The organism is Pseudomonas sp. UYIF39, from assembly GCF_029963765.1.
In the GTDB taxonomy this organism is placed as follows: Bacteria; Pseudomonadota; Gammaproteobacteria; order Pseudomonadales; family Pseudomonadaceae; genus Aquipseudomonas.
Map to the genome: position 1 here is coordinate 517,346 of NZ_JALBYU010000001.1, position 57,671 is coordinate 575,016.

48 protein-coding genes (2 of these 48 running past the window's edge) are annotated in these 57,671 nt (G+C 59.4%); 26 read left to right on the top strand and 22 right to left on the bottom strand.

Annotated features, from left to right (window positions below; translation table 11 throughout):
* Positions 1 to 716, bottom strand: the start of a protein-coding gene (locus MO767_RS02445; protein ID WP_282479253.1) for a DUF3141 domain-containing protein. 1,822 nt of this gene lie to the left of the window's left edge; 716 of the gene's 2,538 nt are visible here — the first part of the coding sequence; its start codon is at positions 714 to 716; its stop codon lies beyond the left edge, outside the window.
* 255 nt (positions 717 to 971) lie between these two features.
* Here MO767_RS02445 and phaP point away from each other — a divergent pair, with 255 nt between their 5' ends.
* The gene (phaP, locus tag MO767_RS02450) at positions 972 to 1,541 is read left to right on the top strand and encodes a TIGR01841 family phasin (RefSeq protein ID WP_282479254.1); all 570 of its coding nucleotides are present in this window, start codon (positions 972 to 974) and stop codon (positions 1,539 to 1,541) included.
* 92 nt (positions 1,542 to 1,633) lie between these two features.
* Here the strand turns inward: phaP and MO767_RS02455 are convergent, their stop codons facing one another.
* The 10 genes from MO767_RS02455 to MO767_RS02500 form a co-directional block, all read right to left on the bottom strand.
* A complete protein-coding gene (locus MO767_RS02455) occupies positions 1,634 to 3,655 on the bottom strand; it encodes a VWA domain-containing protein (protein WP_282479255.1) in 2,022 nt (673 codons plus the stop codon).
* Entirely contained in the window at positions 3,656 to 4,471 is an 816-nt protein-coding gene (locus MO767_RS02460; protein WP_282479256.1) for a CbbQ/NirQ/NorQ/GpvN family protein, read from the bottom strand.
* Positions 4,471 to 5,841, bottom strand: a complete 1,371-nt coding sequence (locus MO767_RS02465) for a cbb3-type cytochrome c oxidase subunit I (RefSeq protein WP_282479257.1) — start codon at positions 5,839 to 5,841, stop codon at positions 4,471 to 4,473. The genes MO767_RS02460 and MO767_RS02465 overlap by 1 nt, the downstream gene beginning before the upstream one ends.
* A gap of 15 nt (positions 5,842 to 5,856) precedes the next feature.
* Positions 5,857 to 6,717 (bottom strand): cytochrome c, encoded by an 861-nt coding sequence (locus MO767_RS02470; protein WP_282479258.1) that lies wholly within the window; start codon positions 6,715 to 6,717, stop codon positions 5,857 to 5,859.
* Between the two features lie 378 nt (positions 6,718 to 7,095).
* Positions 7,096 to 7,638 carry a polyhydroxyalkanoate synthesis repressor PhaR gene (gene phaR / locus MO767_RS02475; RefSeq protein WP_349016912.1) on the bottom strand — a complete coding sequence of 181 codons (543 nt, stop codon included), beginning with the start codon at positions 7,636 to 7,638 and terminating at the stop codon, positions 7,096 to 7,098.
* Positions 7,639 to 7,710: 72 nt separating this feature from the next.
* Complete coding sequence (locus tag MO767_RS02480; RefSeq protein ID WP_282479260.1) at positions 7,711 to 8,979, bottom strand: OprD family porin; 1,269 nt, start codon at positions 8,977 to 8,979, stop codon at positions 7,711 to 7,713.
* A gap of 128 nt (positions 8,980 to 9,107) precedes the next feature.
* Positions 9,108 to 10,880, bottom strand: coding sequence for an acyl-CoA dehydrogenase C-terminal domain-containing protein (locus MO767_RS02485; protein ID WP_282479261.1), 1,773 nt, complete (start codon positions 10,878 to 10,880; stop codon positions 9,108 to 9,110).
* A gap of 64 nt (positions 10,881 to 10,944) precedes the next feature.
* On the bottom strand, positions 10,945 to 12,615 hold the full coding sequence (locus tag MO767_RS02490; protein ID WP_282479262.1) for a cation acetate symporter: 1,671 nt from the start codon (positions 12,613 to 12,615) through the stop codon (positions 10,945 to 10,947).
* On the bottom strand, positions 12,615 to 12,941 hold the full coding sequence (locus tag MO767_RS02495) for a DUF485 domain-containing protein (protein ID WP_282479263.1): 327 nt from the start codon (positions 12,939 to 12,941) through the stop codon (positions 12,615 to 12,617). Before MO767_RS02495 ends, MO767_RS02490 begins: the two co-directional genes overlap by 1 nt.
* 132 nt (positions 12,942 to 13,073) lie before the next feature.
* On the bottom strand, positions 13,074 to 14,696 hold the full coding sequence (locus MO767_RS02500; RefSeq protein WP_282479264.1) for an acyl-CoA synthetase: 1,623 nt from the start codon (positions 14,694 to 14,696) through the stop codon (positions 13,074 to 13,076).
* A gap of 230 nt (positions 14,697 to 14,926) precedes the next feature.
* Here MO767_RS02500 and MO767_RS02505 point away from each other — a divergent pair, with 230 nt between their 5' ends.
* The 5 genes from MO767_RS02505 (at position 14,927) to MO767_RS02525 (ending at position 21,025) form a co-directional block, all read left to right on the top strand.
* Positions 14,927 to 17,203: a PAS domain S-box protein gene (locus MO767_RS02505; protein ID WP_282479265.1), complete on the top strand. Its 2,277-nt coding sequence runs from the start codon at positions 14,927 to 14,929 to the stop codon at positions 17,201 to 17,203.
* Between the two features lie 4 nt (positions 17,204 to 17,207).
* Positions 17,208 to 17,843 (top strand): response regulator transcription factor, encoded by a 636-nt coding sequence (locus tag MO767_RS02510; protein WP_046055223.1) that lies wholly within the window; start codon positions 17,208 to 17,210, stop codon positions 17,841 to 17,843.
* Positions 17,844 to 17,921: 78 nt separating this feature from the next.
* Positions 17,922 to 19,022, top strand: a complete 1,101-nt coding sequence (locus MO767_RS02515; RefSeq protein ID WP_282479266.1) for an AI-2E family transporter — start codon at positions 17,922 to 17,924, stop codon at positions 19,020 to 19,022.
* A gap of 90 nt (positions 19,023 to 19,112) precedes the next feature.
* Positions 19,113 to 20,297 carry a patatin-like phospholipase family protein gene (locus tag MO767_RS02520; protein ID WP_282479267.1) on the top strand — a complete coding sequence of 395 codons (1,185 nt, stop codon included), beginning with the start codon at positions 19,113 to 19,115 and terminating at the stop codon, positions 20,295 to 20,297.
* 83 nt (positions 20,298 to 20,380) lie between these two features.
* Positions 20,381 to 21,025, top strand: coding sequence for a flavin reductase family protein (locus tag MO767_RS02525; RefSeq protein WP_282479268.1), 645 nt, complete (start codon positions 20,381 to 20,383; stop codon positions 21,023 to 21,025).
* On the opposite strand, the gene MO767_RS02530 is transcribed toward MO767_RS02525, so the two are convergent.
* Positions 21,009 to 21,878, bottom strand: coding sequence for a LysR substrate-binding domain-containing protein (locus tag MO767_RS02530; RefSeq protein ID WP_282479269.1), 870 nt, complete (start codon positions 21,876 to 21,878; stop codon positions 21,009 to 21,011). The two genes, MO767_RS02525 and MO767_RS02530, sit on opposite strands and share 17 nt — an antisense overlap.
* A 132-nt stretch (positions 21,879 to 22,010) precedes the next feature.
* Here MO767_RS02530 and MO767_RS02535 point away from each other — a divergent pair, with 132 nt between their 5' ends.
* Positions 22,011 to 22,625, top strand: a complete 615-nt coding sequence (locus tag MO767_RS02535; RefSeq protein WP_282479270.1) for an urea carboxylase-associated family protein — start codon at positions 22,011 to 22,013, stop codon at positions 22,623 to 22,625.
* A gap of 85 nt (positions 22,626 to 22,710) precedes the next feature.
* Positions 22,711 to 23,652, top strand: coding sequence for a LysR family transcriptional regulator (locus MO767_RS02540; protein ID WP_282479271.1), 942 nt, complete (start codon positions 22,711 to 22,713; stop codon positions 23,650 to 23,652).
* Here the strand turns inward: MO767_RS02540 and MO767_RS02545 are convergent.
* Entirely contained in the window at positions 23,642 to 24,988 is a 1,347-nt protein-coding gene (locus MO767_RS02545) for an amidase family protein (protein ID WP_282479272.1), read from the bottom strand. The genes MO767_RS02540 and MO767_RS02545 overlap by 11 nt on opposite strands.
* 36 nt (positions 24,989 to 25,024) lie before the next feature.
* Positions 25,025 to 25,693: an NAD(P)H-dependent oxidoreductase gene (locus tag MO767_RS02550; protein ID WP_282479273.1), complete on the bottom strand. Its 669-nt coding sequence runs from the start codon at positions 25,691 to 25,693 to the stop codon at positions 25,025 to 25,027.
* 182 nt (positions 25,694 to 25,875) lie between these two features.
* Between MO767_RS02550 and MO767_RS02555 the strand changes: the two genes are divergently transcribed.
* From MO767_RS02555 to MO767_RS02565, 3 genes are all read left to right on the top strand, one after another.
* Positions 25,876 to 27,456: a cytosine permease gene (locus MO767_RS02555; protein ID WP_282479274.1), complete on the top strand. Its 1,581-nt coding sequence runs from the start codon at positions 25,876 to 25,878 to the stop codon at positions 27,454 to 27,456.
* Between the two features lie 50 nt (positions 27,457 to 27,506).
* Positions 27,507 to 28,058 carry a VOC family protein gene (locus MO767_RS02560; protein ID WP_282479275.1) on the top strand — a complete coding sequence of 184 codons (552 nt, stop codon included), beginning with the start codon at positions 27,507 to 27,509 and terminating at the stop codon, positions 28,056 to 28,058.
* Positions 28,059 to 28,142: 84 nt separating this feature from the next.
* Positions 28,143 to 28,922 (top strand): creatininase, encoded by a 780-nt coding sequence (locus MO767_RS02565; protein ID WP_282479276.1) that lies wholly within the window; start codon positions 28,143 to 28,145, stop codon positions 28,920 to 28,922.
* 192 nt (positions 28,923 to 29,114) lie between these two features.
* On the opposite strand, the gene MO767_RS02570 is transcribed toward MO767_RS02565, so the two are convergent.
* Positions 29,115 to 29,465 carry a hypothetical protein gene (locus MO767_RS02570; RefSeq protein WP_282479277.1) on the bottom strand — a complete coding sequence of 117 codons (351 nt, stop codon included), beginning with the start codon at positions 29,463 to 29,465 and terminating at the stop codon, positions 29,115 to 29,117.
* Positions 29,466 to 29,510: 45 nt separating this feature from the next.
* Between MO767_RS02570 and MO767_RS02575 the strand changes: the two genes are divergently transcribed.
* Positions 29,511 to 30,023 carry a LysR substrate-binding domain-containing protein gene (locus tag MO767_RS02575; protein WP_282479278.1) on the top strand — a complete coding sequence of 171 codons (513 nt, stop codon included), beginning with the start codon at positions 29,511 to 29,513 and terminating at the stop codon, positions 30,021 to 30,023.
* A gap of 40 nt (positions 30,024 to 30,063) precedes the next feature.
* Here the strand turns inward: MO767_RS02575 and MO767_RS02580 are convergent, their stop codons facing one another.
* Positions 30,064 to 30,711, bottom strand: coding sequence for an MliC family protein (locus tag MO767_RS02580; protein ID WP_282479279.1), 648 nt, complete (start codon positions 30,709 to 30,711; stop codon positions 30,064 to 30,066).
* A 243-nt stretch (positions 30,712 to 30,954) separates the two neighbouring features.
* Here MO767_RS02580 and MO767_RS02585 point away from each other — a divergent pair, with 243 nt between their 5' ends.
* From MO767_RS02585 to otnI, 6 genes are all read left to right on the top strand, one after another.
* Entirely contained in the window at positions 30,955 to 31,122 is a 168-nt protein-coding gene (locus MO767_RS02585; RefSeq protein WP_282479280.1) for a hypothetical protein, read from the top strand.
* Positions 31,115 to 32,020: an L-threonate dehydrogenase gene (gene ltnD, locus MO767_RS02590; RefSeq protein WP_095132767.1), complete on the top strand. Its 906-nt coding sequence runs from the start codon at positions 31,115 to 31,117 to the stop codon at positions 32,018 to 32,020. Before MO767_RS02585 ends, ltnD begins: the two co-directional genes overlap by 8 nt.
* A gap of 27 nt (positions 32,021 to 32,047) precedes the next feature.
* Entirely contained in the window at positions 32,048 to 33,346 is a 1,299-nt protein-coding gene (gene otnK / locus MO767_RS02595; protein ID WP_282479281.1) for a 3-oxo-tetronate kinase, read from the top strand.
* Positions 33,343 to 33,981 carry an aldolase gene (locus tag MO767_RS02600; RefSeq protein ID WP_282479282.1) on the top strand — a complete coding sequence of 213 codons (639 nt, stop codon included), beginning with the start codon at positions 33,343 to 33,345 and terminating at the stop codon, positions 33,979 to 33,981. The genes otnK and MO767_RS02600 overlap by 4 nt, the downstream gene beginning before the upstream one ends.
* A 189-nt stretch (positions 33,982 to 34,170) precedes the next feature.
* Positions 34,171 to 35,631: an SLC13 family permease gene (locus tag MO767_RS02605; protein ID WP_282479283.1), complete on the top strand. Its 1,461-nt coding sequence runs from the start codon at positions 34,171 to 34,173 to the stop codon at positions 35,629 to 35,631.
* Positions 35,632 to 35,652: 21 nt separating this feature from the next.
* On the top strand, positions 35,653 to 36,435 hold the full coding sequence (gene otnI / locus MO767_RS02610) for a 2-oxo-tetronate isomerase (protein WP_282479284.1): 783 nt from the start codon (positions 35,653 to 35,655) through the stop codon (positions 36,433 to 36,435).
* 46 nt (positions 36,436 to 36,481) lie between these two features.
* Here otnI and MO767_RS02615 read toward each other — a convergent pair whose 3' ends face one another.
* Positions 36,482 to 37,291, bottom strand: a complete 810-nt coding sequence (locus MO767_RS02615; RefSeq protein ID WP_282479285.1) for a DeoR/GlpR family DNA-binding transcription regulator — start codon at positions 37,289 to 37,291, stop codon at positions 36,482 to 36,484.
* A gap of 133 nt (positions 37,292 to 37,424) precedes the next feature.
* Here MO767_RS02615 and MO767_RS02620 point away from each other — a divergent pair, with 133 nt between their 5' ends.
* The 7 genes from MO767_RS02620 to MO767_RS02650 all read left to right on the top strand — a co-directional run bounded on the left by MO767_RS02620 (position 37,425) and on the right by MO767_RS02650 (position 46,405).
* Complete coding sequence (locus MO767_RS02620; RefSeq protein WP_282479286.1) at positions 37,425 to 38,297, top strand: CHAD domain-containing protein; 873 nt, start codon at positions 37,425 to 37,427, stop codon at positions 38,295 to 38,297.
* A gap of 193 nt (positions 38,298 to 38,490) precedes the next feature.
* Positions 38,491 to 39,426 (top strand): Ppx/GppA family phosphatase, encoded by a 936-nt coding sequence (locus MO767_RS02625; RefSeq protein WP_282479287.1) that lies wholly within the window; start codon positions 38,491 to 38,493, stop codon positions 39,424 to 39,426.
* A gap of 126 nt (positions 39,427 to 39,552) precedes the next feature.
* Positions 39,553 to 40,326, top strand: a complete 774-nt coding sequence (locus tag MO767_RS02630; protein WP_282479288.1) for a ParA family protein — start codon at positions 39,553 to 39,555, stop codon at positions 40,324 to 40,326.
* 303 nt (positions 40,327 to 40,629) lie between these two features.
* Positions 40,630 to 41,727, top strand: a complete 1,098-nt coding sequence (locus tag MO767_RS02635) for a carboxynorspermidine decarboxylase (protein ID WP_123364004.1) — start codon at positions 40,630 to 40,632, stop codon at positions 41,725 to 41,727.
* Positions 41,728 to 41,754: 27 nt separating this feature from the next.
* Positions 41,755 to 42,990 (top strand): saccharopine dehydrogenase family protein, encoded by a 1,236-nt coding sequence (locus MO767_RS02640; protein ID WP_282479289.1) that lies wholly within the window; start codon positions 41,755 to 41,757, stop codon positions 42,988 to 42,990.
* Between the two features lie 330 nt (positions 42,991 to 43,320).
* Complete coding sequence (locus MO767_RS02645; protein WP_282479290.1) at positions 43,321 to 45,042, top strand: type I secretion system permease/ATPase; 1,722 nt, start codon at positions 43,321 to 43,323, stop codon at positions 45,040 to 45,042.
* Complete coding sequence (locus MO767_RS02650) at positions 45,035 to 46,405, top strand: HlyD family type I secretion periplasmic adaptor subunit (protein WP_282479291.1); 1,371 nt, start codon at positions 45,035 to 45,037, stop codon at positions 46,403 to 46,405. Before MO767_RS02645 ends, MO767_RS02650 begins: the two co-directional genes overlap by 8 nt.
* 141 nt (positions 46,406 to 46,546) lie before the next feature.
* Here MO767_RS02650 and MO767_RS02655 read toward each other — a convergent pair whose 3' ends face one another.
* Complete coding sequence (locus MO767_RS02655; protein WP_282479292.1) at positions 46,547 to 51,844, bottom strand: glycosyl hydrolase family 28-related protein; 5,298 nt, start codon at positions 51,842 to 51,844, stop codon at positions 46,547 to 46,549.
* 507 nt (positions 51,845 to 52,351) lie between these two features.
* Between MO767_RS02655 and MO767_RS02660 the strand changes: the two genes are divergently transcribed.
* Positions 52,352 to 54,961 carry an EAL domain-containing protein gene (locus MO767_RS02660; protein WP_282479293.1) on the top strand — a complete coding sequence of 870 codons (2,610 nt, stop codon included), beginning with the start codon at positions 52,352 to 52,354 and terminating at the stop codon, positions 54,959 to 54,961.
* A 19-nt stretch (positions 54,962 to 54,980) separates the two neighbouring features.
* Here MO767_RS02660 and MO767_RS02665 read toward each other — a convergent pair whose 3' ends face one another.
* The 4 genes in view from MO767_RS02665 to MO767_RS02680 are tightly spaced (at most 8 nt apart) and all read right to left on the bottom strand, a layout consistent with a single transcriptional unit that may run on beyond the window.
* Positions 54,981 to 55,844, bottom strand: a complete 864-nt coding sequence (locus tag MO767_RS02665; RefSeq protein WP_282479294.1) for a hypothetical protein — start codon at positions 55,842 to 55,844, stop codon at positions 54,981 to 54,983.
* Positions 55,841 to 56,815: a twin-arginine translocation pathway signal gene (locus MO767_RS02670; protein WP_282479295.1), complete on the bottom strand. Its 975-nt coding sequence runs from the start codon at positions 56,813 to 56,815 to the stop codon at positions 55,841 to 55,843. Before MO767_RS02670 ends, MO767_RS02665 begins: the two co-directional genes overlap by 4 nt.
* Entirely contained in the window at positions 56,812 to 57,465 is a 654-nt protein-coding gene (locus tag MO767_RS02675) for an alginate O-acetyltransferase AlgF (protein WP_282479296.1), read from the bottom strand. The genes MO767_RS02670 and MO767_RS02675 overlap by 4 nt, the downstream gene beginning before the upstream one ends.
* 8 nt (positions 57,466 to 57,473) lie before the next feature.
* Positions 57,474 to 57,671: the final stretch of a bacteriophage N4 adsorption protein A gene (locus MO767_RS02680; RefSeq protein ID WP_282479297.1), read on the bottom strand. 2,346 nt of this gene lie beyond the right edge of the window; the window shows 198 of its 2,544 coding nt (coding positions 2,347–2,544); the start codon falls outside the window, past its right edge — the gene reads right to left on this strand; the stop codon is at positions 57,474 to 57,476.

Consider the following 57,671-nt stretch of genomic DNA (forward strand, 5'->3'; position numbering starts at 1 on the left):
TTGACGATGATCAGCCCCGGCAGCTCCGGACGGGTGGCGGCGAGCCCCATTAACGCCCAGCCCGCCTGGCAGTTGCCGATTACCACGGGTTTGGTGCTGTCGGGATGTCGGGCGTTGACGACTTCGATGAACCGCGCCTGGGCTTCTGTGATATCGGCGAGGGTTTGCCCAGGGCGGGGCGAGTGACTGAAGGAGATGAAGTAGGTGGGGTGGCCGGCTCTCAGGCTTTCGCCGATGACCGAATCCTGTTTGAAACCGCCGATGCCCGAGCCGTGACCGCCGCGGGGGTCGATGATGATCACCGGCTGTTTTTTGCTGTCGATCTGTTGTCCGGGACCGCCAACGATTTGCAACAACGAATAGTTGACCGGGCGGGGCAGGTCTTCACCGGCGACCAGCGTTTCATGATTGAACTTGAGCAGCAGCGGATACCCGGCGCGTTCGTGGGCCAGGGTGTTGTCGCCGCGCTGACGCAAGGTGTCCCAGAACAACACGCTGCGTTGGCCGAGGTCCGTGAAGTATTCCTGCCAGTCAGCAGGCGTTGGCTGTCGGAGTTGCCCAAGGCTTAAAGGCGCGAAGGTCTTGGCCTGGCGCTTCTGCACGGCGTCGAGGACGTTGCGGGTATTGAGGCGTTGCAGATGATTCAGGTGTTCGAACAAGCCGGCGGGTTCGGAGAACTCTTCATCTTGCAGCGCAATATTTAATTCCTGACCCATCGTGATCTCCTGACGCTGTGCATGGGAACCAGCCCGTCAGACCCCTTTAGATAAAGAGGGCTACTCTGGCCGTTCGATGAGCAGGAGTTTACAGCTAACAAGGAGGGCTTTAGCAAAGTTTATTTTGCAGCGCACAAAAATAGACGTTGCCAAATGATTTTGTGCACTGCAATATCAAGGCTAACGCGATGACTGGCCGGATCGCTATCGCGTCCTCAGGCCCATCAGGGCCTTCCAGTACCAGGAGATTCAAGCATGTCTTTTTTCAATTCGGAAAAACTGCAAACCGCTCAGAAAGCCAACCTCGATCTGTTGCAGCAAATCAGCGGCAAAGTCTTCGCCAGCGTTGAACAGCTCAGCCAGTTGCAGTTCAAGGCACTGCGCGACTCCACCGAAGAGCACTTCGAAGGTGTTCGCAAGCTGCTGGCCGTCCGTGATCCACAGGGTTTCGCCGAGCTGCAGGCTTCGTTCACCCAGCCGAGCGCACAGGCCGAACGTCTGGCCGAGTTCAATCGTCAGGTTCAAGCGCTGATCGTGGGTACTCAGTCGGACATCGCCAAACTGACCTCGAGCCAGGTCGAAGCGGGCACCCAACAGGTGCAAGAGTTCGTTGAAACCATCAGCAAGAATGCACCGGCCGGCTCCGAGCCTGTTGTGGCAGCGTTCAAGTCGAGCCTGGCGAATGCCGGTACCGTGTTCGAAAGCGCACAGAAAGCTGTAAAACAGGCTGCCGATGTGGCTCAGAGCAGTTTCGACGCAGCGACTGCCGCGGCCACCAAAGCGGCCCCAGAAGCAAGCGCCAAGGCTACCAGCGGTAACAAGTAAGTCACGTTAAGCAAGCGGCACCAATGGCGATGGGTTCATTCCCCATCGCCATTTTTTTGTGCCGCGGAAAACCTTGGCGGGGCGGCTCTGAATCACGCTGATACCAGTATCCTGATCCAGTCCAGCAGGACCCCGGGCAACAGTTCGGGTCTGTGCAGCAAGGCATATTGCCGCGAGCCGAATACCGCCGGCAGGTAATTCGCCGCCTGGCGGTCGATGGTCAAACAGAAGGGATAGATGCCTTGGAGCTTGGCTTCGGTCACGGCCTGACGCATGTCTTCCACACCATAGCGGCCTTCGTACTGATCAACATCGTTCGGCTTGCCGTCAGAGAGCAGTAACAAGAGACGGTGCGTGGCGGCTTCGCGCATCAGCAATGTGCTGGCGTGGCGCAGGGCTGCGCCGGCCCGGGTATAGCATTCCGGTTCGAGGGCGGCAATGCGCCGACCGACTTCATGGCTGTAGCGCTCATCGAATGCTTTCAAGGTGCGGATCGTGACCCGCTGCGGTCCTTCGCCGGAAAACGCCAGCATGCTATAAGGCTCGCCCAGGCTCTGCAGCGCCAGACAGACCAGCAGCAACGCCTCGCGCTCGACATCAATGACCCGGCGATGACTGGACAGCCAGCTGTCGGTGGAGCCGCTGACGTCGATCAGCAACATGATCGCCATGTCGCGCCGGCCACGGCGCTGGGTCTGATACAGCGCCTGCGGCATGCTCAGGCCGGCGCGGGCCTCGGCGCAACCGTCGATATACGCCTCCAGATCGATATCGTCGCCCTCCCATTGTTTGCGCAGCCTGACGCGTTGGGCTCGCAGACTTTCGAATTGCCGGCGGATGGCATCGAGCACCGGACGGTGAGTGTCGAGGGTTCGCTCTACCCACTGCTGCGGGCCTTCCAGGGCAGGACACAGTTGCAGGGTCGCCCCCGGATCACGGTAGACCTGGCGGCGGTAATCCCACTCGGGGTAGCTGATTGCGTTGTTGGCGAGATCCTGTGCACCGCGCTGAGCGCGGGTCTGTGGCGGGTCGTCGGACAGCAGCACTTCTTTCGGGCGATCTGCCGTGATCACCAGTCGGGCTTCGTTGAGTTCGGACAATGACTCGGCAAAATCAGCTGCTGGTGTGTCGGTATCCCGGTCGGCAGGGCGCTGCATCCCCATGGGGTCTTCGGCCTTTTCCAGCGGTTCGGCGGGCTGCACCATCCACAGGCCTTGTTCCTGATCATCGTCCTCGCCGGCACAGGCTTCGCGCACAGTGGGCTGACGTGCGAGGCGGGCACTGCGCGGCAGGGTATCGACTGTGTCGATGTCACCGGGCAAGGGCTGCACCTTCAGACCCACCGGCGGCTCGCGCAGGTCGCCGGTCCAGGCATCAAGCAGCAACTGATGAGCGCCGATCTCGTGAGATTCGTCGACGGACAGGAGACGCCTTGCGAGGGTTTCTGACTGTTGCAGGGAGTCGGCTGTTTTGGCAGGTATCTCCAGCCCTTCCAGAGGCGTGCCGCATTCGCTGCTCAGCAGTAAACGAAGGAAGTTTTCCAAGGGTTGTCGATGATTGGGAAAGGCGTGAAGCGGCGGGCGAGTCGCCAGGGCATGTTGGCGCAAGCCATGGATCGATGGCGCCAATCCCGGCAACAGTCGCACCAAATCCGTATCGGCGGCCCAGGCTTCCAGAATTAGATAGACGCTGCGCTGCATCGGGTTGTCGAGGGCTGACAGGGCGCTGGCACTGCCTCGTCGGGCACACATCGCCTGTCGCAAGGCCAGGGTTCTATAACGTTCCAGCGTGAGCGGACCCTCGTTGCTGCCCAAGTCCTCCGGTAGCCATATGGTCACGCCATCGGTCGCCGGGACGGCGCTTTGCCGACACGGCTTCTCGTGACGCAGCAAAAGCTTTTTCAGGAACGTGGGGGGCGAGGGTGGTTGCGCGACGCGCAGCGAATAGTGGGTGTCGAACACCGCCTTGATCAGTAAATCGAGGTGTTGTGCGACATCCCCAAGGGCGACGATTTTTGCAGCGTCCGAGGGTGCCCGGTGACGACGCCACAACGCCTGCGCATACACCGTAGCGTGGCGTGCGACGTCGGTGATGAGGTCCTCGGCTTCGGCCATCTAGATAAATGTCAGGTCGACAAGGTCGCGCATGGCCGCGACCAGCACCGCGTCATCGGACAGCGGCGAGATCAACGCGACCCGGCACGCGATGGGCGCAGCAATGCCGCGGGCAATCAGCCGCGCAGTGGCAATCAGTAGACGAGTGCTGGGGACTTCTGCCAGCCCTCGGTCCTGCAAGGCGCGTAGCCGCTGGGCGAGGGTGACCAGGGCGTGGGCGCTGGCGTAGTCGGTGCCACCCTCATGGATGACGATGGCGATTTCGCGCTCGGCCGGCGGGAAGTCAAAATCCAGCGCCACAAAGCGCTGGCGGGTACTCGGTTTCAAATCCTTGAGTATTCGTTGGTAGCCGGGGTTGTAGGACACCACCAGCTGAAAGTGTGGTGAGGCTTCGAGGATCTCGCCGATTTTGTCCAGCGGCAGAATCCGTCGGTGGTCGGTCAGCGGGTGCAGGACGACAATCGTGTCTTGCCGCGCTTCGACCACTTCGTCCAGGTAACAGATAGCGCCTTCGCGGACGGCTCGGGTCAGCGGGCCTTCCGTCCAATGGGTGCCCTGGTGTCCGATCAGGAAACGCCCGACCAGGTCGCTGGCACTCAGATCGTCATGGCAGGAAATGGTGATCAACGGGCGCTTGAGACGCCAGGCCATGTGTTCGACAAAACGGGTTTTGCCAGAACCGGTGGGGCCTTTGAGCATGACGGCCAGTTGCTGCGCGTGGCATTGCTCGAAAATCGCCACCTCGTCGCCGCTCGGCTGGTAATAAGGTTCAGCTTGCAGCGCTGCGGGTTCGGCGTGCATCAGCGAACGTTCCATTACAGCGCCGCGCCAGAGGCTTGAGGTGTGGCCAGGACCGGATCGGCTTCATCGACATTGAAGTCCGGCGCATGGCGGAAAAATTCGAAGATGAACAGTCCGGCACCCAGGCTGAACATCGACGCTGTCGCCACCAGCATCAGGAAGTGCACCTGAATCTTCAGCTGCACGTCCAGGTAGCCCAGGCCGAGAATGCGTTCAAGGTACACCTGACCAATGCCCGCCGTGGCAAATGACAGGGTCATGCCGAACATTCCCCCCAACTGCAGCCAGAACGCCCAGTAACCGATACTGCTTTCCTCCACCGGACGACGGGTCATGCCGGGCAGCGCATAGGTGATCATTGCAAGGACAATCATGGCATAGGCACCATAGAAGGCTGCGTGGCCATGCATGGCGGTAATCAGGGTGCCGTGGGTCCACTTGTTGACGTCGGGGAAGGTGTGGGCCAACCCCAGCAGACCGGCGCCGAACATGGTGAACACGGCGCTGCCCAAGGTCCAGTGCAAGGCCAGTTTGTTGGGGTGAGAGAGGCCGGAGCGGCGCATCGCGTTGTAGGCATAGATCGCCATGCCGATCAGCGCCATCGGCTCAAGCGCACTGAAGAAGCCACCCAGTGGCAGCCAGTAATGGGGAACGCCGATCCAGTAATAATGGTGTGCGGTGCCCAGAATGCCGGCAATGAACACCAGGCCGACGATCACGTACAGCCACTTCTCCATCACCTCGCGGTCAGCGCCGGACAGCCGGATCAGCAGATAGGCAAGGAAGCCGCCCTGGATCATCTCCCAGACACCTTCGACCCACAGGTGGATGGTCCACCAGCGGTAATAGATCGACACCACGTAACTTTCATAATGCAGCAGCGCTGGCAGAAAGAGCACGGCGGCGCTGGCCAGGCCCAGCAGCAGGACGCCCTCGGTGGCTGTGAAACGCCCGGCCTTCTTGATTGTCATGCCGATGTTGTAGAGGAACATCAGCATGCAAATCACGATCACGATCTTGTGGGGCAGCGGCTGTTCGAGCAGCTTGTTCCCGGTGCCATAACCGAACAGGTAACCAAGAACGGCGGTGACTCCCATGGCCGTCCACAACCCGAGCTGGATGTAAGCCAGTTTAGTGCTGTGCAACTCGCCCCGGGATTCATCTGGCACCATCCAGTAAGTCGCGCCCATGAACCCAGTAAGCACCCAGACGATCAACAGATTAGTGTGAATGGACTTGGTGACATCGAATGGCAAGAGGTTCAGCAGCGGATCCGGCCCGAGGTATTTGGCCGCCGAGAGCAGGCCGAAGACCAGTTGCAGGCCAAACAACACCATGGCAACGGCGAAATACCAGTAGGCGACGGATTGAGATCTGTAGCGCATGGTCATCCCCTGCGGTTACTGGAACGACGCCAGATAGGCGACCAGTTGATCGATCTGTTCGGGCGTTAGCGATTTGGCGAAGGTGTCCGGCATGAAGGACATACCGTTGGCGGAAAACATGTCGCCCGGATGCAGGTAGGCACTCGGCGTGACGATGGATTCGCGGATGAAACCTTCGGCGTCCTTGGCCTTGCCTTTATAGTCAGGCGAGGCGATGACCTGCTTGGCCCGATTGGCCAACCCGGCGAGTGATGGCCCGGCGAGGTTGACGCCCGGAGCAATCGAGTGGCAAGCGCTGCACACCGGCGTTGCGGTCGTTCGAAACAACGCCTCGCCCAGGGCGATCGGGTCTTCCTTGCCGGACACCGGGCGGGCGGCGGGAGGTGGTTGGCCGCCGCCGGTGGCATTCTGCTGTGCCACGGTGAGGTCCATGCCGGGGATCGACGCACCGGTCACCAGAATCGGGCGCGGTGGCCAGCCTTGATTGTCGACCTTGCTCACCCAGTCGAGGAAGGTGATCAAATCGGCGATTTCCTCGTCGCCGAGTTTCAGGTTCGGCATCAGTCGGCGATGGCGTTTCTCGTCATAGAACTTTGAGGGGTCTTTGAGGAACGCAGTGAGATAAGGGGCGCCGCGCTGCTGGGTGATTTTCGTCAGATCCGGGGCGTAATAAGCCCCCTCGCCGAACAGGGTGTGGCAATTGATGCAATTGTATTGATGCCAGACATCCTTGCCGCGAGTGACCTGCGGCGTGATCTGTTGGGCATTGGTCAGTGTGGGAAACTGTCGGTGACTGTCGACAGTCATGCCCAGAAACACCACAGCGGCGATTGCCGTCGATATCAGCGCGAATGAGCGTGTCTGGCGTTTGTTCATTGCGAACTCCCTATACGCCGATACCGGTCCAATAGGTGATGCCGATCACTCCGGCATAGACGACCGCGCTGGCCATCAGCACGAGCACTGCATAGCTGACGAGCTTCAAGACTTTGTGCACGACTGCCTCCCAATGTGAAAGTGCAGGTGGAAAGTGCCTGGTCATTCGCGTTATGCATTAAGTATTAATGCGCGCGAAAGAGCGTTAGCCCGTTGCGCTGACGATTGCTTGAGGTCTGCATTCGAACAGTTGCGAACAGGCGCTAAAGATTGACGACTTCACCAAGCCTTGCGTTTAAGTGCCGTGGTTCAGTGGGGGAGGCAGGATGACTGTGAGCCTAGTAGACGTCGCACGACTGTCAATGACTCGGGAGTACTTCATTCACCGTCTTTTTTCTTTCCGCCATCAGCGTCAGGCTTGCCGCCGAACATGCCGAACAGGTTCTGGGTGTTGAGATAAAGCGCCTTCGACTGGTCGACATACTGGCGCATCAGATCCTGCATCACCGGCGCCTGCTGGTGCATGAAGTCGCTCCAGGCTTCGGACGATTGCGCGCCGGTCTGGGACTGGATGTCGATCACGGTCTGAATGCTCTTGTCCAGATAGCTGCCGAGTACGCCTTGATAAGGGCCGTAGAACTGGATAACCCCCAGCAGCATTTCGGTGGTGAAGATGGGCTCACCGCCGCTTTCGGCTTCCAGAATCACTTGCAGCAGGATGCTGCGCGTCAGATCCTCGCCGCTCTTGGCATCGACCACCTGAAAGGCAATTTTGTCGACCACCAACTGGCGTATGTCCGCCAGCGTCAAATGACTGCTGGTGTGGGTGTCATACAGTCGGCGGTTGGGGTACTTCTTGATCAGGCGGGGGGTGGTATCAGTCATGCGGGGCGTCTCGCGGCGGGCCTGGTTTGCAGGCATCTTAACCTACTCTGGCCACTGCCGCGGGTGATCGTTCCCACGCGGAGTGGGAACGATCTGGGGGAAGGGTGCTTACCAGATCTGCAAGGTGTAGCTGACGATCAAACGGTTTTCATCCAGATCACTGCCGAAATTGGTCGAGCGCACCGTCGCGTTACGCCATTTCACCCCAACATTCTTCAGCGGCCCGCTCTGCACGACATAACCGATGTCGGTATCACGCTCCCATTCCTTACCTTCCGGACGATTGCCGCCCAGATCGATATTGTCGCCGGTGAGGTAGCGGGTCATGAAGGTCAGGCCCGGAACGCCAATGGCCGCAAAGTTGTAGTCGTAGCGCGCCTGCCAGGATTTTTCGTCCTTGCTGGCGAAGTCGCCGATCTGCACGAAGTTCACCAGGAAGGCGTCGGTGCCGTTGATGTAGGCGTAGCCGGTGTCGCCGCTCATGCCTTGATAACCCAGGCCCAACGCATGCCCGCCGAGGTTGTAGGTGAACATCGCGCCAATGGCATTGTTATCAACATTGCTGCCGCCATCATCCGTGGAGCGGGCGAAGCGCAGATCCGTCTTCAGCGACTGGCCGGTTGTGACCGGCAACACGTAGGTCAGGTTGACCAGGTGCTGGCTGTAAAAGTTATCGAGATGGCCGTAGCTGTAGCCGGTGGCGAGGTTGCTGGTCCATTTGTAGTTCAGGCTGGCGAAATCGAAGCTGTCGCTGTCGACATGACGCGTCGTGATGCCCTTGGCGCCGGTGCGGGTGATGCCCATGTCCTCGTAGTCCGAGGAGTCGCGCTGATTGACCTGTGTCAGTCGCCCGGCATCCACGGTCAGGCCTTCGAGTTCCAGCGACGTCAACTGACCGCCCTTGAAGGTTTGTGGCAACAAACGTGAATCGTTGGCCAATACCGTGGGCAGTTTCGGCAGCAGCGTGCCGAGTTTCAGCGTGCTTTTCGAGGCCCGCACTTTGGCGGTCAGGCCCAGTTCGCCGTACTCGTCCTGCGCACCTTTGCTCGTGTCGCGGTGGCGTTTGAGCAGGCCGGAGCCTGCGCGATCAGGGCTGGAATCGAGCTTGACGCCGACCAGGCCAATCGCATCGAAACCCACGCCGATCAATCCTTCGGTGAATCCCGATTCATAGCGCAGCAGGAAACCCTGGGCCCACTCCTCTTGTTTGGATTGGGCGGCGTTGTCCTGGCGATAGTCACGGTTGAAGTAGAAGTTGCGCAGCTCAAGGCTGGCCTTGCTGTCTTTGACAAAGTCGGCAGCGGCGGGGGCCGAGAGGCTGATGACGCCGCCGGCCAGCAACAGTCGGGTAGCGAGGGTGCGGGTGTTGCGGTCCATGTTGAAGTCCCTTTGTTTTTATTATGGAAAGACAGGTCCCACGGCCCTCGCCAGGTGGGCGAGGGCTTATCGATAAAAAACGCGAACGCCGAAAAGATAGGAGCGTGGCGCCGCGTGCGGTTCAATCGTTAGAACTGTTCGGCGCTCAGGCCAAACAAGGAGGCACTGCCCGCGCGGATGGATTGCTCCAGACTCAGAATGCGCGGCAGCAGGCGGTGGATATAGAAGTCGGCGGTGGCGATCTTCGCGCCATAAAACCCTTCGTCTTCGTGCAGCTTTTGCTTGGCAACCTGTGCCATACGCGCCCAAAGCCAGGCGTAGGCGACGTAGCCGAACAGGTGCAAATACTCGACCGATGCAGCGCCGATTTCGTTGCGGTTGGTCGCGGCCTGATCCTGCAGCCAGTCGCTCAGGTCTTCCAGACGCTGTACGGCATCGAACAGTTGAGCGGAGTAGGGCGAGTCAGGCTGATGAGCGAAATGACGGATCTCGCCGGTGAACTGGCGCAGCGCAAAGCCCTTGTCGGCGAGCACTTTGCGTCCGAGCAGGTCCAGAGCCTGAATGCCGTTGGTGCCTTCGTAGATCTGCGCGATGCGCACGTCACGGACCAATTGTTCCTGGCCCCATTCGCGGATGTAGCCATGGCCACCAAACACTTGCTGGCCGTTGATGCAGCTTTCCAGGCCGGTGTCAGTGAAAAACGCCTTGGCCACCGGCGTCAGCAGCGCGACCAGGGTTTGCGCGTTGTCCCGTTCCTGGGTGTCATCGGAAAACTTCGCCAGGTCCAGTTGCTGCCCGACATAGCTGGCGAACGCGCGACCTCCTTCGGTCATGGCTTTCATGCTCAGCAGCATGCGGCGCACGTCGGGGTGAACGATGATCGGGTCAGCCACTTTGTCCGGAGCAATAGCACCGGTCGGCGCGCGACTCTGAACACGTTCGCGAGCGTAAGCCACGGCACTCTGATAGGACGCTTCGGCGCAGCCGATGCCCTGAATGCCAATGGACAGGCGTTCGTAATTCATCATGGTGAACATTGCCGCCAAACCTTTGTTGGCTTCGCCGACCAGCCAACCGCTGGCGCCGTCGAAGTTCATCACGCAGGTGGCCGAGGCCTTGATGCCCATCTTGTGTTCGATCGAACCGCAACTCACAGCGTTGGCGTCGCCGAGGGAACCGTCGGGATTGACCAGCACTTTGGGCACTACAAACAGCGAGATACCTTTCGGTCCCGCCGGTGCGTCCGGCAGTTTGGCCAGCACCAGATGGACAATGTTTTCGGTCAGGTCCTGATCGCCACCGGTGATGAAGATCTTGCTGCCGGTGATGCTGAAACTGCCGTCGGCCTGAGGTTCGGCGCGGGTGCGGATAATCCCCAGATCGGTGCCGGCGTGGGCTTCGGTCAGGCACATGGAGCCGGCCCAGCGGCCTTCGTACATCGGCGGCAGGTAGAGGTTTTTCAGGGTGTCGCTGGCGTGGGCATCCAGTGCCAGGCAGGCACCAGAACTCAACGCTGAATAGAGTGCAAAGCTTGAGTTGGCGCCGTAGAGCATTTCTTCGAACTGCACGGCGAGCATCTTCGGCATGCCCATGCCGCCAAAATCGGCGTTACCGGAAAGGCCCACCCAGCCGCCTTCGATGTAGGTGGCATAAGCCTGTTTGAAACCGATTGGCGTGCTGACCTGGCCATCGACCCACTGGGCGCCTTCCTCGTCGCCGCTGCGATTCAATGGCGCAATCAGGTGCGAAGTGACTTTGGCCGCCTCCTCAAGAATGGCGTCGGCGGTGGCGGCATCGACACTGTCAGCCAGGGCTGGCAGGCGTGCCCACAGGGCCGGGGCGTCGAACACTTCATGCAGCACAAAGCGCATGTCGCGCAGCGGGGCGTTGAATTCGGGCATAACGAGAACCTCAAAAGGTTGTGCGATGGGCACGGCGCCGCGTTAGCAGGCCGTGCCCTTTCTATCAATGAGCGGAAGCGCTGGCGGCACCGAGGCCGGTCTGGGCGCGAACGAACTGGTCGGCGTAAGCGTCACGCTCTTTGTCGGCCCGCACGCTGCGGTCGAGTTTCGACACCACGACGATCACGAAGAACGCCAGCGGCATGGAGAACAGCGCCGGGTGGTCGTACGGGAAGATCGCGTGAGCATGGCCGAGCACGGTGACCCAGACGGCAGGCGAGAGGATCACCAGCACCAACGCACAGATCAGGCCGGCGAAACCACCGATGATCGCGCCTTTGGTGGTCAGGCCTTTCCAGTACATGGCCATGATCAGCACTGGGAAGTTGGTCGATGCGGCGATGCCGAAGGTCAGGCCCACCAGGAACGCGACGTTCATCTTCTCGAACAGAATGCCCAGCAGAATCGCGATGATGCCCAGGCCCACAGTGGCCATGCGGGTCACGCGCATTTCCTGTTTCTGGCTGGCTTTGCCTTTCTTGAACACCGTGGCGTAGAGGTCATGGGAAATCGCCGAAGCACCGGCCAGGGCCAACCCGGAGACCACTGCCAGAATGGTGGCGAAGGCCACGGCCGAGAGGAAACCGAAGAACAGGTTGCCGCCGACCGCTTTGGCCAGGTGCATGGCGACCATGTTGCCGCCGCCAATCAAGGCACCGCCGACTTCGCCATTGACGTAGTACTGCGGGTCGGTGCCGATGATCACCATCGCGGCAAAGCCCAGGGTGCAGACAACAAGGAAGAAGAAGCCGATGAAGCCGGTGGCATAGAACACCGACTTACGCGCTTCCTTGGCGTTAGGCACGGTGAAAAAGCGCATCAGAATGTGCGGCAAACCGGCGATCCCGAACACCAGGCCCAGCGACATCGAAGCGGTGTTGATCGGGTCGGCGAGCATCGAGCCGGGGCCCATGATGTTCCAGCCGCTGGCGTGGGCTTCGACGGCTTTGGTGGCCAGGGTTTCGTAGCTGAAACCGAATTGCGACATCGCCATGAACGCCAGGGTTGTGCCGCCGGCAAGCAGCAACACAGCCTTGATGATTTGCACCCAGGTGGTGGCGATCATGCCGCCGAAAATCACATACACCAGCATCAGCGCGCCGACGATTACCACGGCTACCGGGTAGTCGAGGCCGAACAGCAACTTGATCAATTGACCCGCACCGACCATCTGCACGATCAGGTAGCAGCACACCACCGTCAGCGAACCGAAGGCTGCGAAGATCCGCACTTTGTTCTGGTCCAGTCGATAGGACACAATGTCGGCAAAGGTGTAGCGCCCCAGGTTGCGCAGACGCTCGGCCATCAGGAAGGTGATGATCGGCCAGCCGACGAAGAAGCCGATGGTATAGATGAAGCCGTCATAACCCTTGGCGAACACCAGGCTGGACAGCCCCAGCAGCGTGGCGGCGGACATGTAGTCGCCGGCAATCGCCAGACCGTTCTGGAACCCGGTGATGCCACCGCCCGCGGTGTAGAAGTCAGATGTGGATTTGGTTTGCCGCGCGGCCCACCAGGTGATGGCCAGCGTGCCCAGCACGAAGAGGAAGAACATGCCGATTGCATGCAGGTTGAGCGGTTGTTTTTCCACCGCACCCAGCGCGGGTGCAGCCAGCACAACGGAGGCCGGCAGGAGCCCTGCACCGGCGAGGAGAAGTTTACGGAGCAGGTTCATTACTTGCTCTCCTCGAGAATGGCGGCGCCCAGTGCATCGAAACGCGTGTTGGCGCGGTAGACGTACCAACCGGTCAGTAGCCAGGAAAAAATGATGATCGCCGCGCCAACCGGCATGCCCAGGGTCAACATCCGATGCTCGGCGAGCGGCGCATGCAACCATTGCGGGGCAAACGCCACCACCAGCATGAACGCGTAATAAGTGCCGAGCACGGCAGCACTCAGCGACCAGGCCAGGCGCGAACGGCTGCTCACCAATTGAATGAATTTCGGGTTGGACCGAATGCGTTCACAGCGTTGGGTATCGGTTGAATGGATGTCGATCATGGGTGGCTCCATCTTGTTGTTGTTATCGATGCTTTGGGTATTCAAGGGCAGGGCAGCGCCGAATCCGGCCTGCACGAGCCCGAAGCGGCCGGTAAAAACACCGGCCGCCTGACGGGTACAACGTCGATTCGGTTAGAGCGCTTTGGCCCTGTCGCGCAGAACGTACTTCTGAATCTTGCCGGTTGAAGTCTTCGGCAACAGGGTGAAAACCACCGTACGCGGGACTTTGAATCCAGCCAGGTGTTCGCGGCAGAAACTGATGATGTCGGCCTCGCGAACGTCCTGGTGATCAGCCTTCAACGTGATAAAGGCGCAGGGCGTTTCGCCCCACTTCTCATCGGGACGGGCGACGACAGCCGCTTCCATCACACCCGGATGGCGATAAAGCACGCCTTCCAGTTCGATGGTGGAAATGTTCTCGCCGCCGGAAATGATGATGTCCTTGAGTCGATCCTTGATCTCGACGTAACCGTTCGGATGACACACCGCCAAGTCGCCGGTGTGGAACCAGCCGCCTTCGAACGCTTCAGCCGTGGCGGTCGGGTTCTTCAGGTAGCCCTTCATCACGGTGTTGCCGCGCATGAAGATCTCACCGATGGTCTGACCATCTCGCGGGGTCGGCTCCAGCGTCTTCGAATCGCCGACCATCACGCCTTCAAGCGTCGGGTAGCGCACGCCCTGACGGGATTTGATTTGCGCCCGTTCGTCCAGCGGCAACTCATCCCATTCGGCATGCCAGGCGCAGAGCGTCACCGGACCATAGGTTTCGGTCAGGCCATACACGTGGGTGACCTTGATGCCCATTTCTTCCACGGCACCGATCACTTTGGCCGGCGGCGCGGCACCGGCGACCATCGCGTTGACCGGGTGATCAATCGCCGCTTTAGCCGATTCCGGCATATTGACCAAGGCATTGAGCACGATTGGTGCAGCGCACAGGTGGGTGACCTGATGCTCGCGGATCAGCGTGAGGATTTTTTGTGGATCGACACGGCGCAGGAATACATGCACACCGGCCATGGCAGTGATGATCCACGGGTAGCACCAACCGTTGCAATGGAACATCGGCAGGGTCCAGAGGTACACCGGATGGTTGCCCATGGCCCAGGTCATCTGGTTGCCCAACGAGTTCAGATAAGCACCGCGATGGTGGTAAACCACGCCTTTGGGGTTGCCGGTGGTGCCGGAGGTGTAATTCAGCGAGATGGCGTCCCATTCGTTCGTCGGCCATTGCCAGGCGAAGGCCGGATCGCCTTCGGCCAACAGCGCTTCATAGTCCAGGTCGCTGACCGCCTGGCCTTCGCCGTATTCCGGATCATTGACGTCGATGACCAGCGGCGGGTGATCCAGCATGCCGATCGCCGCGTGAATCACATCATGGAACTCGCGGTCGGTAATCAGCACCTTGGCTTCGCCATGCTGCAGCATGAAGGCGATTGCTTCGGCATCCAGGCGCACGTTGAGCGGGTTGAGCACCGCGCCAATCATCGGCACGCCGAAGTGCACTTCAAGCATCTCGGGAATGTTGGGCAGCATCACCGCCACCGTGTCGTTCTTACCGATGCCGCGACCGGCCAGCGCCGAAGCCAGACGGCGGCAGCGGGTGTAGGTCTGCGCCCAGGTGCGGCGAAGAGAACCATGGATGACGGCGGGGTAGTCCGGATAAACGCTGGCGGTGCGCTCGATGAAACTGAGCGGAGACAAGGCAATATGATTGACAGCCGCAGGGCCTAGCCCTTGTTCATAGATCGACATGTACGGGTACTCGGTGGCTGATTGTTAGCTCTATAGATGACCTTGCAGCGTCGCCGCTGAGGGCACCTTTTATGTCCGGCTTGCTTTATATAACATTCAGCTACTGATATGGAAGTACAACCTACGTCATATAGTAGATGTACTATATTTGATTCTGTCAGGTCTAAATCAATACAGTCACACCGCCAAGGCCGGTATATCCTTGGCTTCCCCAACGAAGCGGACCCGTGATGACCCTGACCCCCGTTCGATTGCACAGCTGGTTGCGCCTGCAGCGCGAGGGTGTGTCTCTGGCCGCCCGGGCCGATGCGTTGTGCCGTGCGCTGCAGGATTGCCCCGAGGTGCGCCGGGCGGTTTATCTGAGTTGGCAAGCCAATGCGCGGATTTACAGCCACGAGGGCGCCGCCCAGCATTTTCCACCGGGGCTGGGCGACCCTTCGCTGGCCAGCGATCAGTTGCTGTTTGATCGGCTGGTCGAGGCAGGGCGGCTGGACCTGGCTCAAGTACGTCAACTCGATTGCTGGTTGGCCGGGCGACTGCGCCGGGCCGCTATCAGTCATGGCCAGGTGTTTGATCTGGCCTTGCAACCGGGGCAGCCGGGGTTGTTGCTGGTGGAAGTGTGCGAGGGAGTGAGTCTTGATTGGCTGGGTTGGGTGCAGGACTTGCTGACGACCTTGCTGAGCAGCGTCAATGGCATGCTGCGCGGCTCGCCGCTGTTGGGGCACGATCCGCAACCGAGTCTGTTGCTCGATGCACAGGGCCGCCCGCTGGAATTCAATGCCGCGCTGTTGGCACTGCTCGCCGAAAAGCCGCTGACCGATGTGTTGGGCTTTTTGCCGGTGAATCACCGGGTGCTGGTCCGTGCCTGCCTCGACCAGCAACGCGCCATCGACGGGGTCGAAGCCCAGTTCGAAGCGCAGATTCTGATCTGGACGTTTATCCCCGATCCCCAGGACAACCGCGTGCTCGCCCGTTGCCGCGATGCCACGGCACAAGTGCTGGCCGAGCGTGAAGCGGCCACGGCACGGCGGCTGTACCGGCTGATCATCGAGAACACCACCGACCTGATTTCCAGGCATACACCCGACGGACGCTTTCTGGATGCCTCGCCGGCGTCCTGGACATTGCTCGGCTACTGGCCGGAGGAGTTGCGCGGGCAAATGGCCCAGGGCTTGTTCCATGGTCAGGACCTGGCCAGCCTGGTGCAGCGCGCGCGGGATGCCCTGGAGCAGGACGGTTATCACACGATGACCTACCGCATTCGCCATCGAGATGGGCATTACCTGTGGTTCGAAACCGCGAGCCGGGCGATTCGTGAAACCTACACCGGGACGGTGGTTGAAGTGGTCAGCGTGTCCCGGGACATTACCGCCCGGGTGCAAGCCGAGGAGAACAAGCGGCGCCTGGCGGAGGTGGTCGAGGCCAACACCGATCCGGTGTTGTTCATCGACCCTGAGGGGCAGGTCACTTATCTCAATCCTGCTGCTCGGCGCATCCTGGGGATCGACGAGCAGCAACCGATGCCAGCCCTGGCGCAATTGTTCGCCAGCGCTGACCTGACGCGTCTGCAGCGCGATGGCTGGAGCAGCGCCGAACGCGACGGTGTCTGGAGCACCGATGCGCGATTGCAGCCACCGGGAGGCGGCACTTCCGTGCCGGTGTCGCTGGTGCTGCTGGCGCATCGTTCGGCCGGCGGCGAACGCTATTACTCCTTGGTGGCGCGGGACATGACCGAGCGTGAACTGCGTGAAGTGCAGCAGCGCCGCCATCAGGACGAATTGGCGCACACCGCGCGGTTGGTCACCCTGGGTGAGTTGGCCTCGGGTATCGCTCACGAAATCAACCAGCCGTTGGCGGCGGTGGTCAATTACGCCAATGCCAGCCAGCGCTATTTACAGACGCTGGATTCCAATCCCCAGGCCGCCGCCCGAGTGGCGCAAGGGCTGGAGCGCATTACCCATCACGCCACGCATGCATCAGAAGTGATCAGACGTTTGCGCGCGTTTCTGCGCAAGGGACAACGTCGGATGCAAGCCCTGAATTTCACCGACGTCGCCCGCGAGGCCGTGCGTTTGTGTGCCTGGGAAGCGAGCAATTGCCAAGTGACAATCGAGGATCGCCTGCCGGATAATCTGCCGCCGATTTATGCCGACCGGGTGCTGCTGGAGCAGGTCCTGCTCAATCTGTTGCGCAACGCCATCGATGCCAACCGCGAACAACATCCGGGGCAACCTTCACTGATCGTGATGGCTGCGGGGCAGGGCGGTGGTGCAACCGTGGAAATCAGTGTGCAAGACCAGGGACCGGGCGTCAGCGAGCCCGAACTGGAGCAGATATTTACCCCGTTCTATACCAGCAAGGCCGATGGCCTGGGGCTTGGCTTGTCCATGAGCCGCAGCATCATCGAAGGTTTCGGTGGCGAATTACAGGCCCGACGCCAACCTGTCGGGCTACTGATGTGCTGCCGCTTGCCGCTGGCCGGCCCAACAAAACAACAACAGGAATAACGTAATGGCAGGTGTGACGGAGCACGTGGTGTATGTGGTCGACGACGATCAAGGCATGCTCGACTCAACGGTCTGGTTGTTGGAGTCGGTAGGGCTCAAGGCCTTGCCGTTTACCAGTGGCGTGGAGTTTCTCAGTGCTTGTGATGCCACGCTCGATGCCTGCGTGCTGCTCGATGTTCGCATGCCCGGCATGGGCGGTTTGAACGTGCAGGAAGAAATGCGCACACGTGAGCTGAACTTGCCGATCATCTTCGTCAGCGGGCACGCGGACGTGCCGATCGTGGTTCGCGCCTTCAAGGCGGGCGCCCATGACTTCATCGAGAAGCCCTATAACGAGCAATTGCTGCTGGACAGCGTGCAACAGGCGCTCAGCAACTGCGCGGCAAACCGCTCAGGCAATCAGGGCCATGAAGCCTTGCAGGCACGTTTGCTGACATTGACCCCACGGGAGCGCGATGTCTTGCTGCCGCTGGTCCAGGGTTACACCACCCGTGAGATTGCAGAACAACTGGGCGTGAGCGCAAAAACTGTCGATTTGTATCGCTCGCGGGTGATGAAACGTATGCAGGCCAATACCTTGCCGGACCTGGTTGGCATGGCCATCGCCGCTGAACTGGTTGATCCGCTGAAGCTGCGGTGATTGCTCGCGTTTTCCATTGAGCGTCTATGCTGGGCTAACCGATCTCATCTCTCTGCAGCGATCTGCAAGGAGGCAGCAATGGTGCCCACATCCAGCTCCGAAAAAGCGTTCACACGCAGCCTGCTCGATGTTTTGATCCGTGCCGGGTTGATTACCGTACTGGTGCTGTTCTGCTTTGAGATCTTCAGCCCGTTCCGCGACCTCATGCTGTGGTCGCTGATCCTGGCGATCACCCTTTATCCATTGCAACAGCGACTCAAGGGGCCGCTGGGTCAGAAAGACGGTCATATTGCGACGCTGATTGTGCTGATCGCTATCGTTGTGCTCATGGTGCCGATCTATCTGTTGGTCACCTCGATTGCCGATTCGGTCGCGCAGGCCATGACCACCGTCAAGGACGGCAGCTTCCATATTCCGCCACCCACTGACTCAGTCGCTGACTGGCCGTTGGTGGGCAAGTCTGTCTCTGCTTTATGGCTGCAGGCCTCAACCGATCTTCCCGACCTGGCGGCGAAGTACCTGCCGCAGATAAAACATTTCAGCGTGAGCTTCCTCGGCAAACTGGCCGGCGTCGGCATGGGGTTCCTCACCTTTATCTTTGCATTGATCATCGCCGGCATTTTCATGGCCTACGGCGAGAGCGGCAGCCGCAGTGCGGCACAGATCGCGGCCCGCGTCAGTGGGCCGGCCAAGGGGCCGAAAATCGCCGAACTGTGTACCGCAACGATCCGGGCGGTCGCGCTGGGGGTGGTCGGCATCGCTTTCATCCAGATGTTGCTGGTGGGCATCGGATTCGTGGTCATGGGAGTCCCCGGTGCCGGGTTGCTTGCCTTGGCGGTGCTGCTGCTCGGCATCATGCAATTGCCGGCGACGCTGATTACGCTGCCCGTGATTGCCTTTGTGTTCGCCACCGACGGGGCCAGCACGGCAACCATCGTCTTCGCCATCTATGTGTTCGTTGCCGGCCTGGTGGATAACGTACTCAAGCCCTTGTTGCTGGGGCGCGGTGTCGATGTGCCGATGCCAGTGGTGTTGATCGGTGCCCTGGGCGGCATGGTCACCAGCGGAATCCTCGGTCTGTTCATCGGCCCGGTGGTGCTTGCGGTCGGCTATCAGTTGTTCTGGCAATGGGTGGAGGATCAGCCGCAGAACAGACCGGACGTCCCGCCGACGTTATGACTGCCCGGGCTTGCGCTAGCATGAAAAGGTGGTCAGGCCACTCGCCCTGACATTGGCAGACGGGATCTTGCAGGGGCAGGAGGAGGCGTTTTGAAAACATTCCTGCTCAGGCCTAGCGCCTCAACGATGAACATGTTGCGTCAAGCGTGCCTGCAACGCCGAGATGCGGTGCCGCCAACGTTAACCGAAAAAGCGCTCATCCCTGGCATTCCGGATGCTCGCTACTGGCTGGACCAGGATCTGACCCCGTTCATCCGGGATGTGAGTCAGGCCAACGTTCGAGAAGCCGCGGCGCTCGCCAGCGCAGGGATGCCCAATGACACCTTGCCGCTGGCAAGCATGTTGGCCGTTTCGGGGGGCGGCGACGCCGGCACATTCGCGGGGGGCATCATTGCGGGATGGACCCTGCATGGGTCACGTCCCGTGTTCAAAGTCGTCACCGGCATCAGCGCTGGCGCCCTGGTCGCCCCGTTTGCTTACCTGGGGCCCCAGTACGACGGTGTCATTCTGGGTATCTGCAATGCAGTCGGCCCAAAAGACATTTTCCATCCGCGCAATGTGCTGACCCGCCTTGCCAGCGACGGTATCGCGCATAGCAAGCCACTGTCGCGGCTCATTGCACAGCACATCACCGCCGAGGTTCTTGCGGCGATCGCGTCGCAATACGCCAAAGGACGTCTTCTGATGATCGGCACCACCGACCTTGATTCAGGGCGCCCGGTCACCTGGAACATGGGCGCTATTGCCTCCAGCCAGGCACCGGGCGCGCTCGACCTGTTTCGCAACATCATGATCGCGTCGATGAGTATTCCCGGCGCCGTCTCACCCGTCATGATCGACGTCGAGGTTGACGGCCAACAGTTTCAGGAGATGCACGTGGACGGAGGGGTCCTGACTCAGGTGTTCCTTTACCCACCCGGCACTGTGATGGCGCTGAACCGCGTGACCGGGGCGCGTTTGCGTGAGGAACGGCATTTCTATGTCATTCGCAACGGCAAACTGGAGCTGCAGTGGTCCGGAACCAAGCGCCGTACCTTGAGCATCGGCGGTCGCGCCATCAGCGCACTGATCCAGAATCAGGGGGTCAGCGATCTGGACCGAATTTACCGAATTGCGCAGCAGGATGGCGCGGACTTCAATCTGGCGTACATCGGCTCCGATTTTGATATTTCTCGCAATCATAGATTTGATGGCGAGTACATGAAGCGCTTGTTCGATTACGCCTTTCAACTCAGCGCGAAAGGGTATCCGTGGCATAAATCGCCGACGACCTGACAGGCACAGTCCTCGCTGACGCGGACTACGCGTATAGATTTCACTTATAGCCATAGCAAGATTCATTATTGTTTTTCTCGCCAATGAAGCTGTTTTACTCCCGCTATCAGTTCACGCGGGAGGGGTGTTTCATGTTGCTTGTGACAGGTCAGGATGATGAGGAAATCAACAAACACTGGATGAGTTGTGTGGTCCCGAGACCAATCGGCTGGATTTCCACCCTCGGCAAGGACGGTGTGCCGAACCTGGCGCCCTACAGTTTTTTCAACGCGCTATCGGAAAAACCGCCGATTGTGATGTTTGGCTCCAATGGCCGACATGCTCACGGCGCAAAAGATACTGCCAGAAACATCCTTGAGACCGGTGAGTTCGTCGTCAACATGGCCACCTATGACCTGCGCGTTGAAGTAAAGGCATCCAGTGAACCAGCACGGCCTGAGGTCAACGAGTTTGATCGGGTGGGACTCGAATCTGAGGCCTCCTCGCTGGTATTGCCCCCTCGGGTCAAAGCAGCGCCCATACACATTGAGTGCGTGCTGCTGAAGGCCGTGGAGCTACCCTCTGAAATTGAGGAAAACCTGCTGATTATCGGGCGCGTGATCGGTCTGCATATCAACGACAACTGCTTCACCGAAGGCCGTATCGATCTCTCCAAAGTTCGGCCATTGGCCCGGCACGGTTATGGCCAGTTCGCAATGTTCGGCGAGACCGTCAAAGGTGTTGCCTGAGGAAATGGGCAAACTCTCGCGCCAGTTGCGAGGGCTCTTCCTGGGTGGGAAGCAGCAGCGCGATTTCGTATTTGATCACCGGTGAGAACGGCTTGAGCAGCAGATTCCCGGTGAAGGGCAGGCTGACCACCGGGTCGATGATCCCGACGCCCATCCCGGAGCAGACCAGTTCGCAGGCGGTGGAGAAGAATTCTGTTTCGGCCACCACGTTCCAGGATGACCCGTATGCCGAAAAAGCCATCGCCAGTTGCTGGTAGATCGGGTCACCCTTGAACAGCGTAACGAACGGCACGCCATCCAGATCCGCGGGTGTAATCACCTCCAGTTCTGCAAGAGGGTGACCGATCGGCACCATGCACTGACATTCGTACGAAATCACTTCCATGTTCGAGGTTGGGTAGTCGAGGGGCAGTTCAGCGATGGCCAGGTCAAATTGCTGCGTCGACATCAGCTCGCGAACAGACTGTGAATTGCGGGTAATGATCTTGAGTTCAAGCCCCGGACGCTCTTTCGCAAACTCGGCCATCAATCGTGGCAACAGATTGATCGAGATGCTGGCGTAGGCGGCAATGGCTAGGTGACCGCGTTTGCCGGTCCGAATCTCCTTGGCGATGCGATTGGTTTTCTCCACCGCTTCCAGCGCCCGTTCAGCCTCGACAAAAAACAACCGGGCTTCGGGGGTGGGTTGCAGGCGACCGCCTTTTCGCACGAAGAGTTTCAGGCCGGTCTCATGCTCCAGATTGGCGATGGTGCTGCTGATGGCGGGTTGAGAGATGCCCAACAGTTCAGCAGCACGAGTCATGGTGCCGTGGATCATCAAGGTTCTGAAGCACTCAAGTTGCCGGATTCGCATGGGGCACCCTATAGATTTCACTTATACAGAGGCGACTTTATATTATTGGTTTGCGGTTTTCCTCTGTGTTTTCCTTTACGACAGGTACCCGGCCTGTAGGCCATTAGCCGTGCATAAGGAGAACAACACAACATGACTGCAATCACGACCATTTACCCCAGCGAGCTGGTCCGTTTGCCTGCCCGGCGAGGGGTCGCGATCCACTTGAAACGGGGTCAAATCATCAAGCTGATCAACACCCATGGCAAGCAGGTCGTAGACACCTGGGCGTTCAATCCGGAGGACCTGTGCGAGGCGATGTCGATGGAGCACAGTCGGCCGTTCTGGTTGAAGCTCAACCCGCGGCAAGGTGACAGCCTCGTTACCAACAAACGTCGGAAAATCCTGACGCTCATCGAAGACACCTCTCCGGGTGTCCATGACACGCTGGTAGCCGCTTGCGATCCGACGCGCTATGAGCAGCTGGGTTTTATCGGTCATCATGACAGCTGCAACGAAAACCTCTTTCTGGCCCTGGATGCCATCGGCCTGGTGACGCCTGAAACGCCGAGCCCGTTGAACCTCTTTATGAATGTGCCGGTGCATCAGGACGGGCGCATCGAGTTCGCGGAACCGGTCAGTGAACCTGGGCAATACGTATCGCTACAGGCTGAAATGGATGCGGTCGTGGTCTTTTCTGCCTGCCCGCAGGACATCACGGCCGTCAACGGAATGCGGCCCCAGGACGTTCATTACAGCATCACCTGACGCCGGACCGCACCTGCCGGCAGAGCCTGTCTGCTGGCGGGCAACTGAACCTGCCGCGAGCAAAAACAAGCATCCGGAGTAAGCCATGCGCAAAATTCCCCCATTGAATTCCGTGCGAGCGTTTGAGGCGGTCGCACGTCACCAGAGTTTTTCTGCGGCCGCCAACGAACTCTCTGTGACGGTCGCTGCGGTCAGTCATCAAGTCCGGCAGTTGGAAGACGGGCTGGGGCAAAAGCTGCTGGAGAGGGGCCGGACGGTGACCCTCACACCGGCGGGTAAAACCATCTATCCGCTATTGCGCGACGGTTTCGACCAGATTGCCCGGGCGTTTGCCCTGATCGGTGCGCCAAAGGAGGGGGATGCCATTCAGGTTTCCACTACGCGCGCGTTTGCCGAGCGGTGGCTGATGCCTCGCCTGGCATCATTCAACGAGATTTATCCCCATATCGTTGTGCACATTCATGCCTCGGAAAAGGTCGTGGATCTGCGTTCGGAAACGGTCGATCTGGCCATTCGATACGGCCCGAGAGATGCCGGCAGGCTGGGGCCGGTGCTGTTCGACGATGAGTACATCGCCGTCGTGGATCAAAGCATTTGCCCTGTCGACCGCCAACCCACGATCAGCGACTTTTACAACCGCTCCTTGCTGGCGTTCAAATGGAAAAATCAGGCGCTCCAGGCGCCGTCATGGTCCGCATGGCTGGCCCGGGTCGAGCACGATACAACCCGGGATTTCCGCATCTCCTGGTACAGCGAAGAAACGCTGGCCTTGCATGCTGTGGAACGGGGATTGGGGCCGCTGCTGTGCAGCAACGTGTTGATTGACGATGCGCTGCGCTCGGGTCGTATGCATCGAGTGGCGGGGCCGGCCTTGCCTGGTTTCACCTACCACCTGATCGAGGACACTAGAAGCGATCAACGTCGCAGCCTTTCGTTGTTTCGGGACTGGCTTCTGAGCGAAGCGAAATCGTTCAGAGAGACGGCTCTGAACGAAGTGTCAGGAAGTTGGCTGGCGCTTACTTCCTGACATTCAGGGCCGTTTCTATCGCCAGACAGGCACTGAGCAGTTGATCGTCGTGACCTCGCGTTGTGGAAAACAGGATTGAGGTGGCAAGCCCAACGCTGTCCTTGCCAGACGGAATGGCCACCCCTGGCATGTCCAGCAGACTGCCAATCATGGTGAGCGACAAGGTTTCGAGATTGACGGCAGCAAACAGTTCGTCATCATTTTCCAGTGGGGTCATTGGCGGCGCGACGTGTTTCACCGTTGGCATGACCATAATGGCGCCCTCAAGCTCACGCTCCATCGCAGACATCAACTCAAGACGCAGGCTTCGAATAATGGCTTCGGCAGCGGCATCGATGTTTTTGGCCGAGAGCAGACGCGCATGCACGCGTCTGTCCATCCGCAAACCTTGCGGACCTTCTACCACCTCGCCCAACAGACGCCAGGCTTCTATCGCCCCCAACCAACCCGTTCGGGCAATCAGTTCGCGAGTGCGAGCGACCGAGGCGATCGGACGTCGCTCGACATGCGCTCCCGCCGCACCTAGCAGCGCCATCATCGAGAGCAGGTTCTCTCGTACCGCTGGTTGCAACGCTGAATCGGACATTACCCCGTCGTCAATGACAAAGCGCAGACCGCAAAGGCTGGCGGACTGGATGACGGCTTCTTTGAGACCCCGCATCGCTGCGTCGAACGCTACGCAATCCGCTACGGTATGGGCAAAAGATCCCAGGCTATCGAGCGTAATAGCGAGAGGGTGCACACCCGCCATGCTGTAACGGCCGGTGGATGCCTTGTAGCCAACCAGGCCATTGAAAGCCGCCGGGATACGAATCGAACCCGCTGTGTCAGTGCCGATGGCGCTGGTGACGATGCCCCTTTGAACCGCAATCGCCGAACCCGCAGAAGAGCCGCCAGGCACGCGGACTTCACGGAGCTGAATGTCGGCAGTCGGCGTACCGAAATGAGGATTCAGCCCCAGGCCCGAATAAGCGAACTCAGTGAGGTTGGTTTTCCCGACCGGGATCATCCCCTGTGACGCAAGTGCGCCGATCACCACGGCATCCTCCAGCGCAATCGGCGCGTTGATCCGTGTGATGGAACCGGCGGTAGTCCGGCTGCCGGCAATATCCAGCAGATCCTTCGCAGCGTAAGGTATTCCGTCGAAAGGGCTCAGCGGAGCCCCTCGAAACCAGCGCTCGGTCGACGCTTTTGCTTCATCGATTGCCCGTTGATCCAGCACGGCAATGAACACGTGTTCCGAGTCCCTAGCGGCGGCCAATGCGACCCCGATCAACTCCCCAGGTGTCGTCAGGCCTTGTTTCAATCGCTCGGCGGTTTCCAGCATCGTGATCATGGTTTCTCCGATTGAGTTGGCGGCAGTAACAGATAGTCAGGCAGGCGAAAGCTCGCTTTGTCGCTCTTCAATCATTTGCTTGACCAGGACAGGAACGGCGTCGAACGCATCCGCGATAGAGGCCTCATGGCGCGCATCACCAAACTCCTGATAGTCGATGGAGATGACGTGGGTCTCACTTACGCCCAGGTAGTGCGCGCAGGTCTGGATGTGAGTGTCCAGGTGATTCATCTTTTCGCGCACGCCGCCCGGGCCGAATCCAAACTCGCCCCGGGAAGACAAAATCACCAGTTTCTTGCCGCTCATGATCGGCTCCAGCGGGTAGTCGCCACGCGCCAGATCAAAGGTGAAGGTCTTGCCGATACGAATCACTTTATCGAACCACGACTTGAGGGACGCAGGCATACCGTAATTGTACATAGGGGTACCCATGACGATGACATCGGCCCGGTCGATCTCGTCGATCAATTCGTCCGACAGCCGGATCTCCTCGCGCTTTTCAGGCGTCATGTGCGCCTCGGGTGTAAAGACTGCGGCAATCCACTCCTCTGTTACGAAAGGGGGAGGGTTGTGGCCTACGTCACGGGTAATGACCAGGGTCTTGTCATCTCGTTCGATCCAGGCGTCGACAAATGCTTTCGACAGTTGGCGGCTCAGGGATCGATCGTTTCGTGCGCTGGCATCAATGTGAAGAATAGTGGTCATAGGCTGCTTCCTGTCAGGCCAGAGGCGTAATTACCTTGGCAACTGAAACAAGTGGGCCACGAGCACAGAGGATTCAGCTATTGATATTTATTTGAGTCGTGGCAAATAAAACTCAATCAGCGAGTTTTATTTGTTAGTGGGACTTAAACGTTATTGAGTTTGAGGTTGTGGGCGGATGTTGCATGGCTCGGCAATCTGCACAATTGATGTTTTCTCAAGGCTGCAATTTTTCTAAAACATCTTTTAGTTATTATCAATTACGTAAAAGTATGTACCTCGCTTTAATGGCTATGGGCGATTCAAGTGGTCGCCGCTCAGCGAGGAAAATAATAATGTCAACGCGTCGTGAATCTGAAAAAAACTTAACGAATGAGGCCAATTATGATGCTTTAGGCATCGAACCTGTGCCTGATAGCCATCGTACTTCAAGTCCGTTGGACCAGTTCTGGATTTGGGCTGGTGCGAATGTGGCGCCTATCAACTGGGTGCTGGGAGCCATTGGTATCCAGTTGGGTTTGAGCTTGATTGAAACGCTGCTGGTGATCGTAGTCGGCAATCTGTTGGGTGCCGCATTGTTTGGCGGTATCTGCATCATGGGCCACCGCACGGGGGTGCCGCAGATGGTGCTTTCGCGGCTGGCGTTCGGTCGGCGCGGTGCCTACTTGCCGACCATCATGCAAGTGTTGATGCCCATGGGATGGGTGGCCACCAACACCTGGATTGTCCTGGATCTTGCGGTGGCCGCCCTGGAGAAAATCGGTATCAGTGGTGGGATAGAGCTCAAATACGGTATCGCGTTGGTCGTGATGGTTATCCAGGTTGGCATCGCTGCCTGGGGCTTCAATGCGATCAAGTGCTTCGAGCGTTACACCATGCCGGTGATTCTGCTGATCATGGTCGTGATGACCGTGCTGGCCTTCACCCACGTAGATATCCAATGGCACGCCTCGACCACCGAGGGCATCGGGAAACTATCGGCCATGAGCAGCCTCATGACCGCGATAGGCATTGGCTGGGGCATTTCGTGGCTGGTATACGCCTCGGATTACACCCGTTTCACCCAGAGCAAACTGTCTGACGGACAGGTGTTCCGCTCGACCTTCCTTGGCATGTTCCTGCCCACCGTATGGTTGGCGTTTCTTGGCGCTGCCATCGCTTCAGCGGGTGGGGGCTCGGACCCTGCGCAACTGATCATTGCGGTGTTTGGCACGATGGCATTGCCGGTACTTCTTGTGCTTCTACATGGCCCGGTCGCCACCAACATCGTAGTCATTTACTCGGCCGCACTGGCAACGCTGTCGCTGGATATCCGCGTCCCACGCTGGGTTGTCTCGATGTTTTCCGGGGTGGTCGCATTGTTCATGCTCTACCTGTTCCTGCAATCCGGAGAATTTGTGCATGCCTTCGAAAACCTGATGGTGTTTTTCGTGGTGTGGATCAGTCCGTGGGCCGGCATCACGCTGGTCGATTTCTTCTTGATTCGTCGTGGGCAAATCGAGCTGAAATCGCTTTATTGTCATCACTCTGAAAGTGCATGCCTTGATGTGAACTGGAGAGGCGTGTGTGCGCTAGCAATTGGTGTGTTAGCCGCGTGGTTATTTCAAGTTGGCACCCTTAAATCGTTGCAGGGGCCTATTGCAATGGCGCTGGGTGGAATTGATTTGTCATGGCTTGCGGGATTTTCCGTGGGGGGCGGCATTTATTATTTGTTGCAACGCTCACGGCGAACTGAAGTTGCTCAGTCCACGGTCATGTTGAAGTAAGCGTTAATCAAGTTCCGGTAACTTTTCATTGATGAAAGAGGTATGTGTAAATGTCTCATCTTGAACAACTTAATGTCCTGACGGCGTTGAGCGCTGGTGCTGGAGTCGATGCATTCCTGGGTAACGTCGTCGAGATCGCGATCGTGACGCGTGACCACAAGCGGACCATGGATGGCTTGCTCAAACTGGGTATTGGCCCATGGCGCGTCTACACCTTCAGCCCGGAAAACACCCAAAACCAGACCTATCGAGGCGAGCCTGCCGAGTTTGTTCTGAAAGTCTGTTTCGCCCAGTCGGGAAACATGGTCTGGGAGTTGATGGAACCCGTTTCCGGACCGACTATTTTCGCGGATTTCCTCGACGAGCATGGCGAAGGCATCCAGCACGTCGCTTATGACTGCAACAACATCCCGTTTGCAGAGCGCATCGCCGAACTGAAGCGACGTGGCTTCAAGTGCGTGCAGTCAGGCTCCTGGATGGGTGTGAATCATTTCGCATTCTTCGGCACCGAGGCTGATACCACCACCGTGTTTGAAACTTATGCATTCCCCGCGGATTGGGATTACCCGGAACCAGAGCAGTGGTATCCACCGCGGGCCTGAAGCGCCGGCAGTAACGCCTCAGCGTTTATGCAAACCAGGCGCTGGGGCCTTTACCACACAGAACGACGCCCGGAGTACAGCATCATGAACACCGTCCGTATGGATAACATCAGTTGGGTCGATTATGAGCACCACGTTCAGTCAGGCGCGGTGGTATTTCTGCCGATTGGCGCGACCGAACAACACGGCCCTCACTTGCCCCTTGGAACCGACGCCTTGCTGGCCAGCGCAATCAGTGAAGAAGTGGCCAGGGAAATTGGCGGGATCGTCGCGCCAGCCCTGTCCTATGGCTACAAATCCCAGCCAAAGTGTGGAGGAGGGCAGCATTTTTGTGGAACAACCAGTGTGGATGGGGTGACGCTGATCGCGATGGTCCGGGACGCTGTCCGCGAGTTTCATCGCCATGGCGTGAAGCGTCTGGTTCTGGTGATCGGCCATTACGAGAATCAGTGGTTTGTCACTGAAGGCATCGAACTGGCCATGCGTGATATCGGCGCCAATGCGGGTTTGGAGGTCATGCGTCTGGAGCACTGGGAGTTCGTGAAGTCAGCGACGCTCGACAAGGTCTTTCCTGACGGTTTTCCGGGGATCGCGCTGGAACATGCTGCGGTCATCGAAACATCGATGATGCTGCACTATCACCCGCAGATGGTTGCTCTGGACAAGATTCCGGATCACGGGCCCGCTGAATTTCCGGTTTACGACATGTATCCGACCCGGACCGAATGGGTGCCGGAGAGTGGCGTGCTGTCCTCTGCACGAGGCTCCAGCGCAGACAAGGGGAAGTTGCTGGTGAATGACGTCATCAGCGGGATCGTCCAGGCCGTGCGGTTCGAGTTCAGGCTCGATAACAGCTTAAGCTGATCCATGCCTGATTCAGCGATCGAAACAGGACACCAGGAAACTCATCACCACCTGCACGGCCGGGGTGTGGTGAATGTCGCTGTGGACCACCAGCCACACGTCCCGCGCTAGCTCCGCGCCAACCGACGGCATCGTTTGCAGGCCGTAGCGATCGCCAAGGAAGTAGGGCAGGGTAGCGACACCTGCGCCTGCTTACGCAATGGTGGCCTGGATATTCAAATCATTGCTGCGCAGCAGGATCGGTCGATCGCTGGCTTGTTTCTTCAGCCACGCTTGTTGTGGGGATTGCTCCATGGTTTCGTCGTAAGCGATGAACACCCGATCTTGCGCGGCAGTATTGGTTAAATAGTCTGCCGAGCCGTACAGATGGAACGGCACGGTGGCGACCTTGCGTGGAACCAGATTCGGTTCCTTGGGGCGGTTCAGGCGCACGGCAATATCGGCTTCCCGTCGCGACAACGAGGCACTGCCCAGGCTGCCGATCAGGTGCAAGGACAGCTGCGAATACTTCGTGCGCAACTCATTGATTCGCGGCGCTATCAACGCGCAGGCCGGCGCCGGCGGGGCACTGACGGCGAGCGGCTGCTGATGGGCGCGCGTCAGCTTCCAAAATTGTTGTCGCGCTTTTGCAAACTCTATCCCGACATTCAGTTAGAACTCACCGCTGGCTTGAGTCACGATCTGCTGAGCGACTACGAAAACAGACAACTGGACGTGGTCATTGCCAAGCGAAAAATCGGTCCCAATGCCCCGCGGGGCCGAATCATCTGGCGCGAACCTTTGGTCAGGATCGCCACCAAAGACTACGAGATCGAAACATCCCAACCTGTACGTTTGGTGATGATGCGGCCGCCATGCGCGTACCGGGCAATCATGATAGAGGCCTTGGCTAGCGTTCGGCGGGAGTGGATGGGGATAACCGCATTGGGAACGTCGCTCCTGCAGGAAGGCATGCGGACTCTGAAGCCATCTGAAAAGTTACCGACGTTACCGAGCACCGAAGTCGCGGTGATGGGTGACGACGTCGGCACTCAACATCTAGTCCAGCCTTTGGTATCACTGCTGACTGAAGGTTTGATGTCGGGCAGTGGTTTGACCTGAGACGAATGAAGTGCTGAGGAAATCGTACTTGCGCCAAAAATCAGCTGACCGGCTCAGCCGTACAACTCATTGCCCCTGAGCCTGGCTTCTGGAAAATGACCCCGTTGCCGTCTTGCCAGAAGCGGTAGTTCCCCTGGGAATCCTTGCCAGTGTATTGGGTTCCCGAATCACTCGGCACCTGGCTCAGGGTGACCGAGGTGTTCGCCCATTTCAGGTACACGACACCCGGCTGCGTGTTAAAGAAGGTGGCGGCAATCAGTGCGTTAAACCCTGCACAACGAAAAGCCAGGGGGCCTTCGGTGAGCCTGTCTGGATCCTTGGTTCTCACAATGGCCGAGCCTTGGCGTAGCTGGTGCGCGCGCTCGGCATAACTTCGGATCGTGCACGCCTTGGGCTCAGACGTGGACGCACACTGATCACGGGAGTCGATCCAGAACTGCTGGTCGATCAAGACTTTGTCCGGCCGCGGTACTGAACGTTCATCCGTGAGCGCCAGGCGATAAAGACGCGTCAATTCGATGTCCATCTGTGCCAGTTGCGAATCGCGACAGATAAGCTTTTCGACGGATGCCCTTGCCGTGGCGCAGTCAAAGCTGGTCTTGAACGACGCAGCATTTGCGCAGGTGCTCGTCACCGCGCAAACGCTGGCAGCGAGCAGACAGGTGAAAAGGGTGGTGACCGTTTTCATGTTGGTTTCACCGAGATCATTACGCGATCCCCGGATTGCCATGGAACCTATCGATCTGTTGGACATTCATTCGTTCGCATTGGGTGTATCGCAGTGTAAGTCAGTGCTCAAAACTTGCCACTTCTTGACCATGTTAAAAAATGTTATTTTTAAAAAAATACTTCACATAATCTGATCACTGGTAGATGATCTCCACCAGCCGGTATGACAACCTGATAACACGACAAAAACAGGATTGCCTTGATGTTCGACGAGATCCCGACTCATGTGCTGAATGACAGCGCCCCTCAGCGGGTTTATCCGCTCGGCGCTGATCCTGTCTACCGCAGCCCTCTCTACAACGCGGCCAATGTCTGCGCCTTGCAGGCGCGCAAGCAGTCGCTGCTTTCCTCTGGAGTACCCCATGAATAACAAGAATGTCGGTGTTGTCGGTCTTGGCGCGATGGGCCTGGGCATTGCTCGCTCGTTGTTGCGCAGCGGTTTCAATGTGCATGCCTGTGATGTGCGGGCTGCGGTGACTGAACAGTTTGCCGGGGAGGGCGGTGTGGCTTGCTCTTCGCCTTCGCACATGGCCGCTGAATGCGACGTGATAGTGACCGTGGTGGTCAACGCCGAGCAGACCGAAACCGTACTGTTTGGTGAGGGTGGTGCCGTGGCCGCACTGCGGCCGGGCAGTCTGGTGATCGGCTGCGCCACCGTAGCCCCGACTTACGCGGTGGATCTGGGCCAGCGCCTGGCCGCGTTGGGCCTGCTTTATCTGGATGCACCGATTTCCGGCGGTGCCGCCAAGGCGGCCGCTGGCGAGATGACCATGATGACCTCGGGGCCGGCCGACGCCTATACCAAGGCTGAGTCGATCCTGGCGGGCATGGCCGGCAAGGTTTATCGCCTGGGTGACGTTCATGGCCTGGGGTCGAAGGTCAAAATCATCAACCAGCTCCTCGCCGGGGTGCATATCGCCGCCTCTGCCGAAGCCATGGCGCTGGGCCTGCGTGAAGGGGTCGATGCCGATGCACTCTATGAGGTGATCACCCATAGCGCCGGTAATTCCTGGATGTTCGAAAACCGCGTACCGCACATTCTCAAGGCTGACTACACGCCGTTGTCCGCGGTGGATATTTTCGTCAAGGACCTGGGCCTGGTACTGGATACCGCCCGGGCCAGCAAATTTCCGCTGCCGCTGTCGGCCACCGCTCACCAGATGTTCATGCAGGCGTCCAGTGCCGGCTTCGGTCGTGAGGACGACTCGGCGGTGATCAAGATTTTCCCGGGCATCGAATTGCCGACTGCCAAGCCCCAGTCCGTTTGAAGCCCGAGCCCGTTTGAGGAACACCCCATGACTACATCCACTGCACGCCCGTTGCTGGGCTGCATCGCCGACGATTTCACCGGTGCCACGGACCTGGCCAATATGCTGGTGCGCGGCGGAATGCGTACCGTGCAAAGCATCGGTATCCCGAGCGCAGACGTCGCTGCCGGGCTTGACGCCGATGCGATCGTCATTGCCCTGAAATCCCGTACCACGCCGGTCGCCGACGCGGTCGAACAGTCCCTCGCCGCACTGGCCTGGCTACGCGAACAAGGCTGCGAGCAGATCTTCTTCAAATACTGCTCGACGTTCGACTCCACTGCGGCCGGCAATATCGGCCAGGTCAGCGAAGCGTTGCTGGCCGAACTGGGTAGCGACTTCACCCTGGCCTGCCCGGCGTTCCCAGAGAATGGCCGGACAATCTTTCGCGGCCACTTGTTTGTGCAGGATCAACTGCTCAGCGAGTCGGGCATGCAGCATCACCCGCTGACGCCGATGACCGATGCCAACCTGGTTCGGGTGCTGCAATCGCAGACCCGACTGAATGTCGGCCTGTTGCGCTACGACACCATTGCCCGCGGCACTGAGCAGGTGCGTGCGCGGATCGCGGAGCTGAGGGCTCAAGGTGTCGGCATGGCCATCGCTGATGCCTTGTCGGACAACGATCTTTACATCCTCGGCACCGCCTGCGCCGATCTGCCGTTGTTGACGGGTGGTTCGGGGCTGGCCCTGGGGTTGCCGGAAAATTTCCGTCGCGCTGGCAAGCTGCGCGACCTCGATGCCTCAAAGCTCCCGGCGGTGTTCGGCGGGGAAGTGGTGTTGGCCGGCAGTGCTTCGATCGCCACCAATGGACAAGTGGCGGCCTGGCTCGAAGCCGGGCGGCCGGCCTTGCGGATTGATCCGTTGGCCTTGGCCGCGGGTGAACCGGTGGTGGCGCAAGCCTTGTCCTTCGCCCGTGATAACGAACAAACCGTATTGATCTACGCCACCAGCTCACCGGATGAGGTCAAGTCGGTGCAACAGCAACTGGGTGTCGAGCAGGCTGGCAGTCTGGTGGAAAACGCCTTTGGCGAAATTGCCCAAGGTCTGCGCCAGAGCGGCGTGCGCCGTTTCGTGATCGCCGGCGGAGAAACCTCGGGCGCTGTGGTTCAGGCGTTGGGCGTACAGTTGCTGCAGATCGGCGCGCAGATCGATCCGGGTGTGCCGGCGACTGTCAGCAATACTGACGAACCTTTGGCGCTGGCACTGAAATCGGGCAACTTCGGTGGTCGCGACTTCTTCAGCAAAGCCTTGAACCAACTCGCCCAGGCCGGAGGTGCGCAATGAGTAACGAAAGCGCCCTGCGTGAAGAAATCTGCGAGGTTGGCCGCAGCCTTTACCTGCGCGGTTACACCGTCGGCAGCGCCGGCAATATCAGCGCGCGCCTGGACGACGGTTGGTTGATCACACCGACCGACGTCTGCCTCGGGCGCCTCGATCCAGCGACTATCGCCAAGGTCAACCTGGCCGGCGAATGGGTGTCCGGTGACAAGCCTTCAAAGACTTTGGCGCTGCACCGTCAGGTTTATGACCGCAACCCGAGTGTCGGCGGCGTGGTGCATACCCATTCAACTCATCTGGTGGCGTTGACGCTGGCCGGTGTCTGGCAGGCAGACGACATCCTGCCGCCGCTGACGCCGTATCAGGTCATGAAAGTCGGGCATATTCCATTGATTGGCTACCAGCGACCCGGTTCGCCGAAGGTTGCCGAGCAAGTCGCGCAGCTGGCCAATAGTGTTCGCGGCGTGATGCTCGAGCGGCTTGGCCCGGTGGTCTGGGAAAGTTCGGTCTCCAGGGCCAGTTACGCCCTGGAGGAGCTTGAGGAAACCGCGCGGCTCTGGCTGATGAGCGATCCCAAACCGGAATCTCTCGACCAGGCGGCTTTGAACGAGTTGCGAGAGACCTTCGGCGCAACCTGGTAAAGCGCTGGCTTAACACGACAAATCGATACCGCAGGCCCTGTACATGAGACGCGCAGCGACTCTCGACGGACCCGGCTTGCCTGAAAAAACAATAACAACAGGAAACCCCAGCATGACTGACCTTCACGGCGGTACTTTCAGTTTCAGTTGCAGAACCCTCGCGCCCACGCAGCGTGGAGGACTTTTGAAATGAGCCCGTTAATCCTGATGGTGACTGCGGGGGTGGGCATCGCGCTGTTGTTGTTCCTGGTGCTCAAGTACAAGTTCCAGCCCTTCGTGGCCTTGATGCTGGTGAGTATTCTGGTGGCGCTGGTGGCCGGGGTGAAACCGGCCGATCTGGTGGCGACCATCGAAGGCGGCATGGGCAAGACCTTGGGTCATATCGCGATCATCATTGCCTTGGGCGCGATGATCGGGCGGATCATTGAACTCTCCGGTGGTGCCGAGGCGCTGGCCAAGACCCTGATCACTCGTTTCGGCAACCGGCGTACACCGCTGGCGCTGACGATTGCCGGGTTCATGGTCGGGGTGCCGGTGTTCTTCGAAGTCGGCGTGATCATCCTGATGCCGCTGGCCTATGGCATTGCGCGCAGTGCGCGTAAGCCGTTGTTGGTCTTCGCACTGCCGATGTGCGCGGCCTTGTTGACCGTACACGCCTTTCTGCCGCCACACCCGGGCGCCGTGGCCGCTGCCAGTCAATTGGGCGCGGACCTGGGCCGTGTGCTGATGTTCGGTCTGCCGCTCACCGCGTTCCTTTGCTATGTCGGCTACCGCGTGGCCGGGCGAATGACCCGTCGGGTGTACCCGATGACCGACGATATTCGTGCCGAGGTCTATGGCCCGCATGTCACCAACGAGGATCTGGCCGCCTGGTCCAATGGCAACGACAAGAGCGCTGAGCGAGCGACTGTGGCCGTGTCGCACATGGGCCTGGAAGAGTCCACCAGCAGCATCGTTTCCAAGTTGCCGCCGGCACCCCCACCAGGGTTTGGATTGATCGTCAGCCTGATCCTGCTCCCGATCATTCTGATTCTGTTGGGAACGCTGTCCACCTCGTTGCTGCCTGTCGAATCGACTCTGCGCGGCATCATGACTGTGCTCGGCGCGCCGCTGGTGGCGCTGCTGATCGACACGTTGCTGTGTGCCTGGTTGCTGGGCTCGCGCCGGGGCTGGAGTCGCACTCAGGTATCCGACGTAATCGGTTCGGCCTTGCCCGGTGTGGCCATGGTGATCCTGATTGCCGGTGCCGGCGGGGTGTTTGGCAAGGTGCTGGTGGATACCGGAATCGGCGCCGTGGTCTCCGATATGCTGCGCACTACCGGTCTGCCGGTGCTGGCGCTGGGCTTTGTGCTGACCATGCTGTTGCGCGCGGTGCAGGGCTCGACGACGGTGGCGCTGGTGACCACTGCCGGCATCATCAGCCCGCTGATTGTGACCCTCAATCTCACCCCGAACCACATGGCGTTGCTGTGCCTGGCCATGGGCGGTGGCGGGTTGGCCATGTCCCATATCAATGACGCCGGTTACTGGATCTTCACCAAACTGTCCGGGCTGAACGTGGCCGACGGCTTGCGTACCTGGACGGTGTTGACCACCTTGCTCGGCACCTTGGGTTTCTGTATTACCCTGCTGATCTGGCCCTTTGTCTGACTCTTTATCTCAGGAGCTACCATGCCTCGTTTTGCTGCCAACCTCAGCATGCTCTACCCGGAACATGCGTTTCTGGATCGCTTCGCCGCCGCGGCTGCCGATGGTTTCGAAGCGGTGGAGTATCTGTTTCCCTACGACTACAGCGCTGAAGAGCTCCAGCAACGCTTGAGCGATAACGGCCTGGTGCAGGCGCTGTTCAACGCGCCGCCCGGTGATTGGGCGGCGGGCGAGCGGGGCACGGTGTCGTTGCCGGGTCGTGAGAGTGAATTTCGTAGCGGTTTTGATCGCGCCCTGGAGTACGCCGGCGTGTTGGGCAACTCGCGTATCCATGTGATGGCTGGGCTGTTGCCGTCGGAACGCGATCGCCCACGGCATCACGGCGTGTACCTGGAGAACCTCGCCTATGCCACCGCCCAGGCGGCCAAGGTCGGTATCACGGTGCTGCTGGAGCCGATCAATACACGAGACATGCCGGGCTATTTCCTCAACCGGCAGGATCAGGCCCAGGCTATCTGCAAGGAAGTGGGCGCCCGTAACCTGAAGGTTCAGTTCGACTGCTACCACTGCCAAATCGTTGAAGGCGACCTGGCCACCAAACTTCGTCGGGACTTCGACGGAATCGGTCATATCCAGATCGCCGGCGTGCCGGACCGGCATGAACCGGACCTGGGCGAAGTCAACTATCCCTACCTGTTCGAGTTGATCGACCAGTTGGGTTATGACGGCTGGGTAGGGTGCGAATATCGGCCGCGTGGCAATACTTCGGCCGGCTTGCAATGGCTACGGGACTGGAAGGCGCGTTAAGCGCAACAGAGGAGGGGGGCGACGGGCGCTGCCGGAGCCCGTCGTTTCAGTCAGACGGCAACAACAGTTCGACACCTTGCATGCGGATGCCATCGGCCGCGGCCGCGGTCAATGCATCGTCGCTGAGGATAATGTCGAACTGTTCCAGCCCGGCAATCTTGTACATGCTGAATGTGCCGTATTTCGAACTGCTGGCCACCAGCACCACTTGCGAGGCCGATTGCATCGCGGCTTGTTTCACCTCTACCTTCAGCGCCGAAGGCGTGGTAAGGCCGCGACGCAAATCCCATGAGCTGGTCGATATGAACGCGATATCGGTGACGACCTGGCGCAAGGTGGCAACTGCCAAGCTGCCCACGCACGATTGATTGGAGTGATCCAGCTGCCCGCCGGTATGAATCACCGTGACATGGGGGGCTTCGATCAGCGCCTGGACAACGCCGAAGTCATTGGTCACCACGGTCATGCCGGACAGCGCCTTGATATAGGGGACGATTTCCAGCGTGCTGGTTCCCGCATCCAGGTAGATCGTCATATCGGCATGCAGTAGCCGGGCGGCGAGCTTGGCCATGGATTGCTTCTGTGGCAACTCGACCACCGCCTTGAGCTGGTGGCTGGGCTCACTATGGAGCTGGCTGGCGATCCGCACCCCACCCGTTACCGAGTAAGCACGACCTTCCTGCTCCAGCAACGCGATATCTCGACGTATGGTCATGTGCGAACAGTCGAACATTTCCATCAACTGATGAACGCTCAGCACCTGATGCTTGCGCAACTGTCGCAGCATCAATTCACGGCGCTGTTCAGGAATCATCGGTGCGCCGCTTTCGGCGGCGATGTCCTTTTGATTAGGCATTCGGGCTCCAGATTAAGGAAAGCTAACGGTCAAACATAGTAGCGAATCTGCGGCGGGATCAGTAGCGCGGCGAAGTGACGGGGCCTGGGGACAAAGACCGGCCGCGGTTAGCTCTCAAGGAGAGTCAATATTGATGATCGATGCTTCTGATAAGCTCGTGGCAATTCCGTTTCTGCGAGATGACCGAATGGCATTCGTCGACAAGTTCGTTGCCGAGATACTGGCGCTTCAGGTTGCCCTGTATCACGCCCGTGCCCGGCTGGAGGCACGGACTGATAGCGAAGCTTTGCACGATCTCAGGATCGCCGTGAGGCGTATCAGGAGTTTGCTCCGACCGATGCGCTCCATGACCGAGGTGGCAACTCTGAACATCGCGGCAGCTGAAGTGGGAAGGCTGACTACACCCGCTCGGGATCTGGATGTGATGATTCAGGAACTGAAGGGCAGGGGTTTTCCTGCCCAGGTTCAGCTCAGAAAAGCGCGCCTGGCATCTCACTACTCCAGGATTCTAAAAAGCCCAGCCCTCAAGAACTTGTTCATTCAATTGGATGAATGGCCTTCCATCTTTCGATCAGTGGAAGTCAATGGCGGGCTAAAACACATCCAGCCTCAAATCGAAAAAGCACTGAAAAAGCAGATTGATCGACTGCATGCTGCCGTGGATGACACTGAATTTGATCGGCACGAGCTGAGAATCCTGGTCAAGCGCACGCGCTACCTCACGGAAGCGTTTCCCCGTCTTTCACCGCTTTCGGGTAAAGCGGCGATTGCGCTCAAGGCACTGCAATCGGCTTTGGGCGCCTGGCATGACCATTATCAGTGGTGCCAAAAGGCGCTGAACGAATCCGACCTGCGCCCGCTGGAAGCGATATGGCAGAGCTGCGCAGCGACCGCTCTCGAAAAAGCCGAGACCCAATTGGCAGGGTTGGCAAAACTGCTGCCAAAATCATCAGGCAAAAAAAAGCCGCCTAAAGTGGCAGCGGAAGAACGAGCACGCGTTGTATAGCCCGAGTATTGCTGTCGAAGGTTACAGTGCGATGACACATTTTTTTGCGTCCTTTGAAGATCTCATCCTCAAGACCCGCGATCCTGGTGTCTGCTCATTCGTAAAGAGCAGCAGGTGTCATCTTTGCGTCATCGTCCCCATGGCAAGATCCTCGCAAACCGCCTAGTGCGCTCAGCTTGCAAGGAATCCCCCCATGAAAGGAGACGCCTCTCTATTTGCAGCCATTGACCTTGGTTCTAATGCGTTTCGCATGATGATCGGCCAGTCAGTCAGACGGCGTCAGGGGTTCGTGATCCAGGAAGTGAAAACCTTGCGTGAACCTGTCCGTTTGGCGGAAGGGTCTCAAGGCGGGGCACTAGACGAGTTGGCGTTGGATCGGGGATGGCAAGCGCTCGCACGATTCGGCAAAAAGTTACGCGGCTTTGAAGCCGGTCGAGTGCGGGCAGTGGCGACCAGTGCCGTGCGCGAAGCCGACAATGCGCAACTGTTTTTGACCAGCGCGGAGCGGCACCTGGGGTTTCGCATAGATGTCATCTCTGGGCATGAAGAAGCCCGACTGGTGTACGCCGGTGTTGCTCACACGATACCCGGTACCGAAAACAGGCGACTGGTCGTGGATATCGGTGGCGGCTCCACTGAATTGATTCTGGGGCAGGGAGCTCAACCCCTGATGACCGAAAGTATTGCCATTGGCAGCGGCCTCTTCGGTGCGCGTTACTTTCAGGGGGGCTGTATCACCGCTCAAGCGCTGCTAGAGGCTGAGCGTGTGGCCACTGTGCAGTTTGAAAAAGTGGCGCGTCGTTATCGTGTGCTGGGTTGGCAGCAGGTGATTGGCTCGTCAGGCACCGCACGGATGCTGGCCAAAGTCCTCAAGGCCAACGGGTTGAACGACTATGGCGAAAGCGGCATCACCTACAGCGGTCTGTTACGTTTGTCGTTGCGCCTGCTTGAAGTGGGGCATGTCAAACAGCTCAGACTGGCGGGCCTGCCAAGCCATCGCCAGAGCATCTTGCCTGGAGGCCTGGTGCTCATGCTGGCGGCCTTCAAGGTGTTTGGTGTCTCACATATGACGCCTTCCGAGCCGGGGCTGAGATTCGGCGTTCTGCATGGTCTGATGAGTAAACACTGATCAGCCCGTAGCAACCTTGGGGAGCAGGAACCTTTACGTTGAATCGTTACAGTGTTTACAGTGCTTGAAGCTAAAAAACTCAGGGAAAGACATGATGTCCACCTATGCTAATTTTTCGGACATTTCATGAGACGTGTGGTTTTTAATCAAAAAGGGGGCGTCGGGAAATCCAGTATCGCGTGTAACCTCGCGGCCATCAGTGCCTTTGAGGGCTATCGCACCTTGCTGATTGATCTGGATGCCCAAGCCAATGCTACTCACTATTTGACCGGACTCAGCGGCGAAGATATTCCCCTGGGGATCGCCGACTTCTTCAAACAGACACTGTTCCCTGGCCCGGCCTCAAAGAAGGCCCAAGCCAATATCCATGAAACCCGCTTCGACAACTTGCATTTGATCGCCGCCTCGTCGGAGCTGAGTGATCTGCAATCCAAGCTCGAGTCACGCTACAAAATTCAGAAACTCAGCAAGCTGCTGGACCGGCTCGATGAAGACTATGAGCGGATCTATATGGATACTCCGCCCGGTCTGAATTTTTACAGCGTCTCGGCGCTGATTGCCGCTGACCGCTGTTTGATCCCATTCGATTGCGATAGCTTTTCTCGCCAGGCGATTTACGGCGTGCTGCGAGAAATCGAGGAGATCAAAAGTGATCATAACGAGAGGCTGGAGGTTGAGGGCATCGTCGTTAACCAATTCCAGGCTCGCAACGCACTGCCGCAACGACTGCTCGACGAGCTGATTGCCGAGAAAATGCCGGTGTTGCCTGCGTACCTGATGAGTTCGGTGAAGATGCGTGAGTCACACCAGGCCAGCAAGCCACTGATCTATCTGGAACCGCAACACAAGCTGACCCGGCAATTCGTGGAGCTGTTCAACTTGCTTGAAAGCCAGACCTGAACGGGGCGGCTACCCGTCGACTAATTGGAAGCTCTCGATCATATTGGTGTAGACCGCACGGGACTGCGTAGTAAAGCCATCGATGAACTTGAGGGGCAGCCGTTCGATTATGTAATCACTCTTTCCGGGCAGAATTGACTGACGGCCGTTAAAGCTGCTGTTGACGCTGGTTCGGCTCGAGGTGCCTGGGACTTAAATTGAGCCACGATTCGCGTGGACAGTGCTTCCTGCTCTTTCGATATGTAGCCAGTGAAGGCACAATGCGCATCCTTTTTTGGCTGGCCTTGCCGGAGGCGCCTCGAAATGATCAAAACGCCGTACTACCTCATTGATAAACAAAAGCTGCTGGCGAACATGCAGAAGATCGCCTATGTGCGCGAACAGTCCGGGGCCAAGGCGCTCCTGGCACTCAAGTGCTTCGCCACCTGGTCGGTGTTCGACCTGATGCAGCAGTACATGGATGGCACCACGTCGTCGTCGCTTTACGAACTCAAGCTCGGTCGACAGAAGTTCGCGGGCGAGACCCACGCCTACAGCGTGGCCTGGGCCGACGACGAGATCGAGGAGATGCTCGAAAACTGCGACAAGATCATCTTCAACTCCATCGGTCAGTTGCAGCGCTACACCGAGGCTTCGGCCGGCAAGGTGCGCGGTCTGCGGGTCAATCCGCAGGTGAGCAGCTCGGATTATCTGCTGGCCGACCCTGCGCGGCCGTTCAGCCGTCTGGGCGAGTGGGACCCGGTGAAGATCGAGCAGGTCATCGAGCAGATCTCTGGCTTCATGTTCCATAACAACTGCGAGAACGGTGATTTCGGCCTGTTCGACCAGATGCTGTGCACCATCGAAGAACGCTTCGGCGACTTGCTGCACAAGGTCGAGTGGGTCAGCCTCGGTGGCGGCATCCACTTCACTGGCGAAGGCTACGCGCTGGACGAGTTCTGCGCGCGCCTCAAGTCCTTCTCGCAAAAATACGGCGTGCAGGTCTACCTGGAGCCGGGCGAAGCGGCCATTACGCAGAGCGCTTCGCTGGAAGTCACCGTGCTCGACACCCTCTACAACGGCAAGCACCTGGCGGTTGTGGACAGCTCCATCGAAGCGCATATGCTCGATCTACTGATCTATCGCCTGAATGCGAAGCTGGCGCCCAGCGAGGGCGAGCACACGTACATGGTGTGCGGCAAATCCTGTCTGGCCGGAGACATTTTCGGTGAGTATCAATTTGATCGTCCTTTGGCTATCGGGGATCGGCTGTCGTTCATCGACGCAGCGGGTTACACCATGGTCAAGAAGAACTGGTTCAACGGCCTGAAAATGCCGTCCATCGTGGTGAAACAACTCGACGGTACCGTCGAGGTGGTTCGTGAGTTTGGTTACAACGACTACATGTCCAGCCTTTCGTAAGCTGGCAGAGAAGGAGAGAGAGAAAAATTGAAGAAGAACGTGCTTATCATTGGTGCAGGAGGTGTCGCCAAGGTGGTGGCCCACAAGTGCGCGCAGCACAACGATGAACTCGGTCGTATTGCTATCGCGTCGCGCAACATCTCCAAGTGCCAGGCCATCATCGACAGCGTCAAGGCCAAGGGCAGCCTCAAAGTGCCCGCCGATATCCAGGCCTTCTCGCTGAACGCCATGGATGTGGAAGCGACCAAGGCGCTGATCCGCGAAACCGGATCGCAGATCGTCATCAACGTCGGTTCCGCCTTCCTTAACATGTCGGTGCTGCGCGCCTGCATCGATACCGGCGTGGCCTATCTGGACACCGCCATTCACGAAGAACCGGGCAAAATCTGCGAGACGCCGCCCTGGTATGGCAACTACGAGTGGAACCACCTCGAAGAGTGCAAAGAGAAGAACATTACCGCCATTCTCGGCGTGGGCTTCGACCCGGGTGTGGTCAACGCCTATGCAGCACTGGCGCAACAACAGTATTTCGACCGCATTGATTCGATCGACATTCTCGACGTCAACGCCGGTTCCCACGGCAAGTATTTCGCCACCAATTTCGACCCGGAAATCAACTTCCGCGAATTCACCGGACAAGTGTGGAGCTGGCAGAACAGTCAGTGGACCAGCAACACGATGTTCGAAGTCAAACGCACCGACGACCTGCCGGTCGTAGGCGCGCAGAACCTGTACCTGACCGGCCACGATGAAGTGCACTCGCTGTCGAAGAACCTCGACGTGCCCAACGTGCGTTTCTGGATGAGCTTCGGCGAGCACTACATCAATGTGTTCACCGTGCTCAGGAACCTCGGCCTGCTCTCCGAGCAACCGGTCAAGACCGCCGAAGGCCTGGAAGTCGTGCCGCTGAAAGTGGTCAAGGCCGTGCTCCCTGATCCGAGCTCGCTGGCGCCCGGCTACACCGGCAAGACCTGCATCGGTGATCTGATCAAGGGCACCAAGGATGGCCAGCCGCGCGAGGTGTTCATCTACAACGTGGCTGATCATGAAGACGCTTACGCGGAAACTGACAGCCAGGGCATTTCCTATACCGCAGGCGTGCCGCCCGTGGCAGCAGCCCTGCTGGTCGCCCGCGGCGAGTGGGACGTGCAGCGCATGGCCAACGTCGAGGAGCTTCCAGCTGAGCCGTTCCTCAAGGCGCTGGATGTGATGGGCCTGCCGACCCGCATCAAGGACGAGAATGGAGACCGTCCCTGGAGCTGAAACGCTTGAGGCTCGTAACATACGGTGAGCCGAGTTTCCCGCTCCATACGCAAAAACGCCGCTCTTTGAGCGGCGTTTTTGTTTGTGTGAGGTTTGGACAGTAATAGGGAATGCAACATCCCCGCCCGTCACCCACATGGAAACCCAGCCCGCCGAACCGGCACTAACCCGTGGTTGCGTGGTCAGTAAAGGGCGCCTGTAGCGCGACGAAGATCGTCTCTGATAGCGGCGCATCCGGCTACGTTTAGTGTTTTCTCCAATGCCTTGGGGCAAAAAAAACCGCGATGGATTGCGTCCTGGACCGACTTTTCCTTTTGTGGGCGACACTCTATGGCTTTGCTTCTCGATCCGCGTCATGACATTGATGCCGCTTTATTAAGCTATCGCCGAGTGTTCTGGTCGCTGGCGCTGTTCAGTGGGGTGATCAACCTGCTGGTGCTGGTACCGTCGCTCTACATGATGCAGGTGTACGACCGGGTCCTCACCAGCCGCAACGAAACCACCTTGTTCATGCTCACCTTGATCGCCCTGGGACTGTTCATGTTCAGCGCCCTGATCGAGTGGGCACGCGGCGAGGTGATGATTCGCATGAGCGCGGGGCTGGACGATGCCTTGGGCGAGCGGATTTTCGACGCCGCCTTCGCCCGCAGCCTGCGCGAGCACAACGCCAACCCGGCGCAGGTGCTCATCGATCTGGCGACGCTGCGGCAGTTGATCACCGGCCAGGGCCTGATCGCCTTGCTCGATGCGCCGTGGTTGCCAATCTTCCTGCTGGTGGCGTTCATCTTTCATCCCTGGTTCGGCGTACTGACGCTGGTTCTAGCCCTGGTGCTGATTGGCCTGGCGCTGTGGGGCGAGTTGTCGACTCGCACACGCTTGGGCGAAGCCAATCGCCTGGGAGTGCAGTCGTCGATCTATGTAAACAGCACGTTCCACAATGCCGAAGTCATCCAGGCCCTGGGCATGCTCGGGCCGTTGCGCCAGCGCTGGAGCCTGCTGCAGCAACGCATCATTGCCGCCCAGGCCCATGCCAGCGACCGCGGCGCGCGTATCACTTCGATGACCCGTTTCGTGCGCATCTCCGGACAGTCGCTGGCACTGGGCTTGGGGGCGTTGCTGGTGCTTGAAGGCCAATTGTCGGCGGGCATGATGATTGCGATGTCGCTGCTGCTGGGGCGTGCCCTGGCGCCCGTGGAAATCGCCATCGGCTCGTGGAAGCAATTCAACTCCGGCCGCCAGAGCTACCAGCGCCTGAGTCAACTGCTTGCCCAGCATCCGCGCGAGCGCCTGCGCATGCCTTTGCCTCCGCCCACCGGGGCAGTGCGCCTGGAGCAGTTGTATGTCGGCCCGCCCGGCGCCACGCAACCGATCCTGCGGGGCATCAATTTCAGCCTGGCCAAAGGTGATGTACTCGCCGTCGTCGGCCCCAGCGCCAGTGGTAAATCAACGCTGGCCAGGGCGCTGGTCGGGGTATGGCCGGCCATGGGCGGGTCGGTGCGCCTGGACGACGCCGAGATCAGTCAATGGTCCCACGACGCCCTGGGCCCGCACCTTGGATACCTGCCGCAGGACATCGAGCTGTTCGACGGCAGTGTGGCCGACAACATCGCCCGCTTCGGCGAGCAGGACGCCGACAAGATCATCGCCGCCGGGCGTCACGCTGGCATTCACGAGATAATCCTGAGGTTCCCCAAGGGTTACGACACGCCGCTGGGCCCCGGCGGGCTTGGCTTGTCCGGTGGACAAAAGCAACGTCTCGGCCTGGCTCGCGCGCTCTATGGGCGCCCGTCGCTGATTGTGCTCGATGAGCCCAACTCCAACCTCGATGAAGCCGGGGAGCAGGCGCTGGTGCAGGCCATCCGTGCGCTCAAGGCTGCTGGCAGCACCGTGGTGCTGATTACCCACCGGCCTAATGTGCTGGCGGTGGTCGATCACATCCTGGTGCTCAAGGACGGCACTCAACAAGCATTCGGTCCACGGGACCGGGTGCTCAAAGCATTGATGCCGGGGCCAAGACCGGCCGCGGTCAGGGAGGCTGGTAAAGATGCGTGATCCGACCCTTGGGGCACAAACGTACAGCGAGCATGGGCTGAGCGTGCGCGGCGCCACAACGCTACCCAGCGCCAGTACCGACGCAGGGGGGGCTGCACGTTATGGTGTGGGTTTCCTGGTCCTGACGCTGGGCGGCTTCCTGCTCTGGGCCTGCCTGGCGCCGCTCGACCAAGGTGTCGTGGGCAGCGGCACCGTGGTGGTGGCGGGCGAACGCAAGGCTGTGCAGTCGTTGGTCGGTGGGGTGGTGGAAAAGCTACTGGTCAGCGATGGCGACCGCGTCACCCAGGGACAGTTGCTGGTGCAGCTCAATACGGTGCAGGCGCAGTCGCAACGGGACGTGACCCTGGGCAAGTTGCTCAACGATCGCAGCGTCGAAGCGCGGTTGATTGCCGAGCGCTTGGGCTCAGCCGAGATCCAATGGCCCGCTGAACTGCTGGAGCGCGCCGACGAGCCGCGGGTCAAGGCTTCCATGGCCTTGCAGGGCCAGTTATTTCTGACCCGCCGCGCAGAGCTGGGTAGCCGCTTGCAGATCATCGAACACGAAGCTGCGGCATTGCAGCAGCAATTGCTCGGCTACGAAGGCGTCAAGCGCAACTACGACACGCAGATGCGCTTCCAGCAGCAAGAGCTGGAAGGCCTGCGTGATTTGGCCCGTGAAGGCTACATTCCTCGCAACAAACTCCTCGAGGCCGAGCGCAACGCAGCCCAATTGGCCGGGCAGATTTCCTCCGGGGTGGGCGATGTCGGCAGGACCCGCCAGGCGATCAATGAAAGCCGGCTCAAGGCCTTGCAGGCGCAGCAAGAATTTCGCCGCGATGCCGAAACCCAGCTCAGCGAGGTCTCTGCCGAGGCGGCAGGTTATGCCGATCAGATACGTGCCTTGCAGTTTGAAGTCGACAACGGTGCGATCCGTGCGCCGGTGTCCGGGCAGGTCATGGACGTGAACATTCATACGGTCGGGGGCGTTGCACAGGCCGGGCAAACCCTGATGCAGGTGGTGCCGCTGGATGCGCCGATGGCGATCACCGCGCGTTTCGAGCCGCTGATGGCCAATAAGTTGCGCCCGGGGCTGCCGGTGCATGTGCATTTCACCGCGCTGCAACGGGTGGATACGCCGACGGTCACCGGCACGGTGACTACGGTGTCGGCGGACCAGTTGATCAATGAACAGACGCACCAGCCGTACTTTTCCGCCAAGGTCGAAATTCCCGCCGACACCGTCGCCTCGCTGCAGGCTGCCGGCCTGCTGGTGCGCCCCGGCATGCTCGCCGATGTCACGGTGGTGACGGGGGAGCGCACTTTGATGAATTACCTGATGAAACCTTTGCGTGAACGCTTGCTTGCGGCGTTCAAAGAGGAATGAGCATGACCGCCGTGGGTCTGTGGTGGTCTTTGATTTTTCGGGCACTGCAAATCCCCTGTGGGAGCGAGCTTGCTCGCGATGGCGGTGGATCAATCAGCATCCATACTGAATGTACCGCCGCCTTCGCGGGCAAAGTGCAACTCAGGCTGTAAAGTCGCTGGCATGCAGCTCCTTGACGCCCACCATTTCGAATTCGAACTCGGGGGTGGCGTCGGCGTTGACACTGCCGTAGAGAATGCCATCGGCAAAGCGCAGTTGGCCGGTAGCGTTGGTGGGGTCGAAGGCGTTGCTGCCGATGAAGGTGAAGGCGTCGACAGTGGCGGTCAGCGGGTTGGCGTCCAGGCCGGTGAAATCCAGATGATCACCCTCGGTGGTCTTGAAACCGCTGATCACATCGCGCAAAGCCCCGACGCCCATGTCCGACAGCGCACCAAACGCATAGGTATCCGCGCCAGTGCCACCGGTAAGGTTGTCGGTGCCTGCGCCGCCGATCAACCGGTCATCGCCCGAACCGCCCACCAGTGTGTCGTTGCCCGCACCACCGCTCAGAACGTTCGCCGCGCTGTTGCCCGACAGGCTGTCGGCGTAGGCGCTTCCCGTCAGGTTTTCGAAGAATTTCAGGGTGTCGAGCCCGGAACCCGCGGTGTTTTGTTGTGCGGACGTCGAGAGGTTTACGGTAACGCCGGACAGGGCGCGTTCAAAAGACACCGTGTCATTGCCATCGCGTCCGTCCAGCACGTTGTTGCCGGCTCCGGCGAACAGCGTGTTGTCCAGCGCGTTGCCCGTGCCGTTGGCGGCACCAGCACTGTCGATATACAGATTCTCGACGTTGTTGCCGAGGGTATAGGCCGCCAGGGTGCTGTGCACGCTGTCGATCCCTCCTGGCGCCGCATTGCTGTTGGTCTCGATCACGGTGTCGTCGGCGTTGTCGACATAGTAGGTGTCGTTGCCATCGCCGCCGCTCATGCTGTCGGCCCCCGCGGCACCATCGAGCACGTTATTGGCGGCATTGCCGGTGATGAAGTTGTATCGCTCATTGCCAGTGCCGTTGATGCCCGACACGCCGGTGAGCACCAGGTTCTCGAGATTGGCGCCAAGCGTCCAACTGACCGAGGCCAGCACCGTATCGATCTGCGAGGTCGAGGTGTTGGTTTCCACCACGCGGTCGAACGCGTTATCGACCACATAGATGTCGTTGCCATTGCCACCGGTCATGGTGTCGGCGCCCAGGTCGCCATCCAGTGTGTCGTTGCCCGAACTGCCCACCAGGGTATCCGCCTGGCCGGTACCGGAAATCATATTATTTGCGTTGTCGAAAATGTCCTGCACGCTGTTGTTGTCGTTGGGGTTGCCCTGGAAGCCAAGGTCACTGGCAATGTAGTCGGCCAGTCGCTGGCCGACGATCTCCGCCGACTCCTCGTGCAGGTGCCAGACGTCGTCGGGATACGCCTGCGGATCGACTTCGTGGCGCAAGGGGAGGTCGGTGTAGTCCACCGCCAGCTTGACGTCGGCGCGCTCGGCAGCGATGGCTTCCTGGGCGGCGCGGACATAGCCAACCCCCTCGACGATGGAGGCAATCTTCTCCTCCGAATAACCACGGGCACGCGCCGCGTCTTGCTCGTAGTGACCGGTTTCCATCAAGTACACGCTGAAATTACCGATCTGGGCATGCAGGTAATCAAACACCTTCAGGGTTGCAGCCTTGTAGGCCGCTGCCGCCGCTGGTTTGTCCGTGGCGCGGGCGATCTCCTGGGCGGCTTCCTCGCCCTGGCCCCAAATGATGCCCGTGGTGACGTTATCGATGGATTGCAGTTCGGTGAGCTGGTCCCGCAGCAGCGTCACGGCGCGCAACAGCGCAGCCCCGGGTTGGTTGGTGTCGGTGAGCCACCAGCACAACTTGAGTTCCTCGGCGCTAAGCGTCGACAGGCCAGTGACCGTGCTCCCGCCCACCGCGATGTCGATGCCGTTGCCATCGGCGTCGGTGAACTGGCTGCGCACGTCATAGGTGGTGTAGCGGTCCAGGTCGTTGACCAACATCGAGGTGCCGGACTGATTGTCGTCCTCCGTCATGCGCAGCAGGCGCGCATTGGATTGGCCGAGGGTGGGCACGTAGAGGATGTCCTGCTGGGCGCGCTCGCCGAACACGAAGTCGCTGGTGGTCAGGGTGTTGAGGTAGTTGCCGTTGAGGGCGATTTCAAAACGATTGCCATCGGCGTCGGTCTCGGCGGATTTGATGTAGGTCTTGTCGCCGGTCGCGTTGAGGGTCATGTACAACGTGCCATTGCTGCCATCGCCGAGGCCGACAAAGCCAAGGCCCGAAACATCGATCTTGTCGACGCCCACGGTGAAGTCATAAATCGTGTCGGTGGCCGTGACACCGCCGGTGTCGTAGTCGCGGTAGCTGTCGAGTACGTTGGTGTAGCGGAAGGCGTCGGCACCATCGCCGCCGTACAGAGAATCGCGTCCGGCGCCGCCATCGACGATGTCGGCGCCAGTGCCGGCCTTGATTGTGTCGTTGCCACCGAGGCCGAGGATCAGGTCGGCGCCCGCCGTGCCGTTGAGGCTTTCGGCGTTGTTGGTGCCCGTGATGGTGTTGGCGGGCGCCTGGCCGGCAAAAACAAAATGACTCGCCGTCAGGCTGCTCACCAGGTTGCCCGCCATCGACACTTCGAAGCGGTTGCCGTTGGCGTCGACGGTGAGATCTTTGAGGTAGGTGCGGTTGCTCGAAGCGCTGTAGGTCAATTGCAGCGTGCCGTTCAGGCCATTGCCCAGGGCCGTGTAGCCAAGCGCCGAGACGTCGATCTTGTCGGCGGTCACGTCGAAATCGAGGATCTGGTCACTGACGCTGGTGGAGCTGGTGCGGTAACTGTCGAGCGTTGAGGTGTAGCGGAACACATCGGCACCCGCGCCGCCGGTGAGTTTGTCCACGCCGGTGCCGCCGACCAGAATGTCGTTGCCCGCGCCGCCATTAAGGGTGTCGTTACCGGCGCCACCGAGCAGTTGTTCGTTGGCTGCGGTGCCGGTCAGGGTGTCGTTGTTCGGCGTGCCATTAATCACAGTGGGTGCGGCGGGTACGTCCTGTACGGCGAGGGTAAAGCTGTCGCTGATGGTGGCATTGCTGCCGTCGGCCGCGGTGACCTGTATGGAGTAGGTGCCCGAGGCGGTGTCGTTGGGTGTGCCGCTGAACGTACGAGTCGCTGCATCGAATGTCAGCCAGCTGGGCAGGGCGCTGCCATTCGCCAGTTTGGCGGTGTAGCTGAGGCTGTCGTTATCCGGATCGGTGAAGCTGGTGGCCGGTACCACGTAGCTGAACGAAGTGTTTTCGCTCGCGTTTTGATCCAGCAACGCCGTTGCCACCACCGGCGCATGGTTGACCGTTGGCGAAGTGGCGAAGACGAAATTGGCGCTGGTCAGCTTGTCGACGTAGTTGCCGTTCAGCGTCACTTCAAAGCGGTTGCCATCGGCGTCGGCGGCCAGGGACTTGATGTAAGTCTTGGTGCCGGCACTGTTGAGCACCAGGGACACAGTGTTGTTCTTGCCATCACCCAAGCCGGTGAAACCTAAGGCCGAGAGGTCGATCTTGTCGGCGCTGACATCGAAATCGGTGATCACGTCGCTAAGGTTGGCACCGCCGGTGTTGTAGTTGCGGTAGCTGTCCATGCGATTGGAAAACACAAAGGTGTCCGCTCCGGCGCCACCGGTGAGGGTGTCCATGCCGGCACCGCCGTCGAGCTCGTCGTCGCCTGCGCCGCCACCAAGGCTGTCGTTACCCGCCAGACCGAGCAGGGTGTCGGCTGAATCGGTACCTAGCAGCGAGTCGCTTCCGCTGGTACCGGTGACCACCCGATTGAAGATGAAGTTACTGGCGGTCAGGGTGCTGGCGAGGTTGCCCGAGAGAATCAATTCGAAGCGATTGCCGCTGGCATCGGCATCGTAGTCCTTGATGTAGGTGCGGTCGTTGCTGGCGCTGTAGCTGACCTGCAAGGTGCCGCCACGGCCGTTGCCCAGGCCGGTGAAGCCGAGGCCGGCGAGGTCGATCTTGTCCTGGGTGACGTCGAAGTCGGTGATGGTGTCATCGAAGCTTGCGGTTGCGTTGCGGTAACTGTCGGACTGAGCGACAAAGCGGAACGTATCGGCGCCGGTACCACCAGTGAGTTTGTCGATGCCTGCACCGCCCACCAGAATGTCACCACCGGCCCCGCCGTTAATGGTGTCGTTGCCGGCTCCGCCGTAGAAAGTCTCGCTTTCGGCGCTGCCCAGCAGGGTGTCGTTGCCAGCCGTACCTTGCACGGTGGTCATCGGCACCGTGGCGCTGGCGTAGCTGCCGTCGCCATAGACCAGCGTGGCACCCTTGCTGGTGTGGCTGATGGTGTTGCCAATAATGGCGTTGCGATCGGTGCCGTCTTCATTGCGCTCTGCAACACCGTAAGTCGACAGGTTGCTGCCGCTGATGATGTTGCCCTGGATCGTGTTATCGCTGCCGTTGAAGTACTTGCCGGACACGCCCAGGGTGTCGTCGTAGGACTGGATGATGATTTCCGGTACGGGGTTGCCCAGGGAGTTGTTGTTGAGCGTGTTGTCGATGATCTCGACGTGGTTGCTGCCGTAGACGCGAACCCCGGCGCTGGCGTTGTCGTGAATATCGACGTCGCTGACGGTCACCTCACTGGACAGCTTGATCAGCACCCCTTCGGCGCCGTTGCCGTACACCTCGCCACCGGTGATGGTGATGTTGCTAGGGGAGGGGATGTTCTCGCTGCCGCGCTGCACCACGATGCCATTGCCACCATTGTTGTAGGCAACGTTGTTGGTGAGGGTGAAGTCGTGGGTACTGGTGACGACGTTGAAACCGTGGCGGTCATTGTCGTAGGCGACGTTGTTTTCGAAGGTGCTGTCGCTGAGGAAGTCAGCAACGAAGCCGTCCAGGCCATTGCCGTGGGACACGCTGTTCTTGATGACCATGTTGACGGTCTGCTCGTGGGGGTCGAAACCGTACCCGGAGCAATCCTTGATCTCGACGCTGTCGAGGGTGACGTTGGAGTCGTAGCCTTCCTGGCCGGGAATATAGCCGTTGAACCAACCGTCGATTTTGCCGGTGGTGTGGTCGCGATTGCCGTCGATGGTGAGGTTGCTGACGCCAAAGTCGTGGGTTTCCTCGCCATAGGCCGAGCGGATGACACCCGTGATCTTGGTGTCGGAGCCGTCAGCCACTTTGACGGTGGTTTCGCCCATGCCGTCGCCGTACAGGTAGACGTTGCTCTTGAGCATCAGGCAACCGTCGGAGGGTTCCTCGCCTCCCGAAACGATATAAGTTCCGGTCGGCACATACACCTGCCCCCCACCTGCCGCGGCCGCTGCATCAATCGCACTTTGTATCGCCGCGGTGTCATCTGTGATGCCATCTCCTTTGGCGCCAAAATTTTGTACGTTAAAAATCATGAGCTTATCTCCGTATCAGGCTAAAACGTCGGAAGCTGCCAATATTCCATCGACGACCAACGTGTTAGGGCCCAGCGGAGGGCAAAAGTTGTGACCACATATCGGGGAAGTGTCAAAAAACCGCACTAACTGATCAGCGGTTGTGAGGCGTTTCGAGATAATAACGTTCTGTTGACGCTCGCTCAGTGAGCGAACAAGCCCGCTCCCACTGGCTCCGAGGTTACCTACGTCGAGATCGAGAAGCCTTTTATCCATCAGGCTGGCGTTGCGCTCAGGATTGGCCTGTCTCGCAAGACTCGACCGTTGAGCGGTTGAAGGCGATAGCGGGTCAAGGCATCAACAGTCGGGCCGATAAGATCAACAAGTACATTACGGACTGATCCTGCCAACAGTCCGGGCTGAAGACGAGGGATCACTTCGAGTCAGGGAGCATTTTTAACGCATGATTTTTTAAGCCTGCGTCGTCTCCAGTGCTGGCCTGTAATCGTTGTACCGCCTGGAAGCCCCATGAAAAGCAAGTCTCTCGACCCTCTGCCGCAGATGCAAACCTCCAGTCTTTCCCTGACCCGCATGTCTTTGATGGGCTTCTCTTGCCTGTTGTTGTCGATCTTCCTGTTGGCCAGCACCTTGATTGTTTACATCGCCTTCGAGCAAAACCAGGACGCCGAGCGCCGTAGTCGCTTCTATACGGAAAAGGCCGTGCAATCGCTGGAGAAGTCGGTTCTTTTGACGATCAAGGACTACGCATTCTGGGGCGATGCCTATGAGCACCTGCACAGGAAGGTGGATACCGACTGGGCATTTGTCCGCCAGAATGCCGGCTCGTCGCTGTTTGAGGATTTCGGGTTTGAGGGTGTGTTTGTGATCGATCCGACCGATCGTACGGTGTACTCGGTCATCAATGGGCAGCTGGAATCGGTCACCGCTGAGGACTGGTTGAAACAACCCATCACCGCGCTCATCGAACGTGCACGCATCGATGTAGAAAGCGAAACACCCATCAAGGCGTTTCTCGATGTCGACGGCACCCCGGTGTTGGTCGCTGCCGCGCCCCTGACGTCTGGCACCAACCCCCAGGTCGAAACGGATGACAGGCCAGCCTCAATACTGTTGTTCGTCTCCAGGCTCGATGCTGCCCGATTGAGTAGCATGGCCAGTGATTTCGGGATTGCTCAATTGCGCGTGGCCTCAGGTGATAGCGCAGCGCTCGGCACATCGTTTTTGCGTCTGGGGGAAACCGGTACGGCGGGCACCCTGCAGTGGACACCGGCGCAGCCGGGGTATCGGTTGATGACCGTGGTGTTGCCGCTGATCGGTATAGCGGGGCTGATTATCGGACTGATGACATGGCTTTTTCAGCGGCGTACCGCGGCGGCTGCGCAAGTGATGGATGCCAGTTACGCCTCCCTGCAGGTCAGTCGCACGGCGTTGGCGGCCAGTGAGGCGCGGTTTCGTGATGTCGCCGAAGCGTCCTCCGACTGGATTTGGGAAATCGATACCGGGTTGCGCTTCACCTACCTGTCAGAGCGCTTCGAAACCGTGACGGGACTGCGCAGGGCCGAGTGTCTTGGTCGTCCTATCGACGACTTGCTGGTGTCTGATCAGGGGCCGCTTTCCCAGTGGTTGAAAAACCACTCCCGACGGGCCAACGCCATCTTGCAATGCAGTTATCTGTCAGGGGACGGGCAAGCCAGGATTTTCCGTCTTTCCGTGCGAGAAATGGAGGGGCTGGGCTATCGCGGCACGGCCAGCGATATCACCGAAGAAGTGGCGGCCCGCCGACGGATCGAATACCTGTCGCAACACGATGCGCTGACGGGCCTGGCGAATCGCGCCCGTATGCAGGAATTCCTTGATGGCAAACTCAAGGCTGCGCCGACCCTGGCCGATCCGTTGGTCATGCTCAGCGTCGACCTGGATCGCTTCAAACCGGTGAATGATTTGCTCGGGCACGCCGCAGGCGATCAAGTACTCAACGAGGTCTCCAAAAGGCTGGGGCAGTGCTTGCGCTCCGATGACCTGGTCGCGCGAATCGGTGGTGATGAGTTTGTGCTGGTGGTGGCGAATATGGTTTCTCAGGATGAGGTCGAGCACCTGTGCCAGCGCCTGATCGACTGCATCGAACAGCCGTTCCAGATTAATGAGCATGAGGTATTTATCAGTGCCAGCATCGGCATTGCCATGGCCCCAGCCGACGCCACCCTGGCCGACGAGTTGCTGCGCTATGCCGACATCGCGCTGTATGAAGCCAAGGATGCAGGACGCAATACCTGGCGTTTTTACGCGGGCGACATGAATGCCCGAATACTCGATCGTCGTCAGTTGGAAAGCGATCTGCGTCACTCGATCAAACATGATGAGTTGCGTCTGCACTTTCAGCCGCGCTATCAGATTGCAGGCAGGGTCATGGCCGGTGCCGAAGCACTGGTACGCTGGGAGCACCCAGTGAGAGGGCTGTTGTCGCCCGACGTTTTCATTCCCATTGCGGAGGAAACCGGGTTGATTCTGCCGCTGAGCAACTGGGTGCTGCACACCGCTTGCACGGCCGCGTCGACCTGGCCTGAAGAACTCTTTGTCTCGGTGAACCTGTCGCCGACAGAGTTCCAGCGCGGGCAGCTGGTGTCCAGGGTTCAGGCGGTGTTGGCGCAGACCGGTTTGAATCCGGCCCGGCTGGAATTGGAACTGACGGAGAATGTCATGCTTGACGACGCCAAGGGCGCACTGCAGATCATGCACGACTTGAAAGCCTTGGGTGTTCGCCTGGCAATGGACGATTTCGGCACTGGGTACTCGTCATTGAGCTACCTGCGTTCATTTCCTTTCGATGGGTTGAAGATCGATCGCAGCTTTATTTCCGGGCTGGCCGCCAGCGGTGATGATCAGTCGATCATCGAGGCCATCGTCGGGCTGGGCAGGGCACTGTCGCTGACAGTCACGGCGGAGGGGGTGGAAACGATCGAGCAACTTCAGGCGTTGCAGGATGCGCGGTGCGATGAGGTTCAAGGGTATTTCTTGAGCCGGCCTATGGATGCGCAGGCGATTGGACACTTGATTGGCGTCCACGCGAAGCATTCAGGGCTGCGAGCGCTGACCGAAAGCGCTTACGCCGAAAGTTGACACGTCAGCTGCGCACGCTTTACTGCACCAGTTGCTCGACCAACTCTGGCGTCACGTAGTGCGGCCCGTCGAACAGGTAGAGCGGATATCCGTCATAGGCCGCCAGTTGCGGTTTGAGCTCGGCAGCGGTCGCGGAGCGGAAGCCGCCACCAAAGTTGGGGCGGAAGGCTTCGACGATGATCCGCACACGGTCTTTGCCCAGGCGCTGGCGCAGGGCGTCGGCGTAGGCTCGGGCGACGGGTGCAGTGCGGGCGTAGACGCCAACACCGTCCTGAAAGAACACGCCGATGTCATCTGGTAGCCATTGCTTGAGCCATTCGGCGGTGGCGACGGGGCCGATATTGGCACCGTCATAAACGCTGATCCACAACGGTCGCGGCAGCTTGGCCAGCAGCGCGGGCAGTTCTTTGGCACGGGTCCAGCTGGGGTCGACTTCAGCCGGGAAATACCAGCCGGTCACGTGTAACGGCGTAGGCAATTTGGCGATTCGTTCCGAGACTGCGGCCAGCTGTTCGATGTTGTCCCGTGAGCGGTTCTCGCTGAAATAACCCGCCAGCCCCAGGATCACATCCTGCGCCCAGGGTGCCTTGGCGATGCGCGCCCAATCGGGCAGCACCGGTACGGCGGGCAGGCCGGTACCGGGAACGAAGGCCTGATCGTCAACGACTGTCCATTGCACCAGCAGCTCACGCGCTCCCAGTTTTTCCCAGTGTCCGCTGATACCGACGGTCTTGTTGTCCGGCTGCCAGACGATGCCGACAATCTCCGGGGGCAAGGCCTTTTTGTTCGTGATGTAGAGCATGCCGGTTCCTGCGCTAAGGGTGACGGCAAACAACAGCGCGGCGAGGGTGACGCGACTCACTGTACAACCAAGAATCTTCACGGCAGTACCTTGTTGATGCGCTGATGCCATTGGCTCAGCGAGGTGACGCCTTTGGCGTTCCAGTTGGCTGCCGCATCAGGGCCAAGGTGGAACTGGCCCTCGTTGAATTGCCAGACGATCACTTGCGGCTTGTGTTCGGCAAAATCCGCCGACTCCAGGTATTGCAGTAGCGTAGCCCACGGACCGACGTCGCCGGGGTTCCAGGTCAGTGCGACGGGACGGTCCAGGTCATTTGAGAGCTTCTGCGTAAAACCCAGGTAAGGCTGGACAAAACTGTTGCCGATCACTTGGACTGGTGCTGGCGCATCGTCGATCAGCAAGTCGTTTTCGGCCTGATGGCGCACGGTGTAGATGTCGCGACCAATCGCCTTGCGCTTGATCGCTGGCAGAAAATTACTGGCCAGGTCGCCGAACGCGCGGCGGTCGAACCACTGGCCCAGCGCTGCGCCGCCGCCGGGTTCGCCTTGCAGGCGGTAACGCTCGGTGATCAATTGCGCCGTGGCATCGGCGGTGTTTTCCGCGCTCCAGGCTGTCCAGTGATAATCGGCGCGGTAGAACGCGGTCTGTTTGCCTTGTTCGGTGCGTTTCAGGATCGGCTTGATGTTCAGCGTGGTCAGACCTGCTTGGGTCAAGTCGTTTTGCAGGTGGTCATAACGCTGCATCACGGCGACGCTCAAGGGGTGATCGGCGGGCAGCCGCTGGGCATAAAACGGCGCTTTCATCGGCACCACCAGCACGACGAGTCCGATGTGTTCCCGGGCAAGGTGCTGTTGGAGTTCCTTGACCAGCGCAATGCTGCGGGCAGTGCCGGTGTTGTCTACCTTGCTCAAGCTTTCCCAGGCCGGGAACAACCAGCCATTTTCGCCGGTGATTACCGCGGAGGCCGCTTGAACGCAGGTGACCGACAGGCTCAACAACAAACCGCCGATCATGGCGGGAACAGGCAGGCGAGATTTCAAGTGAAGGTTCATGGCGCGGTCTGGTCGACAAGGCCAATCAGCCGTGGCGCCTGGCGGGAGCCGATCAGGAACAGGCTATAACGATCACCGGCCTTGAAGGGCGCCAGCTTCAACGGCAGGCTCGCGTTCTCATTGCAGCTGGCAATCAGCGTCGCCTGCACCGGGTTGATCGTGCGTTGGGCTTGTCCGTAGAATGGCAGTTGGTTGAACACAGGAGCACCGTTGGCGAGTTTGACCTCGGCCTTTTCGCAACCGTTGGCCAGGTTGTAGACATTCAGTTCGGCGCGCAGGTCTTTACCGCGCAGTGGCGGGTCGATGACCAGGCGAGGCGCCCGTGCCGGGTCGCTGTCGAGAATCAGCGTGACCCACGCACTTTGTGGTGCGCTGAGGCTTTTTATCTCGCGACCATTGACGGTCACGTGCAACGGCTGTCGCGAGTCCACGACCTGAAAGGGGCTGGCCACTGCGGTCTGTGCGGCAAGGGCAAAACTCGCACCCTGGTCCACCTGGACCTGCATGACGGTTTCGGACGGGTTGACCACGCGCACCCAGGCGGAACCCTCGGGCAGTTTTGGCGCATACAGCCGGGCGATTTCAGGGGCGGCCTGTGCCCACATCGGGGCCAGGCCAAGACCCAGCCACAAACACATTCGAACGTTCATGCAAGTCCTCAATAGGAATAGGTCAGGCGCGCGAACACGCCTTCAGCATTGTCTTCGCCCAGCACCTTCACGCGGTACTGCAGGGAGAAGTCCACGTAGGAGCGGGGCGCGTTGTACGTGTCTTCGCGGAACCAGTAGCGCACGTTGTTGCCCACGCCGATGCCCCCGGCCTTGCCGGACGATGAATCCATGCTGCCGTCGGCGCC

Coding starts and splice junctions, on each gene's coding strand:
- phaP (WP_282479254.1), top strand. CDS start 972: ATGTCTTTTTTCAATTCGGAAAAACTGCAAACCGCTCAGAAAGCCAAC.
- MO767_RS02455 (WP_282479255.1), bottom strand. CDS start 3,655: ATGGCCGAAGCCGAGGACCTCATCACCGACGTCGCACGCCACGCTACG.
- MO767_RS02460 (WP_282479256.1), bottom strand. CDS start 4,471: ATGGAACGTTCGCTGATGCACGCCGAACCCGCAGCGCTGCAAGCTGAA.
- MO767_RS02465 (WP_282479257.1), bottom strand. CDS start 5,841: ATGCGCTACAGATCTCAATCCGTCGCCTACTGGTATTTCGCCGTTGCC.
- MO767_RS02470 (WP_282479258.1), bottom strand. CDS start 6,717: ATGAACAAACGCCAGACACGCTCATTCGCGCTGATATCGACGGCAATC.
- phaR (WP_349016912.1), bottom strand. CDS start 7,638: ATGCCTGCAAACCAGGCCCGCCGCGAGACGCCCCGCATGACTGATACC.
- MO767_RS02480 (WP_282479260.1), bottom strand. CDS start 8,979: ATGGACCGCAACACCCGCACCCTCGCTACCCGACTGTTGCTGGCCGGC.
- MO767_RS02485 (WP_282479261.1), bottom strand. CDS start 10,880: ATGCCCGAATTCAACGCCCCGCTGCGCGACATGCGCTTTGTGCTGCAT.
- MO767_RS02490 (WP_282479262.1), bottom strand. CDS start 12,615: ATGAACCTGCTCCGTAAACTTCTCCTCGCCGGTGCAGGGCTCCTGCCG.
- MO767_RS02495 (WP_282479263.1), bottom strand. CDS start 12,941: ATGATCGACATCCATTCAACCGATACCCAACGCTGTGAACGCATTCGG.
- MO767_RS02500 (WP_282479264.1), bottom strand. CDS start 14,696: ATGTCGATCTATGAACAAGGGCTAGGCCCTGCGGCTGTCAATCATATT.
- MO767_RS02505 (WP_282479265.1), top strand. CDS start 14,927: ATGACCCTGACCCCCGTTCGATTGCACAGCTGGTTGCGCCTGCAGCGC.
- MO767_RS02510 (WP_046055223.1), top strand. CDS start 17,208: ATGGCAGGTGTGACGGAGCACGTGGTGTATGTGGTCGACGACGATCAA.
- MO767_RS02515 (WP_282479266.1), top strand. CDS start 17,922: ATGGTGCCCACATCCAGCTCCGAAAAAGCGTTCACACGCAGCCTGCTC.
- MO767_RS02525 (WP_282479268.1), top strand. CDS start 20,381: ATGAAGCTGTTTTACTCCCGCTATCAGTTCACGCGGGAGGGGTGTTTC.
- MO767_RS02530 (WP_282479269.1), bottom strand. CDS start 21,878: ATGCGAATCCGGCAACTTGAGTGCTTCAGAACCTTGATGATCCACGGC.
- MO767_RS02535 (WP_282479270.1), top strand. CDS start 22,011: ATGACTGCAATCACGACCATTTACCCCAGCGAGCTGGTCCGTTTGCCT.
- MO767_RS02540 (WP_282479271.1), top strand. CDS start 22,711: ATGCGCAAAATTCCCCCATTGAATTCCGTGCGAGCGTTTGAGGCGGTC.
- MO767_RS02545 (WP_282479272.1), bottom strand. CDS start 24,988: ATGATCACGATGCTGGAAACCGCCGAGCGATTGAAACAAGGCCTGACG.
- MO767_RS02550 (WP_282479273.1), bottom strand. CDS start 25,693: ATGACCACTATTCTTCACATTGATGCCAGCGCACGAAACGATCGATCC.
- MO767_RS02555 (WP_282479274.1), top strand. CDS start 25,876: ATGGCTCGGCAATCTGCACAATTGATGTTTTCTCAAGGCTGCAATTTT.
- MO767_RS02560 (WP_282479275.1), top strand. CDS start 27,507: ATGTCTCATCTTGAACAACTTAATGTCCTGACGGCGTTGAGCGCTGGT.
- MO767_RS02565 (WP_282479276.1), top strand. CDS start 28,143: ATGAACACCGTCCGTATGGATAACATCAGTTGGGTCGATTATGAGCAC.
- MO767_RS02575 (WP_282479278.1), top strand. CDS start 29,511: ATGGGCGCGCGTCAGCTTCCAAAATTGTTGTCGCGCTTTTGCAAACTC.
- MO767_RS02580 (WP_282479279.1), bottom strand. CDS start 30,711: ATGAAAACGGTCACCACCCTTTTCACCTGTCTGCTCGCTGCCAGCGTT.
- MO767_RS02585 (WP_282479280.1), top strand. CDS start 30,955: ATGTTCGACGAGATCCCGACTCATGTGCTGAATGACAGCGCCCCTCAG.
- ltnD (WP_095132767.1), top strand. CDS start 31,115: ATGAATAACAAGAATGTCGGTGTTGTCGGTCTTGGCGCGATGGGCCTG.
- otnK (WP_282479281.1), top strand. CDS start 32,048: ATGACTACATCCACTGCACGCCCGTTGCTGGGCTGCATCGCCGACGAT.
- MO767_RS02600 (WP_282479282.1), top strand. CDS start 33,343: ATGAGTAACGAAAGCGCCCTGCGTGAAGAAATCTGCGAGGTTGGCCGC.
- MO767_RS02605 (WP_282479283.1), top strand. CDS start 34,171: ATGAGCCCGTTAATCCTGATGGTGACTGCGGGGGTGGGCATCGCGCTG.
- otnI (WP_282479284.1), top strand. CDS start 35,653: ATGCCTCGTTTTGCTGCCAACCTCAGCATGCTCTACCCGGAACATGCG.
- MO767_RS02615 (WP_282479285.1), bottom strand. CDS start 37,291: ATGCCTAATCAAAAGGACATCGCCGCCGAAAGCGGCGCACCGATGATT.
- MO767_RS02620 (WP_282479286.1), top strand. CDS start 37,425: ATGATCGATGCTTCTGATAAGCTCGTGGCAATTCCGTTTCTGCGAGAT.
- MO767_RS02625 (WP_282479287.1), top strand. CDS start 38,491: ATGAAAGGAGACGCCTCTCTATTTGCAGCCATTGACCTTGGTTCTAAT.
- MO767_RS02630 (WP_282479288.1), top strand. CDS start 39,553: ATGAGACGTGTGGTTTTTAATCAAAAAGGGGGCGTCGGGAAATCCAGT.
- MO767_RS02635 (WP_123364004.1), top strand. CDS start 40,630: ATGATCAAAACGCCGTACTACCTCATTGATAAACAAAAGCTGCTGGCG.
- MO767_RS02645 (WP_282479290.1), top strand. CDS start 43,321: ATGGCTTTGCTTCTCGATCCGCGTCATGACATTGATGCCGCTTTATTA.
- MO767_RS02650 (WP_282479291.1), top strand. CDS start 45,035: ATGCGTGATCCGACCCTTGGGGCACAAACGTACAGCGAGCATGGGCTG.
- MO767_RS02655 (WP_282479292.1), bottom strand. CDS start 51,844: ATGATTTTTAACGTACAAAATTTTGGCGCCAAAGGAGATGGCATCACA.
- MO767_RS02660 (WP_282479293.1), top strand. CDS start 52,352: ATGAAAAGCAAGTCTCTCGACCCTCTGCCGCAGATGCAAACCTCCAGT.
- MO767_RS02670 (WP_282479295.1), bottom strand. CDS start 56,815: ATGAACCTTCACTTGAAATCTCGCCTGCCTGTTCCCGCCATGATCGGC.
- MO767_RS02675 (WP_282479296.1), bottom strand. CDS start 57,465: ATGAACGTTCGAATGTGTTTGTGGCTGGGTCTTGGCCTGGCCCCGATG.